This window comes from Rufibacter sp. JT20002, from assembly GCF_056491185.1.
The window spans coordinates 1-57,671 of sequence record NZ_JBSZJY010000001.1; the positions used below are offsets into that span (position 1 = coordinate 1).

The 57,671-nt window shown below is 47.5% G+C and carries 48 protein-coding genes and 1 tRNA gene (1 of these 49 running past the window's edge); 19 read left to right on the forward strand and 30 right to left on the reverse strand.

Going from position 1 to position 57,671, the window contains the following annotated elements:
- Window positions 1-571: 571 nt before the first annotated feature.
- Genes ACW9SV_RS00005 through ACW9SV_RS00015 form a run of 3 tightly spaced genes read right to left on the reverse strand, consistent with a single transcriptional unit; the run spans window position 572 to window position 2,654 of the window.
- Window positions 572-1,840 carry an adenylosuccinate synthase gene (locus tag ACW9SV_RS00005; protein WP_479554677.1) on the reverse strand — a complete coding sequence of 423 codons (1,269 nt, stop codon included), beginning with the start codon at window positions 1,838-1,840 and terminating at the stop codon, window positions 572-574.
- Complete coding sequence (locus tag ACW9SV_RS00010; RefSeq protein ID WP_479554678.1) at window positions 1,841-2,188, reverse strand: STAS domain-containing protein; 348 nt, start codon at window positions 2,186-2,188, stop codon at window positions 1,841-1,843.
- Complete coding sequence (locus ACW9SV_RS00015; protein WP_479554679.1) at window positions 2,178-2,654, reverse strand: Fur family transcriptional regulator; 477 nt, start codon at window positions 2,652-2,654, stop codon at window positions 2,178-2,180. Before ACW9SV_RS00015 ends, ACW9SV_RS00010 begins: the two co-directional genes overlap by 11 nt.
- Before the next feature lie 696 nt (window positions 2,655-3,350).
- Here ACW9SV_RS00015 and ACW9SV_RS00020 point away from each other — a divergent pair.
- Both ACW9SV_RS00020 and ACW9SV_RS00025 read left to right on the forward strand, forming a co-directional pair.
- Window positions 3,351-4,259 carry a hypothetical protein gene (locus ACW9SV_RS00020; protein ID WP_479554680.1) on the forward strand — a complete coding sequence of 303 codons (909 nt, stop codon included), beginning with the start codon at window positions 3,351-3,353 and terminating at the stop codon, window positions 4,257-4,259.
- Between the two features lie 585 nt (window positions 4,260-4,844).
- Window positions 4,845-5,702, forward strand: coding sequence for an outer membrane protein (locus ACW9SV_RS00025; protein WP_479554681.1), 858 nt, complete (start codon window positions 4,845-4,847; stop codon window positions 5,700-5,702).
- Between the two features lie 151 nt (window positions 5,703-5,853).
- On the opposite strand, the gene ACW9SV_RS00030 is transcribed toward ACW9SV_RS00025, so the two are convergent.
- On the reverse strand, window positions 5,854-8,058 hold the full coding sequence (locus ACW9SV_RS00030; RefSeq protein WP_479554682.1) for a RelA/SpoT family protein: 2,205 nt from the start codon (window positions 8,056-8,058) through the stop codon (window positions 5,854-5,856).
- Between the two features lie 151 nt (window positions 8,059-8,209).
- Between ACW9SV_RS00030 and ACW9SV_RS00035 the strand changes: the two genes are divergently transcribed.
- From ACW9SV_RS00035 to clpX, 4 genes are all read left to right on the forward strand, one after another.
- Window positions 8,210-8,291 (forward strand) — tRNA-Leu (locus ACW9SV_RS00035).
- 76 nt (window positions 8,292-8,367) lie between these two features.
- Window positions 8,368-9,696, forward strand: a complete 1,329-nt coding sequence (gene tig, locus ACW9SV_RS00040; protein ID WP_479554683.1) for a trigger factor — start codon at window positions 8,368-8,370, stop codon at window positions 9,694-9,696.
- Between the two features lie 282 nt (window positions 9,697-9,978).
- On the forward strand, window positions 9,979-10,677 hold the full coding sequence (locus tag ACW9SV_RS00045) for a ClpP family protease (protein ID WP_479554684.1): 699 nt from the start codon (window positions 9,979-9,981) through the stop codon (window positions 10,675-10,677).
- 418 nt (window positions 10,678-11,095) lie between these two features.
- Window positions 11,096-12,325 (forward strand): ATP-dependent Clp protease ATP-binding subunit ClpX, encoded by a 1,230-nt coding sequence (gene clpX / locus ACW9SV_RS00050; protein WP_479554685.1) that lies wholly within the window; start codon window positions 11,096-11,098, stop codon window positions 12,323-12,325.
- Between the two features lie 86 nt (window positions 12,326-12,411).
- On the opposite strand, the gene lpxB is transcribed toward clpX, so the two are convergent.
- The 4 genes from lpxB to ACW9SV_RS00070 all read right to left on the reverse strand — a co-directional run bounded on the left by lpxB (window position 12,412) and on the right by ACW9SV_RS00070 (window position 16,079).
- Window positions 12,412-13,566 (reverse strand): lipid-A-disaccharide synthase, encoded by a 1,155-nt coding sequence (lpxB, locus tag ACW9SV_RS00055; protein WP_479554686.1) that lies wholly within the window; start codon window positions 13,564-13,566, stop codon window positions 12,412-12,414.
- 157 nt (window positions 13,567-13,723) lie between these two features.
- The gene (locus ACW9SV_RS00060) at window positions 13,724-14,140 is read right to left on the reverse strand and encodes a 6-pyruvoyl trahydropterin synthase family protein (protein ID WP_479554687.1); all 417 of its coding nucleotides are present in this window, start codon (window positions 14,138-14,140) and stop codon (window positions 13,724-13,726) included.
- Window positions 14,140-15,135 carry a FecCD family ABC transporter permease gene (locus ACW9SV_RS00065; RefSeq protein ID WP_479554688.1) on the reverse strand — a complete coding sequence of 332 codons (996 nt, stop codon included), beginning with the start codon at window positions 15,133-15,135 and terminating at the stop codon, window positions 14,140-14,142. Before ACW9SV_RS00065 ends, ACW9SV_RS00060 begins: the two co-directional genes overlap by 1 nt.
- An 8-nt stretch (window positions 15,136-15,143) precedes the next feature.
- The gene (locus tag ACW9SV_RS00070) at window positions 15,144-16,079 is read right to left on the reverse strand and encodes an ABC transporter substrate-binding protein (protein ID WP_479554689.1); all 936 of its coding nucleotides are present in this window, start codon (window positions 16,077-16,079) and stop codon (window positions 15,144-15,146) included.
- 264 nt (window positions 16,080-16,343) lie between these two features.
- Between ACW9SV_RS00070 and rfaD the strand changes: the two genes are divergently transcribed.
- The 3 genes from rfaD (at window position 16,344) to ACW9SV_RS00085 (ending at window position 18,714) form a co-directional block, all read left to right on the forward strand.
- Window positions 16,344-17,309, forward strand: a complete 966-nt coding sequence (rfaD, locus tag ACW9SV_RS00075) for an ADP-glyceromanno-heptose 6-epimerase (protein WP_479554690.1) — start codon at window positions 16,344-16,346, stop codon at window positions 17,307-17,309.
- A gap of 172 nt (window positions 17,310-17,481) precedes the next feature.
- Window positions 17,482-18,327 (forward strand): FRG domain-containing protein, encoded by an 846-nt coding sequence (locus ACW9SV_RS00080; protein ID WP_479554691.1) that lies wholly within the window; start codon window positions 17,482-17,484, stop codon window positions 18,325-18,327.
- Window positions 18,328-18,465: 138 nt separating this feature from the next.
- Complete coding sequence (locus ACW9SV_RS00085) at window positions 18,466-18,714, forward strand: putative signal transducing protein (protein WP_479554692.1); 249 nt, start codon at window positions 18,466-18,468, stop codon at window positions 18,712-18,714.
- 67 nt (window positions 18,715-18,781) lie between these two features.
- On the opposite strand, the gene ACW9SV_RS00090 is transcribed toward ACW9SV_RS00085, so the two are convergent.
- From ACW9SV_RS00090 to ACW9SV_RS00180, 19 genes are all read right to left on the reverse strand, one after another.
- A complete protein-coding gene (locus tag ACW9SV_RS00090; protein ID WP_479554693.1) occupies window positions 18,782-22,336 on the reverse strand; it encodes a hypothetical protein in 3,555 nt (1,184 codons plus the stop codon).
- Window positions 22,333-26,031: a sensor histidine kinase gene (locus ACW9SV_RS00095; protein WP_479554694.1), complete on the reverse strand. Its 3,699-nt coding sequence runs from the start codon at window positions 26,029-26,031 to the stop codon at window positions 22,333-22,335. The genes ACW9SV_RS00090 and ACW9SV_RS00095 overlap by 4 nt, the downstream gene beginning before the upstream one ends.
- A 175-nt stretch (window positions 26,032-26,206) precedes the next feature.
- Entirely contained in the window at window positions 26,207-26,527 is a 321-nt protein-coding gene (locus ACW9SV_RS00100; RefSeq protein WP_479554695.1) for a DUF983 domain-containing protein, read from the reverse strand.
- Between the two features lie 65 nt (window positions 26,528-26,592).
- A complete protein-coding gene (locus ACW9SV_RS00105) occupies window positions 26,593-26,835 on the reverse strand; it encodes a hypothetical protein (protein ID WP_479554696.1) in 243 nt (80 codons plus the stop codon).
- A gap of 49 nt (window positions 26,836-26,884) precedes the next feature.
- A complete protein-coding gene (locus tag ACW9SV_RS00110) occupies window positions 26,885-27,433 on the reverse strand; it encodes a DUF420 domain-containing protein (RefSeq protein WP_479554697.1) in 549 nt (182 codons plus the stop codon).
- Complete coding sequence (locus tag ACW9SV_RS00115) at window positions 27,411-28,022, reverse strand: SCO family protein (RefSeq protein ID WP_479554698.1); 612 nt, start codon at window positions 28,020-28,022, stop codon at window positions 27,411-27,413. Before ACW9SV_RS00115 ends, ACW9SV_RS00110 begins: the two co-directional genes overlap by 23 nt.
- Before the next feature lie 80 nt (window positions 28,023-28,102).
- Window positions 28,103-28,450 (reverse strand): cytochrome C oxidase subunit IV family protein, encoded by a 348-nt coding sequence (locus tag ACW9SV_RS00120; RefSeq protein WP_479554699.1) that lies wholly within the window; start codon window positions 28,448-28,450, stop codon window positions 28,103-28,105.
- 29 nt (window positions 28,451-28,479) lie between these two features.
- Complete coding sequence (locus tag ACW9SV_RS00125; protein WP_479554700.1) at window positions 28,480-29,226, reverse strand: cytochrome c oxidase subunit 3; 747 nt, start codon at window positions 29,224-29,226, stop codon at window positions 28,480-28,482.
- Window positions 29,227-29,242: 16 nt separating this feature from the next.
- Window positions 29,243-29,818, reverse strand: a complete 576-nt coding sequence (locus ACW9SV_RS00130) for a cytochrome c oxidase subunit 3 (protein ID WP_479554701.1) — start codon at window positions 29,816-29,818, stop codon at window positions 29,243-29,245.
- A 17-nt stretch (window positions 29,819-29,835) separates the two neighbouring features.
- Complete coding sequence (cyoE, locus tag ACW9SV_RS00135; RefSeq protein ID WP_479554702.1) at window positions 29,836-30,732, reverse strand: heme o synthase; 897 nt, start codon at window positions 30,730-30,732, stop codon at window positions 29,836-29,838.
- 8 nt (window positions 30,733-30,740) lie between these two features.
- On the reverse strand, window positions 30,741-31,820 hold the full coding sequence (locus ACW9SV_RS00140) for a COX15/CtaA family protein (protein ID WP_479554703.1): 1,080 nt from the start codon (window positions 31,818-31,820) through the stop codon (window positions 30,741-30,743).
- A 3-nt stretch (window positions 31,821-31,823) separates the two neighbouring features.
- A complete protein-coding gene (locus ACW9SV_RS00145) occupies window positions 31,824-33,656 on the reverse strand; it encodes a cytochrome c oxidase subunit I (RefSeq protein WP_479554704.1) in 1,833 nt (610 codons plus the stop codon).
- A gap of 25 nt (window positions 33,657-33,681) precedes the next feature.
- Window positions 33,682-34,743, reverse strand: coding sequence for a cytochrome c oxidase subunit II (locus tag ACW9SV_RS00150; protein ID WP_479554705.1), 1,062 nt, complete (start codon window positions 34,741-34,743; stop codon window positions 33,682-33,684).
- Between the two features lie 24 nt (window positions 34,744-34,767).
- The gene (locus ACW9SV_RS00155) at window positions 34,768-36,045 is read right to left on the reverse strand and encodes a quinol:cytochrome C oxidoreductase (RefSeq protein WP_479554706.1); all 1,278 of its coding nucleotides are present in this window, start codon (window positions 36,043-36,045) and stop codon (window positions 34,768-34,770) included.
- Between the two features lie 21 nt (window positions 36,046-36,066).
- Window positions 36,067-36,777 carry a c-type cytochrome gene (locus tag ACW9SV_RS00160; RefSeq protein ID WP_479554707.1) on the reverse strand — a complete coding sequence of 237 codons (711 nt, stop codon included), beginning with the start codon at window positions 36,775-36,777 and terminating at the stop codon, window positions 36,067-36,069.
- Window positions 36,777-37,301, reverse strand: a complete 525-nt coding sequence (locus ACW9SV_RS00165; protein WP_479554708.1) for a DUF3341 domain-containing protein — start codon at window positions 37,299-37,301, stop codon at window positions 36,777-36,779. Before ACW9SV_RS00165 ends, ACW9SV_RS00160 begins: the two co-directional genes overlap by 1 nt.
- Window positions 37,294-38,715 carry an NrfD/PsrC family molybdoenzyme membrane anchor subunit gene (gene nrfD / locus ACW9SV_RS00170; protein ID WP_479554709.1) on the reverse strand — a complete coding sequence of 474 codons (1,422 nt, stop codon included), beginning with the start codon at window positions 38,713-38,715 and terminating at the stop codon, window positions 37,294-37,296. The genes ACW9SV_RS00165 and nrfD overlap by 8 nt, the downstream gene beginning before the upstream one ends.
- Window positions 38,716-38,733: 18 nt before the next feature.
- Window positions 38,734-41,745, reverse strand: coding sequence for a TAT-variant-translocated molybdopterin oxidoreductase (locus ACW9SV_RS00175; RefSeq protein ID WP_479554710.1), 3,012 nt, complete (start codon window positions 41,743-41,745; stop codon window positions 38,734-38,736).
- 36 nt (window positions 41,746-41,781) lie between these two features.
- The gene (locus ACW9SV_RS00180; RefSeq protein WP_479554711.1) at window positions 41,782-43,005 is read right to left on the reverse strand and encodes a c-type cytochrome; all 1,224 of its coding nucleotides are present in this window, start codon (window positions 43,003-43,005) and stop codon (window positions 41,782-41,784) included.
- A 1,349-nt stretch (window positions 43,006-44,354) separates the two neighbouring features.
- Here ACW9SV_RS00180 and rpsF point away from each other — a divergent pair.
- The 9 genes from rpsF (at window position 44,355) to ACW9SV_RS00225 (ending at window position 53,623) form a co-directional block, all read left to right on the forward strand.
- The gene (gene rpsF / locus ACW9SV_RS00185) at window positions 44,355-44,726 is read left to right on the forward strand and encodes a 30S ribosomal protein S6 (RefSeq protein ID WP_210463978.1); all 372 of its coding nucleotides are present in this window, start codon (window positions 44,355-44,357) and stop codon (window positions 44,724-44,726) included.
- Window positions 44,723-44,974 (forward strand): 30S ribosomal protein S18, encoded by a 252-nt coding sequence (gene rpsR, locus ACW9SV_RS00190; RefSeq protein WP_048921044.1) that lies wholly within the window; start codon window positions 44,723-44,725, stop codon window positions 44,972-44,974. The genes rpsF and rpsR overlap by 4 nt, the downstream gene beginning before the upstream one ends.
- Before the next feature lie 14 nt (window positions 44,975-44,988).
- On the forward strand, window positions 44,989-45,432 hold the full coding sequence (gene rplI, locus ACW9SV_RS00195; RefSeq protein ID WP_479554712.1) for a 50S ribosomal protein L9: 444 nt from the start codon (window positions 44,989-44,991) through the stop codon (window positions 45,430-45,432).
- Between the two features lie 261 nt (window positions 45,433-45,693).
- A complete protein-coding gene (locus ACW9SV_RS00200; RefSeq protein ID WP_479554713.1) occupies window positions 45,694-46,383 on the forward strand; it encodes an HAD family hydrolase in 690 nt (229 codons plus the stop codon).
- 45 nt (window positions 46,384-46,428) lie between these two features.
- Window positions 46,429-47,412 carry a GSCFA domain-containing protein gene (locus tag ACW9SV_RS00205; RefSeq protein ID WP_479554714.1) on the forward strand — a complete coding sequence of 328 codons (984 nt, stop codon included), beginning with the start codon at window positions 46,429-46,431 and terminating at the stop codon, window positions 47,410-47,412.
- A gap of 65 nt (window positions 47,413-47,477) precedes the next feature.
- Window positions 47,478-49,511, forward strand: a complete 2,034-nt coding sequence (locus ACW9SV_RS00210; RefSeq protein ID WP_479554715.1) for a thioredoxin domain-containing protein — start codon at window positions 47,478-47,480, stop codon at window positions 49,509-49,511.
- Window positions 49,512-49,667: 156 nt separating this feature from the next.
- The gene (locus ACW9SV_RS00215; RefSeq protein WP_479554716.1) at window positions 49,668-50,144 is read left to right on the forward strand and encodes a hypothetical protein; all 477 of its coding nucleotides are present in this window, start codon (window positions 49,668-49,670) and stop codon (window positions 50,142-50,144) included.
- 55 nt (window positions 50,145-50,199) lie between these two features.
- Window positions 50,200-52,734, forward strand: a complete 2,535-nt coding sequence (priA, locus tag ACW9SV_RS00220) for a replication restart helicase PriA (protein WP_479554717.1) — start codon at window positions 50,200-50,202, stop codon at window positions 52,732-52,734.
- Between the two features lie 460 nt (window positions 52,735-53,194).
- Complete coding sequence (locus ACW9SV_RS00225; RefSeq protein WP_479554718.1) at window positions 53,195-53,623, forward strand: hypothetical protein; 429 nt, start codon at window positions 53,195-53,197, stop codon at window positions 53,621-53,623.
- A 666-nt stretch (window positions 53,624-54,289) separates the two neighbouring features.
- On the opposite strand, the gene ACW9SV_RS00230 is transcribed toward ACW9SV_RS00225, so the two are convergent.
- Entirely contained in the window at window positions 54,290-54,472 is a 183-nt protein-coding gene (locus ACW9SV_RS00230) for a hypothetical protein (protein WP_479554719.1), read from the reverse strand.
- A gap of 350 nt (window positions 54,473-54,822) precedes the next feature.
- Here ACW9SV_RS00230 and ACW9SV_RS00235 point away from each other — a divergent pair, with 350 nt between their 5' ends.
- The gene (locus ACW9SV_RS00235; protein WP_479554720.1) at window positions 54,823-55,149 is read left to right on the forward strand and encodes a Rieske (2Fe-2S) protein; all 327 of its coding nucleotides are present in this window, start codon (window positions 54,823-54,825) and stop codon (window positions 55,147-55,149) included.
- A 99-nt stretch (window positions 55,150-55,248) separates the two neighbouring features.
- Here the strand turns inward: ACW9SV_RS00235 and ACW9SV_RS00240 are convergent, their stop codons facing one another.
- The gene (locus ACW9SV_RS00240; protein WP_479554721.1) at window positions 55,249-56,709 is read right to left on the reverse strand and encodes a PQQ-dependent sugar dehydrogenase; all 1,461 of its coding nucleotides are present in this window, start codon (window positions 56,707-56,709) and stop codon (window positions 55,249-55,251) included.
- Window positions 56,710-56,869: 160 nt separating this feature from the next.
- On the reverse strand, window positions 56,870-57,671 hold the 3' end of the coding sequence (locus tag ACW9SV_RS00245; protein ID WP_479554722.1) for a M14 family metallopeptidase. Its footprint extends 1,745 nt past the window's final position; only the last 802 of its 2,547 coding nucleotides appear in the window; the start codon falls outside the window, past its right edge; its stop codon occupies window positions 56,870-56,872.

Genomic DNA, 57,671 nt, shown 5'->3' on the forward strand with positions numbered 1-57,671 from the left:
CCGCAAGGGAAGCGGAAAACTTTTTTCCTCGCCTTTCGTTTGCCCTAAGTTCCGTTCCCCTCCTGCCGAGCGGGCTGCAAAGGTAAGCAAAGATCCCCGATCTCCAAGCGCTTTCCCCGAGGTTTCCTTCCCGGGGCCTAAGGTAGAACCGTAATCGACTCTTGGTTAGTTCCTTACAAAGGGAAGTTTTCTAAGTAGGGCTTTTGGTAGCGGCTCCCTATTGGAGCCTCAGACCTAACCGCTTTTGGGTGGCCGAAAGTTCCCGGGACCGGAAGAGTTTTTATCGGATTTCCTTAGAGCCGGTTCCCTGCCGGGGCCTTGGCAAGAACCAAGATCGGGCACCGGGAAGTTCCAACACCTTAGAAGATTTTCCTTATGACTCTCCTTTGAGTGGTTCCCAACCGGAGCCTAGGCAGTAACCAAACTCTGGTACTAGTAAGTTCCAACACTTTAGAAGATTTTTCACACAGATGAAAACTTTGGTTGCTCCTCGTATTAACCTCGTTTCCCTTAAATGTAGGAGAAGGCAAGGTGATCAACACCTTGCCTTCTCCTACATTGAATCTAACTATTACTTAACTAGGGTGCTTTTTCTATCAGGGCCTACGCTGATGATGTTCACACTTACCTCTAACTGCTCCTCTAAGTAAGCTACGTATTCTAGCACAGCTTGAGGAAGTTCATTATAGGTTTCGTATTTCCGCAGTTCTTCGCCCCAGCCCTTCATGGTGATGTACACCGGAGTGAGTTCGGTTTTGTCCAAGTCATGAGGTACCTGGTCAGTAACTGTGCCGTCGGGAAGTTTATAATGGGTGCAGACGCTGATTTCATCAAAGTCATCCAAAACGTCAGCTTTCATCATGTTCAACTGAGTTACCCCATTAAGCATGATAGCATACTTTAGGGTTGGAAGGTCAATCCAGCCACAGCGTCTTGGGCGCCCGGTTGTAGAACCGAATTCTCTTCCGGCTTGGCGGATCTTCTCCCCTACTTCGTCATGAAGTTCGGTAGGGAAAGGGCCACTGCCTACTCGGGTACAATAGGCTTTGAAAATTCCGTATACCTCTCCAATATGACGAGGCGCAATACCTAAACCGGTGCAAGCGCCTGCTACTAAGGTATTAGAAGAAGTAACGAAAGGATAGGTTCCAAAATCGATATCCAAAAGAGAGCCTTGGGCACCTTCGGCCAAAATCTTCTTACCATCCTTGATAGCCTGGTTGATCATGTACTCAGAATCAACCAAGGTGAAAGTTCTCAGGAAGTCAATGGCACTAAAGAACTGCTGCTCTAGCTCCTCTATTTCTAACCCCTTTTGGTAAAAAGAGGCTATTTTCTGATGCTTCTCTACTGTTGCCTGGTAACGTTCATTAAAATCTGGTTGCAGGATATCTCCAACCCTAAGACCGCTACGACCAATTTTGTCTTGGTAAGCCGGACCAATACCTTTTTGGGTAGAACCAATCTTAGAAGTCCCTAAAGCTTCTTCAGAGATTCTATCCAAGCTTTTATGCGAAGGAAGGATCAGCTGAGCTTTTTTGGAGATGAAGAGATTTTTGGAAACGTCTACGCCTCGGGCGGCCAACTTCTCTACCTCTGTCCGGAAAACGATTGGATCCAGAACCACCCCGTTCCCAATGATATTGGTAATGTGCTCATGGAAGATACCCGATGGTATTTGGTGAAGCACATGTTTGGTTCCTTCAAACTCAAGCGTGTGTCCGGCATTTGGGCCGCCCTGAAAACGGGCTACCACGTCATACTGAGGAGCAAGTACATCAACGATTTTACCTTTTCCTTCATCGCCCCATTGGAGGCCTACTAAAATGTCAACTGGCATTTAAACTGATTCTTTAAGGAGTTGAACGGCATTGGTATCATCTTCAGCTATGGTAAAGATGGCGTTCAATTTTGTGATTATTAATAACTTTCGAATGTGTTCTGATGGATTGATGAGGATAAGCTCACCGCCCCGGTTTCTGAACTTAGTCAGGAGGGAAACCAAAACGCCTATTCCGGTGCTGTTGATAAAACGCACATTGGATAAATCAACCGCCGACAGGAGCATGGAGTCATCAATGGTAGTATTTGCCAGATCCATGAGCCGCTGCGTTTCAGGGCCGCCAATCATATCGCCCTCTAACCTAATAATAAGGATGTTGTTTTCTAGCGTGTGATCAATTTTCATGGAAAGGTCCGTTTAGTTTAGCCTGGCAATCACCACAGATACCGTACAAATTTAGAGAGTGGTGCAGAATATTGAAATTCAGCAATTCTCCCACCATGGTTTGGATGTTATGGACCCTAGGGTCACAGAACTCCACTACCTTGTGACACTCTGTACAAATCACGTGGTCATGCTGGCGACGCCCGTATGATTTCTCATATTGAGCCAAGTTGCGCCCAAACTGGTGTTTACTCACCAGATCATTTTCTACCAGTAGATCTAAGGTATTGTATACGGTAGCCCTACTAACCTGATAGTTCTTGTTCTTCATGCTGATGTAAAGTGACTCTACATCAAAATGGCCGGTGCGGGAATATATTTCTTCTAATATAGCATAGCGCTCCGGGGTTTTCCGGAGTCCTTTGCTTTCTAAGTAGGCGGTGAAGATTTTTTTCACCTCCAGGAATTTCACTTCATCTAGTGCCATATGCCTTCTTCTACTGCAAACTTAACAGTTTTATGTGGGAATGCTAAAAACCAATCTAAAAAGGAAGTTAAGGTACTCTCTCCTTATCGCCTCTGCCAGAAACCTCAATGCCAACGAATTGGGTAAGAGGAGAAAACAGAGATAACCAATTGGGAGAATATTCTTCTTAAAAGATCAAAACAGTTTGGGGCCATTCTCTCCTATAATAATCAGAGAGGAACTCCTACAAAATGGGTACCTTGGAATATCCTTCAGACAGAACGCAGCTTACCAAAGCAACTTACTAAAAGGACTGCCTGCCATGGGAAACTGCCGGAACTAAAGGGATTAATAGAACTATAAAGACTTCTTTCTACATCTTTTCTTTCCTTAAGGAGTTTGGGCTGTGAAATGGTGGTTACTACTCCTTTTCCATGTAGTGAACAATTTATAGAATTTCTCTATATTTAGAGAACTCCCTCATCTTACCCAAACTGGTATTCTACCAGCTCTCTTCTGACCACCAGAAGATATCAGATTGCTGCTTACTCCTTAACAAAGGTTTAGATAGAAAGGTGTCTTTTACAAAAACAGGCTGAAAAAGGATTGAACCGCACATCCTTTTGGACCTATCAGTCATTTCGCTATAAAGAGAGGTAAAAGAAGCGTGCGGGTTAGGCTTACTTCATTGGCGTGTTAACTATCAGTTCCTGGTTTATGAAAAGCGTTCTCCTATTTCCTTTGATGACGTTGCTTTTGCTTTGCTTTACCGGTAGCGAGGCAAATGCGCAGACGGTGCCAGATTCGACCTCCATTTACAGAATAGAGCTTACGGACGGAAACGAATTCATCGGGACAATTGTGAGTCAGAATGCAGACTCGCTGCGGTTAAAAACCCAAAATCTGGGAGTCTTGTCTATCTTGAGGAGGGACATCAAATCAATGACCGTCTATGACCAGAGCCGGTTGAAGAATGGGAAACTCTGGTTTGATAATCCGCAAGCCACCAGGTATCTCTTTGCGCCTAACGCGTATGGGTTAAAACCCGGCGAGGGCTATTACCAGAACGTCTGGATTCTCCTCAATCAGGTAAGCGTAGGGCTCACGGAAAACATATCCATCGGGTTCGGAACTGCGCCATTATTTCTGTTTGGTGGTGCTTCTACGCCCGTGTGGTTGCTTCCCAAAGTTTCTATTCCTGTGGTGAAAGACAGATTTAACGTTGGAGGTGGCGCGTTGATAGGGACCGTGTTGGGGGAGGAAAATGCTTCTTTTGGGATTGCTTATGGCTTGGCGACCATTGGCTCCAGGGATAAAAACGCCACATTGGGTTTAGGGTATGGATACGCAGATGGTGATTGGGCAAGTTCCCCCACCGTGACCTTAAGTGGTCTTTTGCGTACCGGTAGCCGGGGTTACCTGATCACAGAGAGCTACTTAATCAGCGCAGGAAATGAAAAGCTTGGGTTGTTCTCCCTGGGCGGCCGGAGGATTATCAAAAGAGTTAGTTTAGACTTCGGGTTAGTTTTCCCTTTTGAGACGGGGAGCAGTCAATTGATAGCTATTCCTTTCCTGGGTTTTGAGGCCCCGTTTGGCAAAAAAGCTGCTTACACGGGATCAAAATAGCCTGAAAAACGAAGTCAAAGAAGCTATTCATTCTAAAGTGCCTTGGTTCTTTTCCCGCTTAATAGCCTAATTTCTTCTTCAACACTATCCAGGAGAAATGCGCTACTTATTCAACCTCATTTTATACATTAAAAAAAGCACATACGCTTAAGGGTTCTTTCTTAGAAAAGGCCTTAAAAACAACTTTTCAAATCCTTTCTGTACTGGACACCTCGTCTTCAGAATACTATTTTAAAACCAATTTCAAAGCAGCTTTTCTTAGGCTTACCTTGAAGGGAATATCTTTCACCTCATGTTATTAAAAGGTAAGCGAAAGGTAAAATGCGGCGGTATTTTGGCATGATAGATCATTCTTAAGTACCTACACCCTCACTGTTTTGAGCCCGTTTTCCAGAATGGCTGTCTAAACACTACTTGAGAGGTGCCATCCTTTTTCTATAAAAATTTTATTGGGTCAGTAGGGGTGCTGCCAAAGAAGTGTGTCTAAAGAAGCAAGAACGTGATACAGATTGTTTAAGAAAGGCCTTTCAAACATTCTCATAATCTCTAAAGACATTTTTAACCCCTTTTTGAAAAATTACCATTATGAAAAAGTTAACCTTTTTGAAAGGCATGCGCACGCTTACATTAACAGGCCTGGTATGTTTAGCTTCTTTGGCAGCTTCTGCGCAGACCAAACCAAAAACGTCTACTTCCGCATCAGCCGTGCAGACAAAGGCAAAAACAACTGCCACTACCCCTACGGCAAAAGCCAAGTCTCCAGCAGTGGCTTCGGCCAAACCAAAAACATCTTCGGCAGCTTCTACGCAAAGAAAACCAACCACAGCGGCTGCCTCTACCCAGAAAAAAGCCCCGGCCAAAACCATAGCTGCCGCAGCGCCGGCCAAACCGGTTGAGGCCGTAGTAGCAGAACCCGTAGCAGCAGCACCGGCAGAAAGCCCTGCTGAAACAAAAAGACAGCCATCGGCCGCCTTCGGAGGTGGATCTAACGTGATCTCATTCGGCCTTGGTCTGGTGAACAACCTTGACTACCCTAAAGGCGGAAGCACCCTTATGCCGTTGACTTTCTCTTATGAGAGAGGCTTGAATGTAGCCGCAGGACCTGGTACCATTGGCGTGGGTGGGGTTTTCTCTTATTCCCACTATAAATGGGGAGAAGGCGACTACAAATGGACAGTAATGTACTTCGGAGCTAAGGGAGCCTATCACTATAACTTCGCCAATAACGATAAATTAGACACGTACGCCGGATTAACCCTTGGGTACGCCAGAACCAAAGTGAACTATGACTCTTATTACTACGGCGAAGCCTCTGAAGGGGAAGTAAAAGTGGGGGTATTAGCAGGTGCGCGTTACTTCTTCACCGACAACATTGGTGCCCACTTGGAGCTCGAAAGCGGCCCAATGTCACACATCACCCTTGGTTTGAGCTATAAGTTCTAGTAATGACCTTCCTACTTAGAGTGGGTTTACAAAAAACAGCCCCTAAGCTTAAGTAGAGATTCAAGGAATTTCCGTTCCACCTTCACGATAAAAGAGAAGCCCACCTGATCTCTGGATCAGGTGGGCTTCTCTTTTATACTATATTATTGATTTAAGAGTCAAATCGGTCAACGCTTAGAACGCCATTCACCTTTAATAGCTTCTGAATTAGTTTCTCTAATTGGGCGGTGTCGTTCACAAAAACCATCAACCTTCCTTCAAACACGCCGTCATGGGAGTCAATGGTAATGGAGCGCATGTTCACCTTTAAGGAGTTGGAGATGATCTTGGTCACATCGTTCACCAGCCCTACCCTGTCGGTGCCTTTGATGGTAATCCCCGCCAAGAAAGACAACTCTTGCTGTCCGGTCCATTTGGCTTTCACAATGCGGTGCCCGTAGTTAGACATCAGTTCCACCGCTTTAGGGCAGGTAGTCCGGTGGATGGTGATGCCGTGGTCCACCGTTTGAAACCCAAACACATCGTCACCCGGGATAGGGTTACAGCAGTTGGCCAACTCGTAATCAATCTTGTCAGTGCTGCCACCAATCACCAGCAACTGCGAGTTGATTCCCCTGATTTTCTCCACCTCTTTGTCAAAGGTAGAGCCCATAAGCAACGAGGCCGGCTGGTACTTCTCGCTCTGCGGATTGAAGATGTATTCTTTAATCTCCTTCAAGTCGATCAGGTTCACCGCCACTCTATAGTAGAAATCCTGCAAAGAGGAGGCATTGAAATAAGCCGCCAAACGGTTCAGGTTCGCCGCCGAAGGCTCAATGGACAAGTGTTTCAGCCTTTCCTCTACTTGCAGCTTTCCTTCCTCGGCCTTGCCTTTCCGTTCCTCGCGCAAAAACTCTTTTATTTTAGACCTGGCTTTAGAGGTAGTCACAAACTTGAGCCACTCACCGGTGGGTTTCTGCTTCTGCGAAGTAAGGATTTCTACCTGGTCTCCGTTGTGCAACCGGTAACTGAGCGGCACCAACTTCTGGTTCACCTTTGCGCCTAAGCTTTGGTATCCAATATGGGTGTGGATCTCAAAAGCAAAGTCCAGGGCAGTGGCGCGGTCTGGCAAGATGATTAGCTCCCCTTTTGGGGTAAAAACAAACACCTCCTCCACGAACAGATTGGTCCGGAACTCATCCAAGAATTCTATGGCGTTGGTGTTGTTCACATCCAGCATGTCCCGCACTTTATTGATCCAGTTGTCCAGACCAGACTCAGAAGGTCCGTTGCTACCGGTTTTGTATTTCCAGTGAGCCGCATATCCGCGTTCTGCAATATCATCCATCCGTTTGGTTCTGATCTGCACTTCTACCCACTGGCCCGTCTTACTCATCACAGTGGTGTGCAAAGCTTCATAGCCATTGGCCTTAGGCGTACTGATCCAGTCGCGCAAACGGTCTGGGTTAGGTTGGTAGAAGTCCGTCACAATGGAATACACCCGCCAACAGACAGGTTTCTCCTGCTCGTAAGGCACATCCAGAATGATCCGGATGGCGAACAGGTCATAGATTTCCTCAAACGTGACGTTCTGCTTTTTCATCTTTTTGAGGATGGAGTAAATGGACTTGGGCCGTCCTTTCACCTCAAAATTCGTGAAACCTTGTCGGCGTAGTTCCTCCTCTACCGGACCAATAAAATCAGCGATGAACTTATTACGCGCGGCTTTGGTCTGCCTGATTTTGTTGGAGATGAATTTATACGTCTCCGTATCGGTGTACTTCAGGTGCAGGTCTTCCAGCTCAGACTTGATCGCGTACAAACCCAGGCGATGCGCCAAGGGAGCGTACAAGTACATGGTCTCAGAAGCGATCTTGAGCTGCTTGTCACGGGCCATACTGCCCAGGGTACGCATGTTGTGCAAACGGTCGGCTAGTTTGATCAGGATCACGCGCACATCGTCTGAGAGCGTAAGCAACATCTTCCGGAAGTTCTCGGCCTGCTGAGAGGTACCGTATTCGAATACCCCAGAGATCTTGGTAAGACCTTCAATGATCTTGGCCACCCGGGGGCCGAAGTCACGCTCAATGTCAGCAATCTCCAGATCCGTATCTTCTACTACATCGTGCAGGAGGGCCGCCACAATAGAAGTGGTTCCCAGACCAATCTCCTCCACGGCAATCTGAGCAACGGCAAGGGGATGTAAAATGTAGGGCTCACCGGATTTCCGGCGCATATCTTTGTGGGCCTCCAACGAGGTGTTGAAGGCTTTCTTAATAATCTTGGCGTCGTTATCTTTCAAGAAAGGCTTGGCGTGGCGCAGCAACTTTCGGTAATGGCGCAGGATCTCTTTCCGTTCTGCTTCGTGGTCAATCATACGGGTAGGTACATCAAAATCGGGGGTCTGGCAAGCGCCATTCCGTTTTCGAGGTCTTTTTTATAAATTTTAACAAAAAAAACGAAAGAGAGTTGCATAAACAAAAAAGAGTTTGCTACATTTGCATCACCAAAAACAAACACACATTGATGCGGATGTGGCGAAATTGGTAGACGCACTAGACTTAGGATCTAGCGCTGCGAGGCATGGGGGTTCGAGTCCCTCCATCCGCACAAAGAAAACCCTCAATCCCAACCGGGGTTGGGGGTTTTTTCAATTAATCCGTAGCACAATTAAAATCTGATAGCTTTGAATATCACCCTCAATCAAACCGATGGCCAAAATGCCAGCCTAAAAGTTAGCCTGCAAGAGGCGGACTATGCTGCCCGTGTAGACGAGCAAATCAAAGAATACAGCAAGAAAGCCAACATCAAAGGCTTCCGCCCTGGTAAGGTTCCGGCTGGTTTGATCCGTAAAATGTACGGCAAAGGCATTCTGGTGGAATCCATCAATCAGTTGTTGCACGAGTCAGTAAACAACTACATCAAAGAAAACAAACTGCGCATTCTGGGTGAGCCGCTTCCGGATCGTCAGGATGAGAACGCCATTGACTGGGATACCCAGAAAGAGTTTGAGTTCAGCTACGCCGTAGGGTTGTTGCCTGAGTTTGAACTTCCTTTAAACGAGGTTTCTGTTCAGAAATATGACATTGAAGTAGACCAAACCACTGTTGACGAGGCGTATGACCAAATGCAGCGTCAGTTTGGCACTACCACCAACCCAGAGGTTTCTGAAGCCAACGATTACCTGTACGGCGACCTGAAGCAAGTGGACGGTGAGTTTGAAACCAAGACGTTGCTGCCAATCAACAAGGTTGTTTCTGGCGTGGAGACGTTTGTGGGCGTGAAGCCAGGTGACACCATCACCTTTGACATCCGTGAGGCGTTTGGTGACGATGCCGCTTTGGCACACGTGACTGGCTTGAGCAAAGACGTAACCAAAGACCTGAATGGTCAATTCACATTCACGGTAGAGAAAATCAACCGTACTGAGGCTGCAGAGATGAACCAGGAGTTCTTTGACAAAATCTTCGGTCAGGGCAACGTGACCACACAGGAAGAATTTGACGCCAAAGTACGTGAGGTGATCAAAGAAAACTATGACCGTGAGGCCGTGAACGTTCTGGACCGTGACGTGATTGACCAACTGGTAGAGAAATCTTCTATTGAGATCCCTACTGAGTTCTTCAAGCGCTGGTTAGCCGTTACAAACGAAGGCAAAATCACCCCTGAGCAAATTGACGAGTTCTACGACCAGTATGTGAAAGAACTGAAGTGGTCTATGATCCGCAACAAGGTAGTGGAAGAGAACGACATCAAAGTAAGCAACGAAGATGTGGTGAACAGCGCGCGTCAGAAAATGATGGCTCAGTTCAACATGCCAGAGGTGCCAGAAGAGATGGCAGACACCTTCAACAACTTCCTAGACAACCACTTGAAGCAAAACAACGGCCGTAACTTCGTGAATGAGTACGAGGCGTTGGTAGCTGAGAAAGTACTGGAGTTTGTGAAAGAGAAAATCACCATCACTGAAAATACCATTACGGCAGAAGAATTCCGTAACAAAGTAGGCGCGTAAGCGGTACTATACCTTACTAAACAAAAAAGTCCTTACCTTACGCTAAGGACTTTTTTGTTTTAAGACGGTACGCATTGGCCCTCCCCGGGCAAGGTTTTCTGAGAAGTAGCGAGTTCGCCTCCTGCCCCGTCTTCGGCCATAATGGCAGTAAAACACCATTATTCCATTTTGGCCTGATTTTAGAAAAACAAACCCGAAACTGGTAAACTCCGTTTGCCCCTTCTGGTTAATCTTGTAACCAACGCGTATCTTTTTAAGTTAAGGCATCTAAACAGAACCCTTATGTACACTAAAGACGAATTCAGAAAATTTGCCGTGCAAGGCCTTGGCATGAGCGGCCTTGGCGTAGATCAATACCTAACCCATCTGGAAAGCAAAACCAACATGCACCCCACCAGCATGACGCGTTCCGTGATTGAGGAACGTCCTACCAACTTCCGTGAGATTGACGTGTTCTCCCGCTTGATGGTAGACCGCATCATTTTCCTGGGAACACAGGTAGACGACTATATTGCCAACATCATCACTGCGCAGCTCCTGTTCCTGGAAAGCGTGGATTCCAAAAAAGACATCCTTCTATACATTAACAGCCCAGGTGGCTCTGTATACGCTGGTCTTGGTATCTATGATACTATGCAGTATGTGCAGCCAGACGTGGCTACTATCTGTACTGGCTTAGCAGCCTCTATGGGTGCGGTCTTGTTATGCGGTGGCGCCAAAGACAAACGTTCTGCCCTGCCCCACGCCCGTGTCATGATTCACCAGCCAATGGGTGGTACCCAAGGACAGGCTTCTGACATTGAGATCACCGCGCGTGAGATCCTGAAGCTGAAAAAGGAGTTGTATGAAATTATCTCCAGCCACAGCGGCAAACCAGTGGAGCAGGTTGACAAAGACAGCGACCGTGACTACTGGATGATTGCCCAGGAAGCCAAAGAGTATGGCTTGATTGATGAAGTATTGACCCGTCACAAAGCATAACAAAAAAGGCCCGTTTGTTACGGGCCTTTTTCATGTACATCCATCACTTCCTTCTTCCCTTTCCCCTAAAATTATCAGGCAAGTAATTGTCCATACTGGTTAAAAAAATATCGGCTTTTCTAGCCTATTTTACCAAAAACAGCACTAAGGGAGCCGCTTTAAATCAGGTGAATTAATTTTTTTGAAGTTAATTTTCTGGTAAAACAGAAGTTTACTATCTGCTTTTTTTGCACACCCTATTATGCTTCAATCAGATACAACATATACTATATTTTATAATACCCTAATGCCCAACCACTTCGTGCCTGGTTCTGGATAACTTGTGCAAAAATATTTTGGCGTAGTGGCTAACCAATTTTGTAACTTTGTCGTACCCGCCCCAACTTAGAGGCGGAAAAGTACATCCCACTCTCGGTTTATGGCAGAAATAACGTGCTCTTTTTGCGGAAAGAATAAAAAAGAGGTGTCTGTAATGATCTCAGGCATTAACGCACATATCTGTGAGCGTTGCATTGGACAGGCCCAACAGATTTTAAATGAAGAAAATCGGCTACGTGCCACCAACCGCGCTCCCAAATTTAACCTGATTAAGCCTAGGGAAATGAAGACCTATCTTGACCAGTTCGTGGTGGGGCAAGATGAGGCTAAGAAGGTAATGTCTGTGGCGGTGTACAATCACTACAAGCGGTTGATGCAAAAGCCTAAAACAGATGATGTGGTGATTGAGAAATCCAACATCATCATGGTGGGCGAAACCGGTACCGGAAAAACATTCCTGGCCCGTATGCTGGCTGGCGTGTTACAAGTTCCCTTCTGTATTGCCGATGCCACTGTGTTGACCGAGGCTGGTTACGTGGGCGAAGACGTGGAAAGCATCTTAACCCGCTTACTGCAAGCCGCGGATTACAACGTAGAAGCAGCCGAACGCGGCATTGTGTATATTGACGAGATTGATAAAATTGCCCGTAAAAGCGACAACCCTTCTATCACCCGTGATGTAAGCGGCGAAGGCGTTCAGCAAGCGTTATTGAAATTGCTGGAAGGTACCTCCGTAAACGTGCCGCCGCAGGGAGGCCGTAAGCACCCAGAGCAAAAGATGATCTCCGTAAACACAGAGAACATCCTCTTTATCTGCGGAGGAGCGTTCGTAGGGATTGACCGCCTGATCAAGAGCCGCCTGAACACCAAACCAATCGGGTTCTCTTCTACCAACCTGGAGGAGAAAATGGACACGGAAAACTTCCTGCGCTATATCACTTCCCAAGACCTGAAATCTTTCGGCTTGATCCCAGAATTGATTGGCCGTTTACCGGTGGTGACACACCTGAATCCGTTAGACAAAGAAACGCTTCGCCTGATCCTGACTGAGCCTAAGAACTCTTTGGTGAAACAGTACAAGCGGCTGTTTGAGATGGAGAACATCAACCTTGAGTTTGCCGAGGATACCCTGGAGTACATTGTAGAGAAAGCCTCTGAGTATAAATTAGGCGCCCGTGGCTTACGCTCTATCTGCGAAGGAATCATGACCGATGCCATGTTTGACCTTCCGTCTGAGGAGCAGGAAGGCAGCAGCGACCTGGTTATCACCTTGGATTACGCCCGCGAGAAGTTTGAGAAATCAGCGGTGAAGAAATTGAAAGTAGCTTAAGGTGTTCAAAGCACCTTAAAAGAGAAGGCCTCCCCTACTGGTGTAAGGGAGGCCTTTTCTTTTTACCTTGTTTTAAGAAAGTGGCACTAAAACGCACTTTTTAACGATTTGCTGGTGTCCGGAGTGGTTTTACCTTCTTTCAGATATTCCACCATGAGTTTGGCGGCAGTCTCGGAGGTATTGAAATTTCCGATCAATTCCTGCACCCGTTTGTACCCTTCTAGTTGGGCAGCCCGGCCTGCTGGGTTTTGCAGAATGTTCTTCAGCTCTTTCACCAGGTTCTGGGCGTTCATATCGCCTTGAATCAGTTCAGGTACTACTTTACGTCCGGCAATGAGATTCACTAGGGAGATATAAGGAACCTTGATTACCGCCCGGCCAATCCAGTAAGAAACTGCGCTGGTGCGGTAACAAACCACTTGCGGCACGCTAAACATAGCAGTTTCCAAGGTGGCGGTGCCAGAAGTAACCAGAGCGGCTTCGGCGTTGGCTAAAATATCGTAGGTCTGGTCGTAAACAATTTTGATAAACGGCTTCCGGTTGAAGTGCTCGTAATACTCCTTTGAGAAGTTACTTACCGCCGCTACCACAAACTGGTAATCCTGGAATGGCGGCAAAATGCTGAGCATGATGTAGAGAATGTTCTCAATTTCCTGTTGCCGGCTGCCCGGTAACACCGCAATGATGGGCCGGTCATCCAGATCATTCTCTTTCCGGAAGTTGGGATTTAGCTCATGGGCTGCCACTGCGTCTGAGACAGGGTTGCCCACGTAATCAGTTTTGTAATCAAACTGCTGGTAGAAATCCTTCTCAAACGGCATGATGACAAACATCTTGTCCACCAGCTTTTTGATGGTATGGACCCGCCCCTGGTTCCAGGCCCAGATCTTAGGAGAAATGTAGTAGAAAACTTTGAGCCCGTGTTCTTTCGCAAACTTTGCAATGCGCATGTTAAACCCGGCATAGTCTACCAAAATCACCACATCAGGCTTGAAGGCTAGCAGGTCGTCCTGGCATTCTTTCAGAAAACGCTTGATTTTGAAGAGGTTTTTGGCGGCTTCCAGAAAACCCATAAAGGCCATTTCCTGGTAGTGCTTTACTAACTCGGCGCCCGCCGCTTCCATCATGTCCCCGCCCCAGCAGCGAATGTGGGCCTGTGGATCTTGCAAATGAAGTTGCTTGATGAGATTGGAGGCGTGCAGATCTCCAGAGCGTTCTCCGGCAATAATGTAATATTTCATTGAATGGGTTCTGAACAGTAACAGGGCTCTGACAATGAAAAGCCGATATCAACCCCCCACACAATGTTTGTGCCAGAACGATTTTAATCAACTGATATTGTATCTTTTAGATAAATTATCTTGCCTTGTCTTCTTTCTTTAGGGGTTTGCTAGTAATCTACTCGCCAAAATATTCCACAAAGTTACGGGGAGTCTCATATAGTTTTAGGCTGTGCAGTTGCGCACCAGATATACGAGGGATGAGGGGGTTTAGGATGTTCCAGAATTCCATGATCAGGTTCTCTGTGCTGGCCAGCTTGCCTTCCATGAAAGGCACATCCAGGTTCAGGTTTTTGTGATCCACTTTTTTGATAATGTGGTCCCTGATGAGGGTGCTCAGTTTCTTTAAATCTATCACGAACCCGGTATCCGGGTCTGGCTTTCCCTTCACTGTTACTATCAGTTCATAGTTATGCCCATGCCAGTTGGTATTTGCGCAGGGGCCAAAAACTTCTTTGTTTTTAGCCAGCGACCAATTGGGGTTATGCAGCTTATGCGCCGCGTTAAAATGCTCTAATCTGCTTACGTATACCATTAACTGAATCGGTAATTCTTTCTACGCAGCAAATATACGAAGAAAGGTACACCAAAGAACGAAGTTACAATACCAACTGGCATCCCGGCGGGTGGATAGATCCATCTGGAAATCAAATCACAGACCACCAGAAACAAACCTCCGGCCAGAGCGCATGCCAGCAAGTTGAACCGATTGGTGGTGCCCAACAGCGCCCGGGTGACGTGTGGAACCATGAGCCCCACAAACCCCACCGGACCGGAAAAGGCCACTGCAAAGCCTGTCACCACAGAAACCGTCACCAGCATCACCCACCGGATAAACCTGACATCAACCCCCAAAGTCTCGGCGCGCTCGGCTCCAAGTAACAATACGCTCAAGTGCCTTTGTAAAAAGTAAAAAAGAATCAATCCTAAAGCCAAGGCCACTGCCGGATACCCCAAGTTAGACCAATCGGCTTTCTCAAACCCACCCATGCTCCAGAACACCACAGATTTTAGCTGACTTTCTGAATCTGACAAAAACATGATCAAACTCACCAAGGCCGTCAGTAATGAACTCAGGGCTACTCCTACCAATAGCATCTGACTAGGAATCAATTGCCCTCGCCGCGAACCCAGTAGTACCACCACCAGAGTGACAATAAAGGAGCCCAAAAGCGCAAAGAAGGGCGGCAGATAAAGGCCCATAAAGGTAAGGTCGGCGAAAAGTAAGAAACTGAAAGAAGCGCCCAGAGAGGCTCCCGAAGCAGTTCCTAGCAAGTAAGGGTCAGCGAGGGCGTTGTTCACCAAAGCCTGCATGAGGTACCCAGAGAAAGCAAGCGAGGCTCCCGTCAAAAAAGCCAGCAACAGCCGGGGTAAGCGCAGGTGAATGATACTGTAGTGTGTGGCATTCTCTGGATCATAGTCCACAAGAGCATCCAAAATGGTCTCATAAGAGGTGGGCAGGCTGCCTACCTTCAGCCCCAGCAGAAATCCTATGACTAAAAGCACCATTAGGAGCAGCAATATGGGCAAGGCCTTTTTCACCTTAGAACGGCATTAAGCTCTGCAATTCCTTCTACCACCCGGGGGCTGGGCCGAGACATCAGGTCATCGGTGACGTTGTAGATGCGCTTTTGCTGGTAGGCTTTGATGCGGCGCAGCTCTGGATAAAGAGAGAAAAACGTCTTTTCCATTTGCGCAAAGTCTCCCCCAATTATCACCTCCGGATTCATTTTCAAGATATACTCGCGGGTAAGGGCTGGGTACGGCTGGGCAAAAACCTCGGTGATGGCGTTCTGACCGCCGGCGTACCGGAGTTTATCGGTGAAGAGGGTGTTGCGGCCGTACACGTAAATGGGGTCTTTCCAGGTAATGGCTAAAACCCGGGGCCGTGTTTTGCCTACCGTATCCTTTGCGAATTGGTTTAACTGGGCTTGCAGGGAATCGGCTACTTTGTTTGCTCTTTCTGTTTGCTGCAGCAGAAACCCGAGGCTCCTGATCCCACGCAGAATATCGGCAACGCTGTCATATGCCTGAAAATAGATGGGGATGCCTAGTTTCTGCACCTGAGCCGCTACTTCCATGGAGATGATGCCTTCGGTGGCGAAAACAACATCGGGCTTAAGGGAAAGCAGCCGCTCATAATCCATGGGGTAGTTGTTGACCACCGGTTTAGTTAGGGCCGCTTTGGGGTAGTCACAGTTCTGGGTTCGGCCTACAATAAAGGCGGTATCCGCAACGGCAAACAGCATTTCGGTCATGGAAGGCGCTAAAGCTAGTACCCGGCGCGGGTGCGTAGGTAATTTAACCTTTCGGCCTAGATCATCTATAACGGTATGGAAAGCGGAGGTGGCAGGAGTAGATGACTTTTTAGATTCACAGGCGAGTAAGCAAAGCAAACACAAAATGCCCAAAAGTGTCTGGAGCCTGGGGATGCCCAGCGAAAAGCAGGATTGTTTCACGGAGGATAGTATCATGGAGACTGCGCCAAAGATACAGGATTTGGAGGAAGCTTAGCGGCCTTGCCCCTCTTCTGCAAAATCTGTTTTCAACCCGATTTCCTAAAACCAGTCTCAAAGAAGAATTCCTCATAAATAAGAGATGGCGTTTTAAAAACCCTTTCTGAAAATCAGCCCTACAACTGAGGTGTTACGTAAGCGAACTGGCTAACTCCAGGGAAATCGTCAGAGCAAAACTTTCGTACTTTTGGGTAGCTTTGCATAGAACTTAACCAATTTTCCATGATAGTAGTCACCGGAGCAGCCGGCTTTATCGCCAGTTGCCTTGTTTCCCGTCTTAATGCCGCCAATTTCAATGACATTGTGGTAGTTGACAACTTTTCGGTGGCCAAAAAGCTGCCTAACATAGAAGGGAAAAGAATTAAGGAGTTTGTAGACCGCCACGATTTCTTTACCTGGTTAGATAAGAATTACGAAGACGTGGAATTCATATTCCACCTGGGGGCTCGCACCGATACTACCGAGACTAACCGCGAGGTACTGGACCTGCTCAACCTGGACTACTCTAAAAATGTATGGAACGCCTGCTGCGAGTACCAAATCCCGCTAGTGTACGCATCTTCGGCCGCTACCTATGGTTCCGGCACCTTGGGCTACGACGACGATGAGTCCATCATCTCCCTGCTTCGGCCGCTTAACGCTTACGGTGAATCTAAAAACGATTTTGACATTTGGGCACTAGAGCAAACCGCCAAACCTTTCTTTTGGGCAGGGCTGAAGTTCTTCAACGTTTACGGGCCTAATGAATACCACAAAGGCAGAATGGCCTCAGTGGTGATGCACGCCTTCAACTCCATTCAGGATACTGGTCGTTTAACTTTATTCCGGTCGCATAACCCAGACTACGAAGACGGCAAGCAGATGCGTGATTTCGTGTATGTGAAAGACGTGGTGGAAGTCATGTTCTGGCTTATGCACCACCGCAAGAACTCCGGCATCTACAATCTGGGCAGTGGCGAGGCCCGCACCTTCCTGGATCTGGCGTTCAACACCTTCACGTCCATGGGCCGCGACATCAACATTGATTTCAAAGACACCCCAGAAGACATCAGAGACAAGTACCAGTATTACACCCAAGCCAATATGTCCAAGTTGAGAAGCATTGGGTATGACAGACCCTTCCATACCTTGGAGCAAGGCATTCAGGATTACGTACAGAACTACCTCCTAACCGGTTCTTATTATTAAAAGCAGAAGAGCAGACCTAAAGTCTGCTCTTCTGCTTTAAGGCTGTTTTTGCTGAATTACCTCTAAAAAGGTTAGTACCCTTTTCTGCTGCTAAACACATTGCCAGCCAGATCTCGTATTAGTACTGATCCTTTTGAATTAACCCTAATTCTGTTTAAGCCCTAAAACTCCAATGGCCTACTCCATCGTAGAAAACGACATGAGTGAAGACGCTTCATCTGATTCATTGACAATGCCCAATGATCTGAAAGTAGAAACTTGGGAGGAACTGCAGCGAGAACTGTTCCGAGACTCCTGGGATGATAAATTAAACCGATACCGTTCGCCGTATGTCTTCAGAGGGTTGTGGAACAAGAGCTACAACTTGAAGACGAGTCTTATGCGCATTGGTGGAGACTACCCTAAATTAGAGCCGCACCTGCTCCGGAACTTCCGGAAGTACTCCCGAGGCTCCATGGAAGTAGGCGAGTCATTTTGGAACTGGTTGGCCGTGGCTCAGCACCATGGCCTGCCCACCCGCCTCATGGACTGGACCTACTCCCCGTACGTTGCCCTGCATTTTGCCACCTCAGACCTCAACAACTTCCACGAAGACGGGGTGATCTGGTGTGTCAACTATGTCAAATCCACCGATTATTTACCGGAGAAGCTCCAAAAGGCCATCAGGCAGGAAGGCTCCAATGTATTTACGCCTGAGGTGCTGGAACCCATTGCCACGTCCCTGAACAGCTTGGGCGAATATCAGGAGAAACCCTTTGTTTTGTTCATGGAGCCCCCTTCGCTGGACGAACGCATTGTGCACCAATACGCGCTTTTCTCTATGATGTCCTCGCCAGACGCCATGCTCTGTGAGTGGCTTTTAGAACATCCGGAGCTGTATTACCGCTTGATTATTCCAGCCAAGTTGAAATGGGAAATCAGGGACAAACTGGACCAGGCCAACATCACGGAACGAGTCCTTTTTCCTGGCCTCAGTGGCATCAGTGCTTGGTTAAAACGGCATTACACCACTACATAGATTAGGAAATGAGTACCTGAGACATAAAGTATCCGTATCAATGAGTTTTCCGGAAATTAGTCTTAGAACTTGGGTAAGCGTATAGCTTAAGCATCGGCGGAGCTTTTTCTAAGTCAGCTCCCATTTTCAAATCAAGCTATGAGTGACAACTTCAAACCAAAACCGGTAATCGTTTTTTCAGGCAACGCCATAGAGGCAAATGTGGTGAAAAACATGCTGGAGAATGCCAACGTACAAGCCTTCCTAAAAGACGAGCATATAGGCTCTATTGCCCCGTGGCAAGTATCGGCGGGTGGAGGTGGCGCTGTGAAAGTGCTGGTTTCTTCGTTAGACCAAGAAGAAGCCCAGGCAATTATTGCGCGCTATGAAAGAAACGAAAACGAATAAGTGGGTTGAACGACCTCGTGTTCTTTTCTGCTTTCTTTCTGAAAACCACCCTAAAACGGCAGCACATTTAAAACAACACCGATACCTGCATCCGGCCGGTGTGGATGGTTCTAATGCCTTGGGGTTTGCGGCCATCATAATCTACGGTGATGTTAAGCCCGCTGCTGAGGCGTTGCTGCAAGGCCAGATTCCAGGTGAGGTTATTTCCGGCTCTGAACCCGTTCAACATCTCGTACGCCACCGGCGAAGTTTCTAACCCGGTGTAGTTAATCTTGATGTACTTCACAATACCCGTCACGGTGCGCTTGCCCACCTGGCTTATCCGAGACTCAGTGCCAAGTTCATGGAATTGGGCTCGCTCCTGCTCACCTTGTTCATTCACTTTGTTCATCCACTGGTAGGTGCCCGTAAACCGCACGGTAGGGTTAGGCTGATAAGAGAGCTCCGGCATAGCCTCCCAAGATCGGATCAAAAAGTTTTTGGTGGTCAGGTAATTGGAGGCACTCTCCCGTTTGGCGCGGGTCAGGTTCAATTGGCTGGAGAAAACCTCCGTGAGGTTCACGCGCACCAAGACCTGTTGGCTGGTGTTGTTCCGGACATCGGTACCGTTGGTGAGTAGCGTTTTCTGCAGGCCTTGCTGAAACGTCCACTCTACCCCATATTTGGGGTTGCTTCGGTTAAAGTAGAGCGTATTCCGGTAGGCCCGATTCAACGAAAGAAGGGTAGAATCCTCAAAGTTGAGGCTGAAAGGATTGAAGCGGCTGCGCAGATCATCATCGGTGGTGCGTTTGTCAATGGTTACAAAAGACAGTGCCGAGAACTTAGAGACAATCCGCTTCCACTTAGTGTCAGAATTCTGCCAGGCCCTAGGCAAGCTACTCGTCAGGCGGTAGGTGAAGTTGTTGGTGTAGGCAATCACGTACTCATCGGTGGGAATGAACAGCCGAATAAAGTTACGGCGGTACGGCGGGTCAGAAGGTTGCGACTCAAAGAACTCGTTCAGATCCTGACGGCCATCCTGGTTTAGGTCTTCAAAGAAATGCGTGCCCTGCCCCGGAATAGTTTCCACAAACAGGTATTGCCGTTTCAGTTCGCGGCCGGTTCCAATGGCGTACGTCATCTCAGAACGTAGGTGCCGGTCCAGGAAATCGCCGGTCCAATTAACTTTAGATAATACGGTGGTTTCCCGGAGGCTGTCCCGCGCCTGCAGGTTGCGCAGAGTAATCAAGGCGGTCACCTGCTGGTTTTTCCTGATCACCGTACTGGTACTGAAGTTGAAGGTATTGGCCACCTGTTTATTGCCCAATTCACCGTTTTCGGGCCTGAAATCCACCCGGCGGCTGTACTCGGCGCGGTACTTGAAGGTGGCGGTGTCACGGCTTTCAACATAAAACAGGTGGTCATCAAAGTAGTTGGCCGAGCCCACCAAAGCTTCGTTGAGTTTAGAGGTGATGCGGTTCTTGTCAAACCGATACACGTAACCGGGCGTGAAAAACTTAGTAGGATACTGCACCCCAACCTCGCCCCTCACCCAGTCAGAAATACTTTCGGCCTGTTCATTTTTCAGCATGAACAAGTTACCTCGCAGTTCTAACCCCTTGACTTTTTGGGTCATCTCCAGGTAGTGCTGGGTTCCGTCTACCTCGGTGGGCCGATAGCGGCGGCTGATGCGGTAATTGATGAAATGCAACTCGTCTTTCACCCCACCTACCGAGAACGTGAAAATATGGTCCTCAATTCTGGACTGCCGGGCCAAGGTGGTATTGGTAGGGCTGCTCCAGTCGCGGTCAAATTCTATATCACGATAGCGGTCAATGGGCGTGAAGTTAGGATCGGTGTACTCATAGGTCATAGCACTCCGGAACTTGTAGTCCCCCAAAAACTTTACAGTGCGGTCATTTAGTTGATACCCAACCCTGATGCCTTTGCCTTGGTCATCGCCAGAATCCAGGTCAGAATAGCGGTTCAGGTCGTTTTTAGAGCCAGCTACTTCCAGGAACACGTTCGTTTTCTCGTCTAGCGACCAGATTCCGCCCAAGGTCATCATCTGTTTCTGAATGGGCGTGGGCAAAATCCGGATGGCTTCGTACCGGCCCTGTGGTACCCCGTTGACCGGCTCTACCCACTGGAACACCCGCCCGTTCACGGTGGTGTTCTGCAAGATATAGTTACCGCCAGTCGCCACCTCAGTGAAGCTGACGGCATAATTGGTTTGGGTGGAATCTGTGGAGTACTGGTAAATAGTATATGTACCGCTGGCTGCCACAGTGTCTTTCTTCAGGTAAAGCACCTGATTACGGTCAAACCGAACGGAGTCTCCGCTGGGCGTGGCAGCTAAGTCAAGTCTATCTCCAATCTGAGAAAGCAAGCGTTTTTCATCGGTGCTCAGATTCAAGGTAAGCGGACTGTTGGGGTTGTCGGCCTCGTTGTAGAAGTTACCGTACACGTTGAACTTGCCCATTTTCTGGTAATGGCTGGCGTGGACTACGCTACGGGTATAGTTCAGGTCTGAGTACTCAAAATCTACCCTGATGCGGGAGTTGCGGGTGATAATCCATTTGGGGGTAAAGGTGATTTCTGCCTGGTTGTAGTCAATGACATAGTCGTAGTCAAAGCCCCGCACCAGCAGTTTTCCGTCTAGGTACACCCGCTCTGAGTTGGCCAGCACAATGATGAACCGCTCGCCGTTGGGGCCACGCAGACGGTAAGGCCCCTGAACACTTTCTATGGGCGTGATGTTCTCCGACGCGAATTTGCCCTTGGCCACCGATGCCGCCACCGAGGTAGCACTTTCCCAACCCGGCTTGCCTCGGTTTACCTCCAATGCTCCCCCCTGCACGTTTTTGTAGAACCGCAAGAAATGAGAAGTAGGGCGGTTCCGCAGCACTACATCTCCGCCGGTCAAGGTCCATAACCGGTGCTGAAGGGTGATGAACACCCGGTCAAATTCCTGAAGCTGTTGCGTATTTCCCTCGGGCTGAAACGGGATGTTCTGGTCGGTAATGGAGGCGGTGATGTTTATTTCATCGGTCAATTTACCTTCCAACTGTAGGTTCAAAGCCGAGTTCACGAATACGTTTTGGGTGTTTCCTATGGAAACGCCCCTTGAAATGCTGCCGGTTTTGTTCAGGCCGGGCGTTTTGAAAAGCTCTTCCCGCGGAGCTGGCTGGTTGATGACGAAGGAACGCTCAAAGGAAGTGGAGTCCCAGGTACGTATGTCGCGCTTAAAATTGGGGGCTGCTACGTTCAGCGGCAGCACCCGGTAACAAACCAGCACCGAATCTACTTTAAGTATCCTTTCTGAAAATCGGGCAGAAAACGCACCGGTACTGTCCTTGGTTATGCTATCGGGCCGCAGCACAGGCGTGGGCTCTGGCGGGCTCACCCCGATGAACTGGAACAGGTTACGCACCGGGTCATAGTGAAAGCTCAAAGGACTCCGCAGCTGGCGCCGGTCCAGAATTTCAATGGTGTTTTCGGCAACGGTTAGAGAATCCAGCGTAAAGGTGCCGGGTTGCAACTTCACCCATTTGCAACGACGGTTAGAGAGCTCTTGCCCCTGGGTCTGCGTTGCCCAAAGTAGAGCCGAAACAAGGAAGAATATGACGCCCCGCCATCTCATGAGGCCACCACCGGCAGTTTCAGGTAGAAGGTAGTTCCCACATTCTCCTCTGTCTCAAACCAAATGGAACCACCAATAGCCTCCACGCCTTTTTTCACCACCGCTAAGCCAATGCCCGAGCCCGAGTATTTGGTGCTGAAATTGGGGATGAAAATCTTGGGTTGAACGTCCTCCGGAATTCCTGAGCCATTGTCCTGCACCGCCACCAGCGCCCAGTCTGCACTCACCAGTTCCATGGTCACCCTTATCTCAGGGGTTTGGGAGGAAGGCACGGCCTGCAAGGCGTTCAGTAAAAGATTATTGAAGATCCGGATGAGTTGGTTTTCATCGGCTCGTACCAGCACAGGTTGGTCGGGCATCACCACTTCTACGCGGTGTTGCTGTGGGTTCAGGTGTAAATCTGTGGCTCTGCGTATTAGTCCGTTCAACTCCAGAATCTCCAGTTTTAAATCAGGCATGGCCGTGAAATTGGAGAACGATGTAGCAATGTCGCTTAGTACATCAATCTGGGTGATCATGGTGTTGGAGATCTTCTCGATTAGGTCCTCCAGGTTTCCGCGCCCTTCCTGCATGGCCTTGCGCAGGTACTGGAGCGAAAGCTTCATGGGTGTCAACGGGTTCTTGATCTCATGCGCCACCTGTCGGGCCATCTCTTTCCAAGCGGCTTCTTTCTCCCGTAAAGCCAGTTCCTGCTTGCTCTCTTCCAGTTTCTGCAACATCTGATTGTATTCATGCACCAGAAGCCCAATCTCGTCACGGGACTTGTACACCAGTTTCTCGTTATTGCCTGTTAAAGAAGTCCGTTTCAAGCGCTCGGTCAGAAGTTGTAGAGGAACAGTTAAGGCACGGGTAGCCATGTAACTCATGATCACGAAAAGCAGAAACAACACCGTGAAAATGTTGAGAATGGTGGTGATCAACTGAATGAGTTTGGTGTTCAACTCCTTCTCCGAGTCAAAGAAAGGGATGCCTAAATAACCTTCGGGGCTGTTGGTAGGGCTGGTACGGAGCGGAACGTAGATGGTGCTATAAGGTAGCGTGCCGGCTTTTTCTTCCAGCAAAATCCGGTTTAGGCCTTGTTCTTTTAGCACCTCAAATGCTTTGGGGTTAAGCCTGGTAGAAAGCACGCCCGCCTCAAACAATGCGGGCTGGCTTGAAATACGAAGTTCACCGGCCGCATTATAAATGTTCAGCTCGGCTTGCGCAATTAGTGCTAATCGGTTTACGCGGCGGGCCAGAGAATCGGCGCGGCCTTTGAAAAGGTTCACTCCCCAGTTGCTGGTGAGAATGCTCTGCCGTACAAAATCACCTTGGTCTGTGTAGCCCCTCACCAAGTCCTGCCGGTAAGAATTAGTCACCAAGCTACCGATGGTAATGCTCACTAAAACCAAAGGGATCAAAACCCCCATATTCAGGAAAAGCTGAATCTTGGTCCCGAAGGTAGACATAATGGTTGCCACCAATTGCCCTCTGTAGAGCATCACCAGCAACAGCAAGGAAAAAAGCGAGAAGCTGTGCAACAGGAAAAGAAACGAGAAGTTGGAGAGCCAGGAACGGGCCCCATAAGAAGGCGAACTCACCAACGCCACGGTTCCGTTGTTAGACCTCGCACCCAGATGGTGGTAATTGGCGATAGACAGCCCTTGGGTATACAGCTGCGGAATATCAAATAAACGAGGTGAGAACAATTGGCTGTATTCAAAGTAGCCCTCGGTCTTAAGCCAGCGATTTCCTTTTCTAAGCGCGTAGCTACTCGCCGGAATAGTGTTAACCTGGGTACTTTGCCTTTCTACCAGCAACTCCGGCAACACGCTATTAGGTGCAGTTATTTTAGGGCTGATTTCCAAAACCAACGTCGCCCATTGCTGAAAATCTAGAGGTACCCTAATTTCTTGCAGGTAAGTAAACCGGCCCGGGTCCGTTTCAGACGCTACCAGCAACTGACCTCGTTGGTTCGTACTTCTAGACTTTGGTCCCCATGCCTGCGCATAGGCTTGTAAATTAGTTAAGCTGTCTTCCAAATAATGAAAACTCTCCCCGTTCACATCAAACATCCGCACCGAGACAGAGTAGTTTTCAGTGATGTTGCGCAGATGGTGTCGCTTAATCTTCTGTTCTACAATGTTCAGGTTGACCCAAGGGGAATTGAAGGCATGGCGCACCAACGGATCATGGCTGATATCATCGGCGGCTTGGGCCAGCAGGTACTCGGTGAGGTCGTCCCGGTCCTTGAGTAATTGCGAGGCCAATCGCTGCTTATCGGCCCGAAGCTGGACGGTGTATAGGTCATACAAAGCCGCCGCTCCTAAACTGGCGCTTAGGATATTCAGAAGGAAAATGCTGGAATAGATACCGGCGCGTTGCCCTATCCGGCGGTGCAGTTGCTCCCACCCTACCAGGGCTGCGCTTGCTAGTAACACCACCCAGTTACCACTTGGGGCATCTCGCCAGAACGCCCACCCTAAGGCCAGCACCAAAACCGTCATCCAGGCATAAGCAAATTGAAGCTTGCCATGGGCGGTGAAGGGAAAGGCATCCATCAACAAACGCAGAACCCAGCTTAAAGCCAGGGTATGCAGGATCATGGCCACATACAGGAGCAGCTTTTCCAGCCCTATCTGAATGTTCTGGGTGATGTCAAGGTTGGGTTGGGAGTTGACGAAGAGGCTTCGGTAGGTTTCATACCAGCTGATGATGAGTACGGTAATGAGCACGCCCAACACAATGCAACTCCAAAGCTGTTTTTGGGTAGATTTCTGGGAAAAGATGGTAAAAGGGTGGGCTTTGGCAAACCGGTACACCAACATGGCCATGACCAGAAAGCAGACCACATTCAAGAGCAAATCGCCTAAAGAGGGAGACCACCAGGCAGCGGCGTACACCCGGGGGCTAAACAAGGCCAGTTCCTGAACATTGTTGGGGAACCGGGTGAGTAGCATCACCAACCGAAGTACCAGAAGGCCGCCAATCACCACCCATAAGGCAGTGGCATGGTGGCCATTTCCTTTGAGTTTCCGGTAGAAAATAATTAAGCCCACCACGGCAGCCACAAGGGACAGTAGGTAAAGCGACAGGGTGAATTTACCAGCATGCAGCCACTGACCCGGCTCCAAAACCTGTAGCGAGAAAAGGTAGTTTCCTTTAGCATCAGCAATGGGGATTGTCGCCCCACTGCGTTCCGACTGAATGCGGGCCACATGATCTTCAAAAATCTGCGGGTTCAACCCACTGCGCAAATAGGCATTATTAATGCCATAGCGCACCTCTAGAGGGATTACGGCCAACACGGTAAACTCCGCCTCAGGCTGATGCCGTAGCACCAGAAAACGACCAAACCGATTTTCCACTACTTGCTGGCCTCTGCTTAGGTTGCGGGGATCCAGTTCTGGGCGCAGGGAGTGCTCAGACCAGAATACCAGCTTGTTCCGTTGGTATACAAAAAGGGGGAAATTGGTTTTGGGCAGATTTCTGGAAAAGAAGCTGGAATCTGGCGGCAAGTTTTGGGAGACAAGGGTTACTTCCTGCTCGGCTTCTTGCATCAATTCATGCAGCCGTCCTTGTACCTCTTCCACCATTTGCTTTTCTGGGGCCTCCAACAAATCACGTTGAATGCTCACCTGTAAAAAAGCCGCTACGCCACCCAGCAAAAGGGCAATCGAAAAGAAAAGAAAAGGGAGCGTGTACCGGTACTTCAACTCTGTTTTTTTACGAATTTAGCCATAATACGCACAAAAATCCCGCCAGTCATCTAAAAAGTAAACAGTCCAAAAGAAATCAATTGTTTTAGGCTTCTTTTACAGAAAAAGGATGGGAAACAACATAGGCTTGTAAGTTAAGGAGAAAGAGATAGGCATAAAAAAACAGCTGCGTTTACAGCTGTTTGTAGTTAGGATCAAACGAGACACTCCCAAAAAAGTAGAGCATCATTACCCGAGCATACCTGAAAAGAAGAGGAGTAAATATAAGGACAGTAGAAGCCACGGTAGTAAGATACACCCATGTAGGCGGATCATTGGCCAAGAAGTAAAGAGAAACACCTACCACCAACACAATCAGCACAGACAAACCGTAACTCATGTACATGGCTCCCCAATAGAAACCAAGCTCAATCTCATAGCGGAACTTGCAGTTGGGGCATTTCTCAGGCATTTGGTCAAACTTGCCCAAATGAAACGCAGAATACGAAAACATGGGCCCTTGATGACAGCGAGGACATTTCATTTGAAACCCCGCTTTAACATGCGCCCATGTTCCCACTACTTTTTACGGCTATACTTATACCAGAAGAACCCCACACACCCGGCAATCACATACGGTATAGCCATCAGGTAGAGAATTCCCTTATTAAGACCATTGGCTATGCTATCGCCAGATTCATTGCTGGAAGATTCTACTGAGGCAGTACACATGGCACATTGCGCCTGCACTGGCTCGGCTTGTAGGGTTAATAGCACCACCAGAATAAGAGCACTTACCCAAAAAATATGTTTCTTCTTCATCGTCCTTGTCTTTTCTCCTTTATCAGAACACCAACTGTTAGTTAAAGTTTCACGCGTAATAAGGGGAAATCAATAGATAAACGACTACTCCGGTAATAGCCACATAAAGCCAAAGCGGAAAAGTCCAGCGTGATACTTTCCGATGTTTGGCATACTGCCCAGACACAGCAAAGTAAACAGACAATAGCACCAGAGGCACAATAATGGCCGCCAGTACTATGTGGGTTATCAGGATGAAATAGTAAATCAGTTTAATGGTTCCTTCTCCGCCAAATGGCGTTGGAGCGGCCTGATAATGGTAGGTCACATAAGAGATCAGGAAAAAAGAAGAAAGCACAAAGGCCGTTACCATGGCAAAACGGTGCAGCCTACGGTTCTGCCGTTTAATCTGGTAATACCCCACCATTAGTGCAATGGCGGTAAGTGAGTTCAGAACTGCGTGCAACTTAGGCAAAAAGGATACATCCAGATCTCCTAATTTACCCGTTTGGGGCATGAAAAGTAAAAACGCTACTAAAAGCGGAACAATGACGGAGAGAAAGGCAATAATAATCAGGTAACGACGATCATTGGGGTTACCTAGTGCTTTGTTTTCCATTTTGAAGGTTGTACTCAGAAAGGAGTACGTTTATTTCTGTAATTAATCTGTCTACCTCACCCGCATCAGTGCCATCGTAGATTCCCCTGATATGCTTCTCCTTGTCAATTAGAAAGAAACTTTTGTTTGGAGGATCAGAACGGAAACCGGCTGAAGTAGAATCTGAGAAAACTAACTGAGACCATTTATTGGTGAATTCCACTATTTGAGACTCAGAACCCGTAACAAATGTCCATTTATTTGGATTGGCCTTGAAGCTGGTGGCGTACTGTTGCAGAACCTCAGGGGTGTCTTCTACAGGACGTAACGAGTAAGACACAATCTTTATTTCTGGTTTAAGCCTGAATGCATCCTGCACCCTGGAGAGTTGGGTACTCATCTGTTTGCAGGGAGTGACGCAAGAGGTATTGAAGAAATTGGCTACGTAAATCTTTCCCTCAAGATTGTTCTGGGAGAAAGGAGAGCCATCCTGAGAAGTAAGGTTGAAGGCAGGAACTTGATGGTAGATGGTATCAGAACGCAACTGCCCTTCTACCATGGTAGATTCTACCTTTGCCGGAAAATAAGTTCGGAGTGAAAATCTATTCACTCCGAACATTTTCAAAAACAAAAACGCTAGTACAGGCACCAACAAGAGGGTACCCAGTACTAGCGCCTTTTTTGGACTCATTATTTGAAGTAGTTGAAAACAGACTCTCCGTAGAAAGTACCTTCTACTAAAAGGGCTACCAGTAACCAAACCAATAATACAGTTGGTACCAAAACAGCCCAGATCAAACCTTTGGTCTCATGCTTTAAGTGCATGAATTCGCCAACAATGTAGAACGCCTTGAACAGGGTTAATCCAATGAAGATTGCGTTACGCAAAGTACCTGCATCCATCATGAAAGCGAAGGCAAATTCAATTGCAGTAAGGCCACAAAGGATAAAGAAGGTTTTCCAGATGATTGCGGTCTGCGGCTTAGGTAAGTTAGCCGTTTCGTCAAACTCGTCAGAATGATGTGCGTGAGATGCCATATCAATTAAAGATTTTTGAAGTCAAACAATTACACCAGGTAGAAGAAGGTAAACACGAATACCCATACCAAGTCTACAAAGTGCCAGTAAAGACCAACTTTCTCTACCATTTCATAGTGTCCTCTTCTGTGGTATACTCCGTTTACGGTATTGATGAAAATCATGATCAACAATACAACCCCGCTAAATACGTGGGTTCCGTGGAAACCAGTGATGAAGAAGAACAGGTCAGCAAACAAAGGTGGTCCGTATTGGTTTACGATCAAGTTAGCTCCATGGATAACGCTTCCGTCAGCCAGTTTCATTCCTTCATCAGTACCGGCGATAAAGTGAGTCCACTCCCAAGCCTGGCAGCCAAGGAACATAGAACCAAAAAGAATAGTCCACAACAACCATTTTTGTACGTCATTCTTGTCCATTCTGTGGCCAGCTTCTACCGCTAGTACCATAGTAACAGAAGACAAGATCAAGATCATGGTCATCAAGGCCACAAACGCCAGCGGCCAGTCAACCCCATGGAAGAAAGGAAAAGCATTAAATACTTTCTCGGGGATTGGCCACCATTGGGTTGAGAAGGTAAACGCTTCAGGTGTTCCTTCATAGGCTTGGTGCCGATGACGAGCTAATCCATAAGTTGTTAAGAAAGCAGCAAAGGTAAAGGCATCTGACAACAGGAAAAACCACATCATCAGTTTACCATAACTAGCCTTAAACGGCTCGTTCCCTCCATCCCAGGTGCCGGTATTAGGCTGCTCAAAGGTTGTTGTTTGCGACATATGTGTTACAGAATTATTAATGGTTCAAAACTAGGAATACGTATAAGTAAATCCAAAGGGCCCCTAAGAAGTGCCAATAAATGGTGCACAGTTCTATACGGGTAAGGTTTCTGGAATGTACTCTGTACTTGAGTGCCGAAATTACTACAATAATTAGAAAAATTAACCCTGTGATCAGGTGAAATGCGTGTACACCGGTTAATACATACAGAAAAGAGCCAGATGGGTTGGCTGTGCTACCACCAAAGAAGACGTTGTTACGCACTAACTCTCCCCATCCCTGCCACTGCCCTACCAAGAAGGCAGTACCGGCAAGAATAGTTAGTCCTAAAGCTAACTTTACATTCTTGATGTTATCGCGCTTAGCAGAAACGTATGCCCACTGCATGAACACACTACTTAAGATAAGCACCAGGGTGTTGATCAATAAAACCGATGGAAGATCAAACTCCAACCAGTTTCCTTCTTCACGGCGCACAATGTAAGCACTGGTGAAGGCCGCAAACATCATGACAATGCTTACGATCAATAAGATGAGCATGAACTTCAACGGGTTCACCCGTCTTTGTTCTACTTGGATTTCTGGATTCATTATCATCACTAACTCCTTTATAAGCTATCTACCACAAAAGCAATCTGCACAATAGGCAAGTACAAAAACGAACCAAACATGATGTTCATGGCTGCCCTTTTAGAGCAGGTATGCATGAGATAGAAAGTCTGCATCAAAAATAAAACACCACATACCACCGCAATAAATGCAGAGGTTTTCCCCGCCATTCCAAATTGCATGGGCAGTAAGCCCAACGGAATAAGCAGTAACGTATAGATCATAATTTGGATAGCCGTTTTCAGGTTCTTGCCTCCTGCCATTGGCAACATCTTGAATCCAGCTTTCTTGTAGTCGTCATCCAACACCCAAGCAATAGCCCAAAAGTGCGGAAACTGCCACATAAACTGAATTCCGAACAGAATCCAAGCCTCAACTCCTATATACCCGGTTCCGGCAACCCACCCAATAAGCGGAGGCAAAGCACCTGGTATGGCTCCTACAAACACACAAATAGGAGAGATTCTCTTCAAGGGTGTATAGAAGAAGCCGTAAAGAAGCAGAGATAAAAAGGACAGAGCTGCTGACAGCCAGTTGAAATAAAAACCGAGCAAGCATACTCCGGCAACACAGAGAAGAACACAATACACAATGGCTTCCTGCACTGACAAAACTCCTGAAGGCAGAGGACGCTTAGCGGTTCTCTTCATGAGTTTGTCAAGGTCTTTTTCAAGAATCTGGTTGATGATGTTAGCAGCGCCTGTTACCAGAAGTCCACCAAGTACAACAATAGAAGTATTCACCCATGAAGCATCTGGCCTTCCCAATAGAAAACCAATAGCACAGGAGAAAGCGATCGTGGCGGAAAGCCTGAACTTCAAAAGTTGAAAATACGCGGATGCTTTACTCATGGCCGATGATGTCTGGGCACTGGATGTTACGTTTTGTACGTACATAAACGTGTTTATGCCACCAATTCGGGTGAAGGTTGATTAGGTTGTTTTTGAGCGTAATAATACATTATGAGCAACAGAAACTGCAGCCCAAACAAGAGGGTCCCAAACAGTAGATGAAGCGGTTGTGCAAAAGCAGGTAGGGCTAAATAGGCCAGGACAATTCCCAAAACGATCTCTGCCCCTATTACAACTAAAACACCTTGTGCAATGCTGGAAAGATTTTTCTTTCCAAGCTTCTTAACTGAAAGATAAAGCGCCACATTCAAAAGAACGAGCAAAATGGAAAGCGAGCGGTGCACGTAAAAAGAAGTTCCCAACTTTTCAATCCAGGTCTCCCGTCCTTGGTTGTTCAAGTCAAAGGCAACCAGATCCACTTGTTCTCTGACTTGAGTACCCAGAATCACCTGGAAAAAGGTTAAAACAAGAGCAGAAACCAAAAAGAACTTAAGACTACCAGATGCTTGCGCAAAATCACCAAGTAAGTTTTCCCGCTGCACCCTGATCACGATGTAAATCAGGAACGCTAACAACACCAAGGCAAGCGCCATGTGTAAGGTAACCATCTCAGGAAGTAGGTTAGTAGATACTACTAAAGACCCCAACCAACCTTGAAAAAGAACCAGTACAAACGAGGCTACTGCCCCCCAGAACACTTTTGGATCAGTTTTGAAAAAGGGGAAGGAATACAGAACCGTTAAAAAAATCAAAAGTCCTATCACTACTCCTATCAACCTGTTCACATACTCAATCCAGGTTTTGGTGGCATTGAATTCTGTCTCAATATACTGAGACGGATGTGCGAAAATCTCCTGCGCTACCTGTGAAAAACCTAACCCCTGAAGAACTTTGCCAACGCGTTCATTCTTCTGAATCCGCTTTTCCTTGTATACCTCCAGGTAATCTGAAGGTAACTGCTCTAAACTAGTGGGGGGGACCCACGATCCGAAACACTTCGGCCAGTCTGGGCAACCCATACCGGAACCTGTGCTACGAACGATCCCCCCTACTAAGATTAATATATAAACAGAAGCAATAGTAAGTACTCCTATTCTTTTAAACCTTTTAACAATAAAAGATTTATCAGTCATTCTTTATTCGGTAATGTCTCTCTCGTGGGGCAGGTTAGAAGACTGCGTCTGAGAGTAAGGCACGTTCTGAGGAATGAAGTCCTGAGGCGCACCTGGTTTGCTATAGTCGTAAGGCCATCTGTAAACTACCGGAAGTGGGCCTGGCCAGTTACCGTGACCTGGGTTCACCGGAGTTGTCCATTCCAGCGTGTTTGATTTCCAAGGGTTCTCGGTAGCTCTTCTTCCTCTGAAAATGCTGTAGAAGAAGTTAAACAAGAAGATGAACTGCGCAAAGAAAGCAAAGATTGCCGCAATGGTGATGAAGGTGTTCATGTCCATGAACTTGTTGAACGTATCGAAACCAGTCCAGGTGTAGTATCTTCTAGGGAAACCCGCGATACCGATGTAGTGCATTGGCATGAAGATCAGGTACACACACACGAAGGTAAGCCAGAAGTGTACATAACCTAGTTTCTCATCAATCATGCGACCAAACATCTTAGGGAACCAATGGTAAACACCGGCATACATTCCAAAGAACGCGGCACTACCCATTACTAAGTGGAAGTGAGCCACCACAAAGTAGGTATCGTGTAACTGAATATCTAGTGCTGAGTTACCAAGGATGATACCAGTCAAACCTCCAGAGATGAAAAGAGAAACGAAGGCAACTGAAAACAGCATCGCTGGAGTAAAGTTGATGTTACCTCTCCACAAAGTAGCCAACCAGTTGAACACTTTTACCGCTGAAGGTACCGCAATGATCAAGGTCAGGAACATGAAGACAGACCCCAGGAATGGGTTCATACCAGAAACGAACATGTGGTGCGCCCATACAATGAAAGAAAGTAAGGCAATACCCAACATAGAACCAATCATAGCACGGTAACCGAAGATTGGCTTGCGTGAATTGGTAGTGATAATTTCTGAAACAATACCAAAAGTAGGCAGGATCACAATGTACACCTCAGGGTGACCTAAGAACCAGAACAAGTGCTGGAACAATACCGGGCTACCTCCAGTGTGTGTTAACGCCTCACCAGCCACATAGATATCAGACAAAAAGAAGCTTGTTCCGAAAGAACGGTCAAAAATCAGCAATAAGGCCGCTGAGAACAGAACCGGGAAGGCCAATAGACCTAATACCGCAGTTAAAAAGAACGCCCAAATGGTCAGTGGCAATCTGGTCATGGAAAGACCACGAGTACGCATGTTGATTACGGTAGTGATATAGTTCACACCACCAAGCAACTGAGATACGATGAATAGAGCCATACTCACCAACCACATGGTCATACCAGCACCTGAACCAGAAATAGCTTGTGGTAAAGCACTAAGCGGAGGATAAACCGTCCAACCACCTGCGGCAGGTCCAGTCTCCAGGAAGATAGAGTAAAACATGATCACACTGGCCAAGAAGAAGAACCAGAAGGATAACATGTTCATGAAACCAGAAGCCATATCACGGGCCCCGATTTGCAGTGGAATCAAGAAGTTACTGAAAGTACCAGAAAGACCAGCTGTCAATACAAAGAACACCATGATGGTCCCGTGCATGGTCACCAAAGCCAGGTAGAACTCAGGGTTTAGTTTACCACCATCAACCCATTTGCCTAAAAGAGGCTCCAGGAAAGTAAAGGTAGCTTCTGGGAAACCCAGCTGCATCCGGAATAAGCTGGAGAAGGTACCTCCGATAATAGCCCAGAAAATACCCGCGAAGAGGAACTGCTTCGCAATTACTTTATGGTCTTGGCTAAAGATGTACTTCTCAATAAAGCCTTGGTCATGATGATCATCATGATGATCGTCGTGCTCTAGATGAACATCTTTATGTAATGAAATATCCGTAGTAGACATACAGTACTTTTAAAAGATTAAACTATTAGTTAGATGCAGTAGCAGCGGCTCCTGCGGCGTCAGCAGAAGAATTCACCGCTACTGCGCCTGTACTGTCAGCCGGAGCTGCCTGTAACTGCGAAACAAAGGTTTTCTTCTGTTGGGTTGCAACCCATTTCTGATATTCTTCGGGCTCATCTACAATCATGGTCATCTTCATTGCAAAGTGACCGCGTCCGCATACTTCTGTACAGGCTAACTCATACTGGAAATTAGCGTTTCCAGTTTCTGACTGCATTTCAGAGGTGGTTTTTGTAGGGATAAACCAAAATGAGGTAGGCATTCCGGGTACTGCATCCATCTTCACCCGGAAGTGAGGAAGGAATACGCTGTGGATTACGTCTCTTGATCTGATTTTAAGAAGAACAGGAGTACCCACTGGAACGTGGAAAGCACTAGTCTCACCGGCGAAATCATCCTGGGCATTCTTGTCATTCAAATCGATACCAAACTCGTTTGTGGCATCAATCAAAGTGTGCTTAACGTGGCCAAGCTTGTTATCAGCACCTGGGTAACGGATCAACCAGTTAAACTGCTTACCCATTACTTCAACCACTACCGCATTATCAGGAGCAGGGCTGGTGATCTTAGCCCAGGTTTTCCATCCTGAGAATACGAGCAAGGCCATTACTACAGCTGGAATCACGGTCCAGATAATCTCAATTTTGTTGTTATGGGGATAGTAGTAAGCCCGCTTTCCCTCCTGATGCTGGAACTTATAAGAATAGAAGAACAACAAGATGTGGGTAAGGACAAACACAAATCCAATGATGGCCATAGTAAGCCAGAACATGCTGTCAATGGCAATTCCGTGCTCAGAAGCAAGCGGAAGGGTCATCTCTTCTTTCGCATCAGCAAAAGACCAGAAGAACAGGGCTCCCCCACCAAAAAGGAACGCCAGGAAAAGAGCGGCATTTACTTTGTTGCTCTTACCAATGTCACGTCTGTAGCTACCTTTGAAAATAGAAGCCAATACCTGGATTCTGAACAAAAGGTAAAGGACGACCAGTAAAAGGAGGATTGATAGTGCTACTGCAATTGTAATCATTATCCGTTTCTTTAAATATTAGTCTTAAACGTGGTGGTGAATGCTTTCTTCCAGGAACGGGTGGTTCACTGGTACCAGAGAAGCCTTGCTAAGTTCTTTGGTGAATCTCAGCAAGAAGATTCCTAAGAAAGTTAATACGGTACCAATCTCAATCAGCCCAAAGCCACTCTCTTCGCGCATGGTACCTGGCATGATCATCATGTAGAAGTCAAACCAGTGACCAATAAGGATTGCAATACAAACTATCTTCAACATAATCATTTGGCGCTTCGCATCTCTTGTCATTAGAACAAGGAAAGGGAAAGCAAAGTTTATGAAAAGGTTAAAGAAGAAGATCCAAGTAAAGTGGTTGTTGTTTCCTCCAAGACGCTCCTGGAAATAGATAACCTCTTCCGGGATGTTGGCATACCAGTACAGCATGAACTGAGAGAACCAGATGTAAGTCCAGAAGATACTGAAACCGAAAATGAATTTACCTAAGTCATGTAAGTGGTTGGAAGTAACCATCTTCATGTAGCCCATCTGCTTCAGGAAGATGATGGTTAAGGTGATGGCCGCTAAACCAGATACCCACCAGCTGGCAAATACATACCAACCAAACATGGTGCTGAACCAGTGTGTGTCAATAGAAAGAACCCAATCCCAAGCTGACATAGAGGAAGTTACCCCGAATACAACCAGGAAAGTAGCTCCTAAACGGATGCTCTTGTTGTAGTGATCAAGGCCACCGTTCAAATCCTCTGCCATTGACTCTCTTCTTAACCATTTGAAGAACATGAACCAAAGGGCAAAGTAGGCCACCATTCTGATGGTGTAGAAAGGAACATTCAAATATCCGCTTTTACCTACAATGATTGGGTCATAGTTAGGGTTTCCCACTTCATGTACAGAGTGGTCTGTCCAGTGTAGTAAAGTATTGTGGCCGGTGAAGATGATTGGTAATAAGAATACCAATAACATGATTACACCACCTACAAGTAAATAGCTTCCAAGTGCTTCAGGTACCCGCTTAATTACTACGGACCATCCAGCGTAAGCTACATATTGAATTGCAACGAATAAGATACCAACAACGGCAATACCTGTAAAGTACACGTTGTTCATCCAAAGGTTAGCCAATAAGCGTTGTACCCAGCCAGCTGCATGGTGACCTGATGCTGCCTCTTGTGCTTCTCCATGTCCGCCACTGTAATTTGCAGCGATGATAAGGCCAGCTACCAAAAGTACCAAGCCAATAGCTATCATGTAGAAGAACCGTTTAGTGGCGCTTGCAGGGATAGTTAGTCTTTCTTCAGTTATCATTTCTAAAATACCTTTTATAGGTTAGTTACGTGTATCCTTGGTAGGATCCGCCGCAGTACCTGTTACTGGGTTTGTATTCTCGGTCGTACTTGCTCCACCAGGGGCATCAGTAGATTGTGAGCCGGTGTCACTCACATCTGCTCCGCTGGCATCAGTAATGCCTTTCTGCAGTTGCGTAACATACATGGCTATTTTCCAACGCTCCTCAGGGTTCACCTGGGTTCCGTGTGGCATCATACGTCCACGTCCGTTTACGATTACGTGGTAGATGTGTCCTACCGGTAAAGTGGCGTAACGGCCTTGCGTATAATTAGGAACCCCTTTGAATTTAACCCCTACTGCCCCATCTCCTAAACCTGTTTCTCCGTGGCATGGAGAGCAAAAGCGCAGGTAAAGCACTTTGCCTTCTTCCAGGTTCATGGTGGTTCTGGCAAGCGGGTTTACTAATTCACGACCGGCTACTTCAGCACTGTCTTTAGAAATATGGCTGTAAAACCCTAATTTACCTCTGGCAATCGTGTTTTCAGCAGGAACACGCATATTCAAACCACCTGGGTTGATAGCGTTTTTGTTGTCTGCCAATTGCTTTAAGGGCTCATACGCTACTGGATAATACATATCCGGGGCGTACTCAACATTTGGTCTCTGATCATCTCCACCACAAGAAGCAAGCAGAGCAGAAGAGAAAAGAATCAAGGAGGCTTTTGCCCCTGTTCTAAAGAAATTGTTCATTATTTAACTACCTCCTTCTCGTTAACTTCTATGGCCCCGTTTGAACGGAGAAGATCATTCAGTTTATTGATATCCGTTCCTTCTTTCAGTTCAATCGCCATCACGTACTTGTCGTCTGTTGATCGAACATCCATTACCGGAACTTTCAAGGTTGGCCGTAGGCCACTTATCACAAAGAACGTGATTACCATCCCGAAGGCCGCACAAAGTACCGTTAACTCAAAGGTTACCGGAATAAAGCTTGGCAAAGCAATGTGTGGTTTACCACCAATAATCATTGGCCAGTCAAAACCCAACATGTAAATTTGCATCCAAAGCGCGAAGGAAGTTCCGCAAAGGCCGCAAAAGAATGCCACAATTGGTAATCTGGAACGCTGGATTCCTAACACGTCATCGATTCCGTGTATTGGATAAGGTGAGAATACATCGTAGATCTTAGTGCCTGCCGCCCGTGTCTGTTCAATGGCGTTCAGCAGCACATCCTCGTCGTTGAATACACCGAGTATATATTTCTTACTAGTCATGTTTGTGAGAGTTGTTAGGTGCTGTGCCATGCAATGATGCGCCTGGGTTGTGAGTATGGCTTACTCCACTAGACGATTTCAAAATTGATTTTACCTCGGCCATGTTCACCACAGGGAAGAACTTAGCGAAAAGCAGGAACAGGGTGAAGAACAAGCCCATGGTTCCTACATAAACTCCTACGTCAATGCTAGTTGGAGAGAACATTACCCAGCTGGATGGCAAGAAGTCCCGGTGCAGAGAGGTTACAATGATCACAAAACGCTCAAACCACATCCCGATGTTTACGAAGATGGAGATGATGAACGTAGCGGTTAAACTTCTGCGGATAGATCTGAACCAGAAAAGCTGCGGCGTGATTACGTTACACGTCATCATTGACCAGTAAGCCCACCAGTAAGGACCAGTTGCGCGGTTAATGAAAGCGTACTGCTCATATTCAACCCCAGAGTACCAAGCAATAAAGAACTCAGTGATATAGGCCACCCCTACGATAGAACCAGTTAAGGTAATTACCTTGTTCATGGACTCTACGTGCTCCAGGGTGATATAATCCTCTAATTTGAACGTCTTACGAGTAATGATCATCAAGGTCAATACCATCGCGAAACCAGAGAAAATCGCACCTGCTACGAAGTAGGGAGGGAAGATAGTGGTGTGCCATCCTGGAATAACTGAAGTTGCAAAGTCCATGGATACGATGGTGTGTACCGAAAGTACCAGTGGTGTTGCCAAACCAGCCAGAATTAAAGAAACAGTCTCATAACGTGACCAGTGCTTGGCAGAACCTGTCCAGTTCATACTAAGGATTGCATAAGCTCTGCGGGCAATTGGTCCAGTGGCTCTGTCACGGATAGTGGCAAAGTCAGGAATAAGGCCAATGTACCAGAAAACTAGTGACACCGAGAAGTAAGTACTGATCGCGAACACGTCCCAAAGAAGTGGGGAGTTGAAGTTCACCCAAAGGGAACCAAACGTGTTTGGAAGAGGCAATACCCAATAAGCTAACCAAGGACGGCCCATGTGTAATACCGGGAACATGGCCGCGCAGATTACCGCAAAGATGGTCATCGCCTCTGCGGCGCGGTTGATAGAAGTTCTCCACTTCTGACGGAACAACAACAAGATCGCAGAGATAAGCGTACCGGCGTGACCAATACCTACCCACCATACGAAGTTGGTGATGTCCCATGCCCAACCTACTGTTTTATTAAGTCCCCACTCCCCTATACCGAACCATAAGGTCCGGTATACTGAGTAGATAAAGATGCCGAGGAAAACCAGAGAAACTCCCAGAGCAATCATCCAACGCATGTTCGGCTTGGCTTCCACCTGCCGGCATACATCTTCCGTGATGTCTGCATAAGTTTTACCCCCAGTTACTAAGGGCTCTCTTATCGGAGATACGTGCTGCATATATCTATTTGAGTTAAATTAAGCTTGGTTTCTGATTTTGGTTAAGTAAGTCACGTTTGGCTGAGTGTTCAACTCTTCCAACACGTGGAAAGCACGCTCGCCTTTCTCACGGTTCAGGATTTGTGAAACCTGGCTGTTAGGATCAAGCATGTCACCAAAGATGATCGCATTGGTAGGGCAAGCCTGAGCACAAGCAGTAACGATTTCTCCGTCAACCGGACGGCGGCTTTCTTTCTTAGCCTCCAATTTACCGTATTGAATACGCTGCACGCAGAAAGAGCATTTCTCCATAACACCGCGTGAACGTACGGTCACATCTGGGTTCAACACCATCTTACCAAGATCGTTGTTCATCTGGTAATCGAATTTTTCATTGTTGGCATAGTTGAACCAGTTGAAGCGACGCACTTTATACGGGCAGTTGTTTGCGCAGTAGCGAGTACCCACACAACGGTTGTACACCATTTGGTTGATACCTTCTGTGCTGTGCATGGTAGCAGCTACTGGACAAACTGTCTCGCATGGCGCGTGGTTACAATGCTGGCAAAGCATTGGCTGGAAGATAACGGAAGGATTCTCGGAAGGATTCTCCATTTTCTCAAAGCCACCATCTTCACGGGTTGCATCGCTGCTGTAGTAACGGTCTATACGCAACCAGTGCATTTCGCGACGGTTTAGTACTTCTTGTTTCCCTACTACAGGTACGTTATTTTCTACCTGGCAGCTGATTGTACAAGTACCGCAACCAATACATGAGTTCAGGTCAATGACCATACCCCAATGGTGGTTCTTGTACTCGTAATCTTGCCAAAGCGAAATCTTCTGTGGCTTCTGAGGTCCGTCTGGCGTAGCAATACGAATGTACTCCGTTACGCTTTTCGGATCTTTTTTGTAGTTAGCCAGTGTGTTCTCTTGCACTACAATACGTCCCATTACGGTATGGTGCGTTTGAGTTTGTGCAATTGGCTTATCAGCTCCTACTTTTTCAATAGTAACTGTATTGACAAATTGTAAGCTATCACCAGCTACAGTTGCCAACGGATACACATTGGCACCTACGTTATTAGCAGCCTGACCTGCATGGGTACGGCCATAACCAATAGCAATTGCAATGGTATCTGCTGCTTGGCCTGGTTGAATAAGGGCCGGCAACTCAATGGATTTACCTTTAGCCGTTACTCTCACCACGTCATTTTGCTCAATCTCTAATCTGGTAGCAGTAGCAGGAGAAATGGCAGCGTAGTTGTCCCAAGTGGCTTTGGTAGTTGGGTCAGACATCTCCTGTAACCATGGGTTGTTAGAATGCTGTCCAGCTCCGATAGCTACTTTCTCGTAGATCTCTAGCTCAAGGTTGTTTCCGCTAGCGGCACGTCCACCTCTGTTGATGCTTACCGCAGCTGCAGCCAAGGTCATTGGTGCGGCAGGGGCAGTTGGCTCATTGGCTCCTGTTGTACCAGTAGCTACCCCATCGTGGGCAACTTTATCCCAAGCAGCTCCTCCTCCTACAATACCTGACCAGGTGCGCTGGATGACGGTGTAGAAATCAGAAGTAGAACCAGTCCATTTTAATAATGAATCCTGGGCCTGTCTGGTATTGAAAATGGTAGAAATGGTAGGCTGTGCTAAGCTTAAGAAACCTCTCTTAGGCTCGTAGTCATTCCATGACTCTAAGAAGTGGTTATCTGGGCACACATAATCTACCAGGCTTGCGGTCTCATCAATTCTGTCAGCGAAAGAGATTTTTACGCCAACTTTCTTCAGACCATTTACTACCTGCTGGCTAAGCGGATGATCATATACCGGGTTTGCTCCGTAGAAAATCACGGCTCCAACTGCTCCGTTATTCATGTCGCTGATAAGGCGCAGCATGCGAGCATCATCACCTTGACGCACATAGGAGGGAACAGCCGTGTTGATGGTTGTTCCATTTGCACCAAGGGCACCGTTGATAGCTGTTACCAAGGTTTGAACCGCAGGATCGTTGGAGTCAGAAACTACCAATGCTCCTCCACGGTTAGCTAACAACTCTTTTGCGGCAGCGTCAACTTGCTTAGCTACTCTGGTTGAAGGAGCCTGGATGGCTGCACCACCAGTACCGCCAGCAATTCTGTTGTACAAGGCAGCAACAACTGCACCGTACTCAGAAGGTTTCACAGGTACACGCACATCGGCGTTGGCACCTGTCATAGTCAGGAAGTTCTCAAACTGGAAGTGACGAGACATCACTGGTCTGTCTGCCGTTACTTTCCGGTTTACAATGTATTGTCTTGAGTATTCAACTGGAGACAACCAAGTTCCCAGGAAGTCGGCACCAATAGACACAATCACTCTGGCTTTGCTGAAATCATACCCTGGTACCAAGCCACCATTTGCTCTCAACAACGCCGATGCTGAGTTAGCATCATACGTCACGTGCTCAAAGGCAGGGAACTGGGCACCAAAGTCACGGATAACCGCCTTGGTGCTTGGGCTGATGATAGTATTGGATACCAGAACCACTCTTCCTTGAACACCAGTTAAACGGGTCCGAATTTCCTGGTCAACTGCTTGCCAAGAAGTTTCCTTGCCTTTGGCAACTGGTCCTTTTAAGCGGTTGTTATCATACAGGGTCAACAAAGATGCCTGTGAACGAGCATGGGTTCCGCCACCAGTGATAGGAGAAAGAGTGTTTCCCTCTATCTTAATAGGACGGCCCTCACGAGTTTTCACCAACACCGGGTTGTAGATATCACCCATGAAATAAGTAGAGGCATACCAGTTAGGAATACCTGGCTCTACTTCTTCTGGTTTGTTCAGGTATGGGATTGCTTTCCGTACTGGCGCCTCGCAAGAAGCTAGGGTTGCAGCTGCCACCCCAAAGCCTAATAACTTTAAGAAATCACGTCTGGGAGCTACTTGGGAAGAAGTATCTCCACCGTTAGTCTCACTTACTGGCAGGAACTCAGGAAACTCATTATGAGCATTCTGCTGGAATTCCGGAGTATTGTTTAACTCCTCTACCCCTCTCCAGTATTTAATTGTTTCTTGCATATATCTCAAAAACTCAAATTCAGGATATGGAATTGATTAGTAGTGGCACTTAGAACACTCAGTACCACCTTGTGATGAAACCACAAATGCGCCTTTTGATTGTTTCTCATGCAACTTCACCAAGTTGTCATAATAGGCGTTACCTTCTGTATTAAGAGGGGTATTTCTGTGGCAATCAATACACCAGCCCATGGTCAATGGGGCGTATTGCGCTACTACTTCCATTGTCTCAATAGGACCATGGCAATCCTGGCAATCTACGCCACCCACTTTCGTGTGCTGAGAGTGGTTGAAGTAAGCCAAGTCAGGCAGGTTGTGCACCCGGATCCATTCAATAGGCTTATTGTTCTCAATGGCGCGGTAGATCTTCTGGATTTCAGGAGACTCCTTCTTAATCTGGCTATGGCAGTTCATACAGATGTTAGCCGAAGGAATGTTGGCGCTTGAACTCTTATAAACAGAGGTGTGGCAATAGTTACAGTTAATCTGGTGATCACCAGCGTGCAGCTTGTGGGAGAAAGCTATAGGCTGTCTTGGGGCATATCCCTGGTGGATACCAATACCCATTACCTTATCAATAGAGATATCTACCAATACCACCACGAAGATCAACCCTACTACAATTCTAACCGCCTTAGACTTATAGATATTGGCAAAGTTGGTTCTGCGCTCCAGCATCTCCTGCTCAGCACCAGTCAGGTCACCTTTGCTTTTCAGGTAGTTTTTAAGAACAGAGGCGATAATCAGTAATGTAACCACTAACACGATTAACACTACCACCAACACAATTAGAAGAAGGTCAACTGTTCCACCAACGTTACCGATGGCGTTTTCACCAACCTTTTCACCTGGCTCAGCTCCTTCAGGCCCTTCAGACGGCGCCGCCGATGTAGCCGGGGCTGCGCTTTCGCTTTTTATATAGGCGATGATGGAAGTAAGCTCCTCTTCTGAGAAGTCAAAAGAAGGCATTTGCTGCTTGGCGTACTCATTGAAAACAGCTACCGCATCTTTGTCTCCGCTTTGGATAAGAGCGCTTGAGTTCTTGATCCATTTCAGCAACCAGGCTTCTGATCTTCTTTTGTGCACATCACGCAAGCCAGGCCCTACCACAACATCTGTACCTACAGAGTGACACTGGGTACAGTTATTTTTGAAAAGGGTCATCCCGTTTTCAACTTGGGCTGCGTCAGCACCGCCTCCTGCACCAGCCGCCGGAGCTTCAGCGCCCGGAGTTACGCCAGCTTTCCCTTCTACCCCCATTTGTTCCGGTGCCTGTGCAAAGGCAGAGGAGAAAACAAAGAAGATAAAGAGAAAAGGGAGTAGGAAAGTATATTTTGCTCTCTTTTTACAGCTAATCATAGCTTAATTGTAGTGTTAAAGAATAGTGAAAGTACATTACGGGCACAAATCTACTACCCGAACACCATTAATCAAACACAATATTCCTTATTTTTAGGGTATTCAAACCACCTAGAAAAGAGCTGGTTTCCTCCCCTAAACCCTTTAAAACAGCTTGTTTAGGCATTATTTAGAACTTTTATAAATTAACTTGTGAGTAATCTGGTTGTGCCAGAACCATTGCAACTTTCTCTTGTACCGCTTCCTTGATTTCAGCTTCTTAAAACCCTTCCTTATTGTTTTTATCCAATAAATGAGTAAATACGATTAAAATGTAGTAATACCATACTCCAATAAGTGTATAAACCTCAACAGGAGAATAATACCATCTAAAACTATCCACCATTAAACAAAACACCCCTTTTTAGACAAAGGCTTCCTTTAGCTACCGGAAGGCTGACTATGAAATCTTCTACTTGATAATTCATCCTGCTACTTTGTATAGTCCCATATAAGCCCTTGAAAGCTTATTTTCAACCTTTCTACTAGGCTCTTAATGCCCTTAGGATGGCCTAAGCACAATAGCTATAAAGCGGACCTGGTATAACAGAGACCTATTTTGTTTAATGCTTCCTTAAAGACCAATTCAACTTAAATTCTCATGTGGTTAGCTAAAGCCTAACACCCTGGCTAAATTCATTAGAACATCATTTGATTTATTCAACAAACACCTCTATATTGTCAACTAACTACCTATTCTATTGTGTTCCCGGTTTACTTGCGTCTTTACGGTGTATTATCAAACACTGAATTGAACTTTTGCTCGGATCAGGACTACTTGTAACTACAGCCTGCAACAAGGTCTGTATACTATATATAATAGAGTAGAAACTGTCACTCTTATAGACACTCCTTAACCTAGCGGAAGAATCTTCACCCAGGAAATAGTTGAACCCATCCCCCCATCTTCCTTGAAAAAATTTCAAATATTTTTTTTGGGCAGCAGTTTTTTTTTCTTCAACCCTCCTTTCCTTCATGAGGTTTCTTGCTTTCTGATCCTTAAGTAAAGAAAGACTCCCTTGCCTTTCCAGAGCATCTCCAGCTTTGAAGTGGCTAACACCATACTTGTTTTGGGGCTACTTTCTTTTACAGGACAGCAAAGCACCCAAGTCTTGTTATGCCTCATGCTTTGCACTTTATCTTTCACCATTATTGTTTTCTGTCAGAATTTCTCCTACCTTTGCCCCTTCGAACCAAAATCATTTTTTCAAATGACTTTAAAAAATTACGAAGTACTCTACATCATGACCCCGTTGTTGAACGAGGTTCAGATGCAAGAGACGGTCGAGAAGTTCAGACAGGTGCTTAAGGAAAATGGCGCCGACATTATTCATGAGGAGAATTGGGGCCTAAAAAAACTGGCGTACCCAATCCAGAAGAAAAACACTGGTTTCTATCACCTCGTGGAATTCCAAGGTCCAGCAACAATTGTTGATCAATTAGAACTGGCTTTCCGTCGCGATGAGAAAATCATCCGCTTCTTGACCACTGCCCTGGATAAGCACGCTGTTGCTTACAACGAGCGCCGCAGAAACGGTGAATTCAAATCATCTAAAAAAGAGAAGGAGGCCCAAGCGTCATGAGTTTAGTTAACGAAAAAATCCACAAGCAAGACACGCGCAAGAAATACTGCCGTTTCAAGAAGAACGGGATCCAGTACATCGACTATAAAGATGGTAACTTCTTATTGAAGTTCGTAAACGAACAAGGTAAACTGTTACCTCGTCGTTTAACTGGAACCAGCTTAAAATTCCAGCGCCGTGTATCTCAGGCTGTTGCCAGAGCACGCCACTTGGCTATTTTGCCTTACGTAACAGATTCTTTAAAATAAGGAGGTAAAAAAAGATGGAAGTTATTCTTAAAGATGACGTGAAAGGCGTTGGCTATAAAAACGATATCGTTGTTGTTAAGCCAGGTTACGGCCGTAATTATTTAATCCCACAAGGTTTGGCTGAAATGGCTACTCCTTCTGCCCGCAAAGTGGTGGCTGAGAACACTCGCCAGGCTGCGCACAAAGCAGAGAAAATCCAGAAAGATGCGCAAGACTTAGCCAACCGTATCGGTGATACTTTGTTGGAAATCCCTGCTAAAGCGGGTGAGACTGGCAAAATCTTTGGTGCGGTAACTACGTTGCAAGTTTCTGAGGCTCTGAAAGCTTTGGGTTACGATGTAGACCGTAAGCGTGTTGATTTTGACCAAGAGGTTAAATCTTTAGGCGAGTACACCGCTACCTTGAACCTGCACAAAGAAGTGAAGCACCAAATCCGCTTCAACGTAGTAGCCGCTTAATTTAGCTGCTTTTCATAAATTACTGACATCCTGCCGCACTCCGGCAGGATGTTTTGTTTTTAGGGCATTCCTGTTGGCTTAGAAGACCTTTGCCAAGGGTAATGTAGCTTCGCGGTTTAGAGCTTGTTCTAAGAAAAGGTGCAGCAAACCGCCAAAACCCTGGTTCCTATCAACCTATCCTTTTGATAATTGTCTTACCTTCCGGAGAAAACAAATTCCAGCTGCTTCAAGTATTGGTTCCTTAAGGCTTACTCCTCTCCTATGAATCCTTATCAAGTAATCATCTTTGACTTTGACGGCACCCTTTGCGCAACCGAGAACTCCATTCTGTACACCTTCAAAAAGGCCTTTGAGTTGAAAGGAATAACGCCCCCCTCTCCTGACGAGATTAAGCGCGCCATTGGCACGGGTGGCAACTTATCAGAGCTACTGCCCCAACTCTATGCGCCTCTGCGGGGTGAGTTGAAAAATGGCGAACTGGAAGAATGGGTGCACCATTACCGGCACATCTATGACACGGACGGAGGTAGACTTACCACGTTGTTTCCCGGAGTAGACGAACTGCTGCCCCTTCTCAAAGCGCAAGGCATTGCCTGTGTGGTCATCAGCAACAAGGGACAACGGGCCATAGAAGATGCTTTAGCCCGTTTTAACTTGGAGCATCATTTTGACATGGTCATTGGGGATAACCCTAAGCACCCGCTGAAGAAAAAACCACATCCTATGGCGTATGATCAGGTCATCAAACCACATTATCCGCAGGTCTCCGCCTCACAGGTGCTGATGGTGGGAGATACAGACGCTGATTTGTTTTTCGCCAATAACGCTGGCATTCCTTCCTGCTGGGCAGCTTACGGATATGGGGCCGAAGAAAAATGTCTGGCGGCAGAACCAACCCATACCATTCAAACTTTCGCGGAACTTCATCCTATTGTGGTCCCTGAAGCGTAAAAGAGGAAATCCTTACCTTCACGGGTCCACCCGCCCTTTGTGCCTATGCAGTTCCGTACTGAACTAACCGTACCTACCGCCCCTACACGATTCTCCCGAACCAAAGGAATCTTCACCCTAGGCTCTTGCTTCGCCGAGGTCATCGGCCGGAAATTACAGGAAGTAAAGGCGACTACGTTGGTGAATCCTTTTGGCACCATCTTCAACCCGCTTTCCATCCACAAGCTACTAAGGGCAGCATTGGAGCAGGATGAAATTTTTTTAGAAGACGGAATGGTGGAGCAGAACGGTATCTGTTACCATTATGATTTCCACTCGTCTTTCTCGCACCCGCAACCAGAGACTTTGTTGAAGCGGTTACAGGAGCAGCTGAGACAAGCCCATATTTTTCTCCTGCAAGCGCAGGCGGTGATGCTCACTTGGGGCACTGCTTACGTCTATGAACGCCAAGACACCGGAGCTTTGGTGGCCAATTGCCATAAAGTGCCCCAAAAAGCCTTTACCAAACGGCTGCTTTCTTTAGATGAGATAGTGCAGGACACGCACCAGACATTAGAACTGCTGCAGCAACATTGTCCCAGTATCCAGGTGATCCTCACCGTTAGCCCGGTGCGCCACCTCAAAGACACCTTGCCCCTGAATAGCGTCAGTAAAAGCCTGTTACGGGTGGCGGCGCATCAAGCCATGGAGCAGCATCCCAAAATTTCTTACTTCCCCGCTTACGAGTTGCTTTTGGATGACCTGCGCGATTACCGGTTTTATGCCTCGGATTTGTTGCACCCCTCAGAAATGGCCGAGAACTATATCTGGGAGAAATTCATCCACGCCTACGCAGATCAGGCTTTTAGCAACTTTTTAGGCCGGTGGACCGAAGTGCAGCGGGAATTAGCGCATAAACCCTTCCACCCCGAGAGTGCGGCCCACCAGCGATTCCTGCAAAAACTCCTGCAGAAACTACAGGACATGCGGCTGGAGACCGATGTACAGACAGAAATTGAGACGGTACAGCGGCAACTGCGTATGTCTTAGTTCTGTTTCACGGCTCCTTTAAGAAAAAGCCTCCAAAAACGATTACCATCTTACGTGTACTTCCCATGGAAAAAAAGCCCAACCGCCTTGCCCAGGAATCTAGTCCCTATTTGCTGCAGCACGCCTACAACCCGGTAGATTGGTACCCGTGGGGTCCTGAGGCGCTGCAAAAAGCCAAAGACGAGCAGAAACCTATCTTGGTGAGCATTGGGTACGCCGCCTGCCATTGGTGCCACGTCATGGAACACCAATCCTTTGAGAAGGAAGAGATTGCCCACGTCATGAACCAGCACTTTGTCTGCATCAAGGTAGACCGCGAGGAGCGCCCCGATGTGGACCAGGTGTACATGGATGCCCTGCAGGCAATGGGCTTGCAAGGCGGATGGCCCTTGAATGTGTTCCTCAACTCAGAGGCCAAGCCTTTCTATGGAGGTACTTATTTCCCGCCCCAGCATTGGATCAAGCTGCTTCAGAATATAGCCGAAGCCTACAGCAGAAGTAGAAGTGATCTGGACCAGTCGGCTGATCAGTTTGCCCAGCACCTACAGCAAAGCGAGTTGGCCAAGTATGGTCTTCTGCAGGGCAATCCTGATTTCAATACTAAGGCGTTTGACCAAATGTTCAACAGCCTGAAAAGCCGTTTCGATATAAAACGGGGTGGGACCAGCCAAGCCCCTAAGTTTCCCATGCCCAGTATCTGGCGATTTCTGCTTAGGTATTACCATCACAGCCAAGATCTGGCCGCCTTGGAGCAAGTGAACCTCACGCTAGAGGAAATGGCTTTTGGCGGCATCTATGACCAAGTGGGCGGCGGGTTTGCCCGCTATTCCACCGATGAGGAATGGCTCGTTCCCCACTTTGAGAAGATGCTGTATGACAATGGGCAATTGATCAGTTTGTACTCAGAAGCCTATCAGGTGACCCGCAACGAGCTGTACAAACAAGTGGTAATAGAAACCATTGCCTTTGTGGAACGGGAACTCACCAGCCCGGAGGGTGGCTTCTATTCCTCCCTAGATGCCGACAGCGAAGGTGAGGAAGGCAAATACTACGTTTTCACGCAAACGCAGCTAAATGACATCTTGGGTGAGGAAGCAGAACTGGCGGGCAAGTACTACAACACCTCTGCGGAAGGCAATTGGGAAAAAGGGGTGAACATTCTGCACCGCCGGCAAACAGATGAAGCCTTTGCGGCGGACCAGGGATTCACCGTGGAAGAGTTGCAGGAGCACGTCCAAAATTGGAAAGACACCTTGTTACAAGCCAGAAACCAACGCATTCGCCCAGGGTTAGATGACAAAATCCTTACTTCCTGGAACGCGCTCATGCTGATTGGGCTTACAGATGCCTACCGCGCCTTCGGAGAACCAAGAATACTGGAACTAGCCTGCACCAATGCCAATTTCCTGTTGGGCAACCTGAAACAAGAAAACCAACTCTTCCACAACTACAAGGAAGGGAAAGCCACCATTGACGGTTTCCTGGAAGACTATGCCCTCCTGATCCAGGCGCTGCTTGGCATGTACCAGATTACGTTTGACGAGCAGTGGCTGAAAGAAGCCCGAAAACTTACTGAGTACACGCTCACCCACTTCTTTGACGAGCAAGAGGAGCTCTTCTTTTTCACCAGCAACGCCGGCGAACAGCTGATTGCCCGCAAAAAGGAGATCTTTGACAATGTGGTGCCGGCCTCAAACTCCGTTATGGCCATGAACCTTCATTACCTGGGGCTGTACCTTGACAAAGAGCGCTACTCATCCCTTTCGGATAGGATGCTCTCCAGAGTGCGGAACCTTGTGGTGAAAGAACCGTCCCACCTGGCAAATTGGGCATCGCTGTACTTCCTGAAACTTAAACCCACCGCTGAGATCGCGATTGTAGGCCCCGAAGCACATGGTTTCAGGAGCCTGCTGCAGCAGCACTTTTTGCCTAACGCTCTCTTAGTAGGAAGTAAAGAGGAAGGTGTCTCCACCCTGCCTCTGCTGGAAGACCGTACCGCCCAAAACGGACAAACCACTATCTATGTCTGCTATAACCGGGCCTGCCAGCTACCCGTGCAATCCGTGGCCGAGGCTCTGGAGCAGCTAAGCCATATCTAGAAAGGTCTGGCTGCAAGAATAAAAAAAAGTAGTTGTAGAAACGTTGTAGTAAGCCAATGTTAGGCAAAACGCACAAAATCAACTTTTTCACTTGGGTATAGAACTGGCTTTGCCAGGTTGCTGTTGTGAGGCAACAAACTAAACCCAATTACGCACGTGAAGAAGTTATTGATGTTGGGCGGCCTGTGGCTTGCCTGTTCGGCTTCTGCCTTTTCCCAGAACGGAGACGGTTATTGGAAGCGTTTACAAAAAACTCACCCCGAAACTACCCTTGAGGCCCTACAAAGAACAGAACCTGCCGTTTCGCAGGCTCCTTCTGGCCAGGTGGAGCTTCCTGCCTGTCGTTTGTCTTTGGTGTACGAAGGCAAGACCCGCAATATCACCTTAGAGAGCATCCAACGCATGAAGGCAAACGGCCTTAAACCGGGCAGCATTCGGCAATACCGCCAGGAAATGCTGTTTACCTCGCAAGACAAAGAAGTTTGGTTACCGGTCAAGTCAAGCCTGGTAGACCAACTAGAAATTGAGGTGCGCGAAGATGAACCTGTTCTCCTGTACACCACCGTGTTACCTGACAAAAACGCACAGGAAGCACAGATCACTTTGTTGGTAGAAGACTACCAGGTGAAATAAGGAAAGTTTCCGTTTCCGGGCTGTTTTTCCGAACTTTGGCCCAAACCGGACGCTTTTGACACCAGAATTAGAATTCCATATTCCTGCTGATGACGTCCCTGAACGGATTACCCTGTTTGCGGACGTCATTTTGCCTTTACCCCTTCCCAAGCTTTACACGTACCGTGTTCCTTATCAGATGAGTGATGAGGTGCTGGTAGGCGCCCGCGTTCTGGTACAGTTTGGGTCAAAAAAGGTGCTAAGTTGCGTAGTAGCGCGGGTGCATGAACAGCCGCCCAAAGAGTACCAGGCAAAATATATCCTGGAAGTCATTGACGAGAAACCGGTGGTGACTGGTCCTCAGCTGCGTCTGTTCCTCTGGATGGCAGAGTATTACCTCTGCACCTTGGGCGAGGTGATCAACGCGGCTCTTCCCTCTGCCCTGAAACTTAGCAGCGAGTCTAAAATACAATTGCATCCGCAGTTTCAGGTAGAAAGGAACGAGTGGCCCCTTACCGCTCACGAAGAAAAGATCATCTTTGCCCTGCGGCAGAAACAGCACCTCACCTTTACCGAGGTAGGCCAGCTGCTGCAATTAACCAGTTTCCACAAGATTATAAAATCGCTTTTACTCAAGGATGTCATCATCATCTATGAGGAAATAGCGGAGAAATACGCCCCTAAAGTAGTGAAGAAGGTGCGCCTTGCCTCTTCCTTCACCCCCGATGAAGAAACCCTGGAAGAGCTCTTCAACCAATTGGCGACTAAACCTAAGCAACTGGATGTGTTGCTCAAGTACGTGCAGTTGACGCCCATCTTGCAGAATCTGCGCATGAACGAGGAAGGGCTGGAGAAAAACGTGCTTACCTCCAACCCGCACCTGTCGCTGTCGGCCATCAATACCTTGCTTAAGCATGGCGTGCTGGAGCAGTTTGACGTGGTGGTGAGCCGTTTCCCTATGGCCGAGGGCCGGGGGCCTTACCTTTCTTCAGAGCTTTCGCCAGCGCAAGCCGCCGCCCGCGACCAGATCCTGGAGACCTTCGGCGAAAAAAGCACGGTACTTCTGCACGGCATCACAGGCAGCGGGAAAACCGAAATATACATTGACCTTATCCAGAAAGCCGTGGAAGCGGGAGGACAAGTGCTTTACCTGCTCCCAGAGATTGCCCTTACGGCCCAGATTGTAACCCGCCTGAAAAGGGTGTTTGGTGACCGGTTGGGCGTGTACCATTCCAAGTTCTCTGATAACGAGCGCGTGGAAGTCTGGAACGGAATCCTTTCTGGCCGATTCCAAGTGGTGGTGGGCGTGCGGTCCTCGGTGTTTCTGCCGTTCCATTCGCTTTCCCTGATTATTGTAGACGAAGAACACGAACCGTCTTACAAGCAGCATGAACCGGCCCCGCGCTACAATGCCCGCGAGGTAGCCTTCATGATGGCCCAGTTCCAAGGAGCCAAAACCTTGCTAGGCTCGGCCACGCCTTCTATTGAATCTTATTACCACTGCCAGAGCGGCCGTTGGGGACTGGTGAACCTGCATGAACGCTTCGGGGAGGCCACCTTGCCGGAGGTAGAACTGGTAGATACTCGCCGGGAAAGTCTGCGCAAGAACATGATGAGCCACTTCTCCCAACGGTTGGTGCATGACATTGAAGACGCGCTTTTTCGGCATGAGCAGGTTATTTTGTTCCAGAACCGTCGGGGCTATGCGCCTTTCATAGATTGCAACGACTGTGCGTGGGTGCCTAAGTGCCGCAATTGTGCCGTTAGTTTATCCTATCATAAGTTCTCTAACGAGCTCCGTTGCCACTACTGTGGCTACACCGAGCGTAAACCCAATGATTGCCCCGCCTGCGGCTCTACCATGCTGAAAACCGTGGGGTTTGGAACCGAGAAGATTGAAGACGAGCTGAAACTCATTTTGCCGGAGGCCCGCATCCAACGCATGGACCTGGACACAACCAAGCGCAAAAACAGCCACCAGCAGATTATTGAGGATTTTGAGCAGCAGCGTACCAATGTACTGGTGGGCACCCAGATGGTGACCAAGGGCCTTGACTTTGAGCACGTGAGTCTGGTGGGCATCCTCAGCGCCGATAGCATCATCCACTTCCCCGATTTCAGGGCGCATGAGCGGGCGTACCAATTGTTTGTGCAGGTAAGCGGCCGGGCCGGCCGGAAGGGCAACAAAGGAAAGGTTCTGATTCAAACGGCTAATCCTAACCAATCCATTTTCCAACGGGTGATTGAGGGCGATTACCGGGGCCTATACGAGCAAGAGATTGCTGAGCGCCAGAAGTTCAGGTATCCTCCCTTTGTACGCATGATCAGGCTTACGGTAAAACATCCGGAGGCTAAGCCGTGTGAAACTGCCGCTATCTTTTTGGCCAAGGAACTTATTGACCGTTTAGGCAAAACTAGGGTCTTAGGACCTGAGGCGCCGCATATCTTCAAGATCAGGAACCAATTTCTGCAGGAAATTCACGTGAAACTGGACCGGGAAAGCGGACATCTGCGAGAATCCAAGGCCCAGGTCTTAGATGCGGTCCAAACATTGTTGAAAGGCAAAGACTTCAAAAATTTGCGGGTAGTCATTGACGTAGACCCTTCCTAACCCCTTTTCTTCTTTAAATATCTGAATTGCCGTTTCGGGCCTGTTTTCTATAAAACGGGCCCGAAACGTTTCTGCCTTTCTCAGAGACCTAGCCGGGTAAAGTTCAGCAGGTGAATTTCCGGTTTCAGGTGGGTAAACTCTGCCCTTGCACCCAAATACCTTACCCTCTGAGAGGGTAGAATGCCTCATCTCTGTCTTTAAATCAGTGGTTTGAGAGCGAAATCCGTTTAGAGATGTTTTTCAGAAAAGAGGCAAAAAAATCTTTCCATTTTCATCCTCTAAAAATTCAGCCTCAGTTCCCCTTTGTTCGGCTTCATCCTCATTTTGAGCCTTTTAACGAATCATTAACATACAAGTAAGCAACGTTTTACACAAATTTGCATCTATATAATCAAAAGGGCGACAGCAAAAAGGCCAAACCCTTCTAAAAAAGTTTAAAAATTTTAACCATAAAAACATTATGAAAACTAAATTAACTTCCGCTTTCTTTTCAGTTTGTTTCCTGTTGAACATGGTTCCCGCTTTTGCCGGAACTACCCCAACTACCACCGGACCAAACACCCGCACCACCAAGGTCTTCAAGCATGTCTTGAAAACTGATAACCTGCGCATCCTTTCTTTGGAGTTGAAGCCAGGCGAGTTCCTAGATTTCCACGCCTCGCCAGAGCAGGAAGCTTATGCCGCTACCGACGGAACGCTGCGTATGGTTTCTTCAGAGGGAGAGGAGAAAATTGTAAAAGTTAAAGCCGGCGATCGCCTGTGGATGGATCTTGCTCAATTCAAGAACTGGAACACCGGAGAAAAAACTTTTAAAATATTGCTCCTGGAGCAGCCTAGAGAGGTTTTAGAAAAAAAATCTAACATTTCTTTATACTCTCTTAAACCTTAATGAATTAGGTCCGTTAAAACCTATACATTCACACTCTATTTCAGCTTAAAAGTAGTCATCTTCTATCCGCTTGCGCTCTGGTGATAGACTACTTTTAAGCATTTTTTTTTGCCTTCTATTTTGTAAGCCACTCCTACCTGGGTGGCTTTTCCTTTTAGGTCAAATGTGACTTTACCTGAATGGATTGCTGCTGGTTCAGTACTGGTATTTCCGGTTCACTCCCCCTTTTTCAGGCTTCAGTCAGAAAATGGCCCGCTTCCTCTGGTTAGGGTTGTGGTGGGCTTAAAGCCGTTGCATATTTGTATCACCAATCAGGCAGAAAGCGGTTGAGTCGCCTCAAAAGAGAAAGATTCCCCATCACCCGGTTGGCCGCTGACGCAGGTCGGCACTCTGAAAGAATTTAGGTTTTGTTTGTTAGTTTGGTGTAAGGGGCCCGGTTTTTCCGGGCTTTTTCATTTTAAACCTATTTCAATCTTGTTAGGCTTCGGCTTTCACTTACCCGCTCTCCTGAGTAACATCAAAGACAAACTGCCTACCATAGATTTCCGGACCGGAGTCACTGATATTAGGTTGAGCATCAGCCTCCCCCAAAGAGACATAACTAGGTATTTTCAGCCATAAAGTAAAAGGCCGATTCAGTTGAGCTTTAATCCGTTTCACTCCGTTTTAGGTGTCCTTTTCCTGTTTCAGCAGAAAAGCATAGTTGAGAGCAGAAAGGCCTCTATTTTCCCTTTCACCGAGAATTTTCTGCTTTATCAAGTCAACTACACGCAAAATTTGGCCTAAAACCATCATTTTTTCTGGTTCATCAAAGGAGATAAGCAAATTTGATTGTCCGATTAACTCCACAGAATAGCCGGTTCACGCTCCCATATTCCATTTCACTCCGGCTTTGTCGGGGTTCAGGCAGGAAAAAGGCCATTTCCTCTTATTTGGGTTGTGCTGGGGGCAAAAGCACTGCATCTTTGTAACACTAAACGAGACCACAACCCCTGATTCCCTCTCAGATGGTTGCATTCCCCCCGGGATCGGTTAGTCTTCAATAGGTTTAAAAGTTTTGTTTGTTAGTTTGGTGTAAGGGGCCCGGTTTTTCCGGGCTTTTTCATTTTACAGCCTTTCCAAACTTCTCCTCTCATTTAAGCCCTCCTTTCAGCAGAAGTGCCCTATAACGGGTTTTCCCTTTCCTCGTACGCATTGCTATGCAATGGATAAAACTTTTTGAAAGCGAAGCCCAGGCCAAGAGCCAGATTCCGGTTACCCGCTCCAAAGCCGTAGTGGCGGCAGGTAAGGAAATCTGCATCGCCCATACGGCTTCAGGACTATTCGCGGTGGAGAACTTATGTCCTCACCTGGGAGATGCCCTCAGCCGCGGAACCACCAATTACCTCAATGAAATTATCTGCCCGTGGCATAGTTACCGTTTCCATCTGATCTCGGGGGAGGAATGCAAAGGCCGTACCCGTCCCTTGGAACGGTATCCTTTAGAAATACGCGAAGACGGAGTGTACGTGCAAATGCCCGAATGATGGCTCTTAGCTTTAGCCTCAATGGAAGGCCTGGAAAGCGAATGTTTTTTGCTGCTGTTTTACTTGAAACGGCAGCAAAAAGCAGGCTACTAACCGTGCTTATTCATTGGCAGGAACCAACCGGTAAATCACACCAGGATTTTCCACCGCCACATAGACGTAGCCGTCAGGGCTCAAGCGTACATCCCGTACACGCCCGATGTCTGGCAGAAGCCGCTCTTCCCTTACCACTTTGTTTCCGTCCACTTCTAAACGGCTCAGGAACTTAAAGCTTAAGGAACCCACCAGCAGGTCTCCCTCCCACCCTTTGTAGCGGTTTCCGGTTACAAAGGCCATGCCCGAGGGAGCAATAGAAGGCACCCACACTTTGATGGGATCAATGATGCCCGCTTTCTGCTTCAGGTCTGATATCTTGGAGCCGTTGTAATCAATACCGTAGGTAACATCGGCCCAGCCGTAGTTGGCTCCTTTCTTTAGAATGTTTACTTCATCGCCTCCTTTAGGCCCGTGCTCATGCGCCCATAACTCCTTCGTAGCGGGGTTTAGAGCCATTCCCTGTGGATTCCGGTTCCCGAAGGTGTAAATAGACGCCATGGCTCCTTCGCGGCCCACAAAAGGGTTATCCGCGGGAATAGAGCCATCTTCTTTAATCCGGTGGATCTTGCCCGCGTGTACGCTCAAATTCTGCGGATTCACCTTGGTGCCTCCCCGGTCGCCCATGGAGAAATACAGGTAGCCATCAGGACCAAACTCTATGCGACTGCCGTAATGGTGCCGGGTTCTGGCGTATGGCTGCGCCTCGAATATTTGTTTATGGTCTTTTAAGGCGTTTCCGTCCAGGCGGGCGCGCATGATGGCAGTGGTTGAAAGCGTTTGCCCTCCATCTTTTTTAACCGCTGAATAAGAAAGGAAAACAACGTTGTTCTTGCTGAAGTCTGGATGCAGTTTCACGTCCAATAAACCTCCTTGCCCCTGCGCCAACACCTCAGGAACGCCTTCAATCTTCATCAAATCCTTGTTCTGGGTGAGGCGGTACAGGGTTCCGGAGCGTTCAGTTATCAGCATGTCTCCGTTAGGCAGAAATGCCATGCCCCAGGGCACATCTATGCCCGTCAGTACGGTTTCCAACTTGAAGCTGAGTTTCTCTGACCGGTGAACCGTCGTGTTAGTTTTATTTTGTGGCTTATTTTTCTGCTCCACTATGCCTTGCTGGATGAAGCTGACCAGTTGGGTAATCTGCTCATCGGAGAAAGTGCTGGCATAGGCGGGCATCCCTTGATCAGGGTACCCGTGTTTGATGCTTTTGAACATCGCCTCCTGCGAGTTACCGTGTTGCCACTTGCGGTTCACAAAGGTTTCTAACTCCCGGCCGTGACATCCACCGCAGTAGTTGGCATAGGTGGTCCGGGCATCGGCTACCTGGGAACCGGTCAGTTGCTGCTCAGTAGCAGTGGTGGCACCTCCCGCCTGATTAGAGGAAGAGGTGGTCGATTTGGAACAACTTTCCAAGCCAACGAAGGCGAGTAAAACCACGGAAGCAAGTTGAAGGGCAGAACGCATATCTGGAGGGGTTGAGAATTCACAAAAGTATAGAACCGTGCTACAGTTGCAACATACGAAACTTTGTCTATTCAGGCTGTTTATCTAAAAGAGCCCCAAAACAGAAACGCCCGCAAGTCGCGGGCGTTTCTATGTAAAAGAGTAAGGAAAGTCTAAGCGTCTATTGGCCTACCAAAAAGACGGCATTCCCGAAAAGCAATTTCCCGCCCTGCCAGAACGCTCTGAACAAGGGATTATCTACTAGGTACACTACCTGGCCACGGCCTAGGTCCTGCACGCCCAGTACTAAACCGTTCTGCAGGTTACTTTGCACCTTAGAGCCCACGAAACCGGTGGCTGGTGCTTCACCTTTCACCACTCCTACGTTCCAGGCATCTTTCATAAATTGGGGCAGGGTATTGGTTCTGATCAAAGCCGGATAGGTGGTACCATACCCAAAAGCCAGCGGGTGGGTGTTATCCAGGTTGATTCTGAAAATACTTCCCTGCACCTCTTCTGAGATAGATTCCCGCTCGCGGTTGGCGTACTTCTTAAGGTCATCGGTAGAAGGTCCCTTTTTGGCGTTGGTGGTATCTGCTGTTTTTTTCTTCACCGCGAAATCTGGTTTATCAGCGAGGAAGGTAACGGCATTTTCCATAGCGATTAACTTGCCTCCAGCCCGTACCCAGTCTTTCACCCTGGCCAGGTTTTTCTCTTCCAGAATGCGGCCGTAAGAACCGGTAGGCAGAATGATCACGTCAAACTCATGCAGCGGCACGTTGGCAAAATAGTCCCCACCCAGCACTGTTACCGGGTAACCCAGCTGCTGCTCAAAGTAGTGCCAGATCTCGCCAAACCCGTAGGCTGATACGCCTTCACCAGTCAACAAAGCTACTCTGGGTGCTTTCACATACCGGATGCTCCTAGAACCGAAATCGGCGCCGGTACTCACGAAGCCGGTGGTGGTAGCGGCTAGTTTGATG

Excerpts from the sequence above, each read along its gene's own strand:
- nrfD (WP_479554709.1), bottom strand. The coding sequence starts at position 38,715 with ATGCAGCACGTATCTCCGATAAGAGAGCCCTTAGTAACTGGGGGTAAA.
- ACW9SV_RS00160 (WP_479554707.1), bottom strand. The coding sequence starts at position 36,777 with ATGAACAATTTCTTTAGAACAGGGGCAAAAGCCTCCTTGATTCTTTTC.
- lpxB (WP_479554686.1), bottom strand. The coding sequence starts at position 13,566 with ATGAAATATTACATTATTGCCGGAGAACGCTCTGGAGATCTGCACGCC.
- ACW9SV_RS00015 (WP_479554679.1), bottom strand. The coding sequence starts at position 2,654 with ATGGCACTAGATGAAGTGAAATTCCTGGAGGTGAAAAAAATCTTCACC.
- ACW9SV_RS00240 (WP_479554721.1), bottom strand. The coding sequence starts at position 56,709 with ATGCGTTCTGCCCTTCAACTTGCTTCCGTGGTTTTACTCGCCTTCGTT.
- ACW9SV_RS00090 (WP_479554693.1), bottom strand. The coding sequence starts at position 22,336 with ATGAGATGGCGGGGCGTCATATTCTTCCTTGTTTCGGCTCTACTTTGG.
- ACW9SV_RS00105 (WP_479554696.1), bottom strand. The coding sequence starts at position 26,835 with ATGAAGAAGAAACATATTTTTTGGGTAAGTGCTCTTATTCTGGTGGTG.
- ACW9SV_RS00100 (WP_479554695.1), bottom strand. The coding sequence starts at position 26,527 with ATGTTTTCGTATTCTGCGTTTCATTTGGGCAAGTTTGACCAAATGCCT.
- ACW9SV_RS00005 (WP_479554677.1), bottom strand. The coding sequence starts at position 1,840 with ATGCCAGTTGACATTTTAGTAGGCCTCCAATGGGGCGATGAAGGAAAA.
- ACW9SV_RS00070 (WP_479554689.1), bottom strand. The coding sequence starts at position 16,079 with ATGATACTATCCTCCGTGAAACAATCCTGCTTTTCGCTGGGCATCCCC.
- ACW9SV_RS00145 (WP_479554704.1), bottom strand. The coding sequence starts at position 33,656 with ATGTCTACTACGGATATTTCATTACATAAAGATGTTCATCTAGAGCAC.
- ACW9SV_RS00180 (WP_479554711.1), bottom strand. The coding sequence starts at position 43,005 with ATGGGGGTAGAAGGGAAAGCTGGCGTAACTCCGGGCGCTGAAGCTCCG.
- rplI (WP_479554712.1), top strand. The coding sequence starts at position 44,989 with ATGGAAGTTATTCTTAAAGATGACGTGAAAGGCGTTGGCTATAAAAAC.
- ACW9SV_RS00150 (WP_479554705.1), bottom strand. The coding sequence starts at position 34,743 with ATGATTACAATTGCAGTAGCACTATCAATCCTCCTTTTACTGGTCGTC.
- ACW9SV_RS00085 (WP_479554692.1), top strand. The coding sequence starts at position 18,466 with ATGAGTGACAACTTCAAACCAAAACCGGTAATCGTTTTTTCAGGCAAC.
- ACW9SV_RS00175 (WP_479554710.1), bottom strand. The coding sequence starts at position 41,745 with ATGCAAGAAACAATTAAATACTGGAGAGGGGTAGAGGAGTTAAACAAT.
- ACW9SV_RS00225 (WP_479554718.1), top strand. The coding sequence starts at position 53,195 with ATGAAAACTAAATTAACTTCCGCTTTCTTTTCAGTTTGTTTCCTGTTG.
- ACW9SV_RS00010 (WP_479554678.1), bottom strand. The coding sequence starts at position 2,188 with ATGAAAATTGATCACACGCTAGAAAACAACATCCTTATTATTAGGTTA.
- rpsR (WP_048921044.1), top strand. The coding sequence starts at position 44,723 with ATGAGTTTAGTTAACGAAAAAATCCACAAGCAAGACACGCGCAAGAAA.
- ACW9SV_RS00080 (WP_479554691.1), top strand. The coding sequence starts at position 17,482 with ATGGCCTACTCCATCGTAGAAAACGACATGAGTGAAGACGCTTCATCT.
- ACW9SV_RS00210 (WP_479554715.1), top strand. The coding sequence starts at position 47,478 with ATGGAAAAAAAGCCCAACCGCCTTGCCCAGGAATCTAGTCCCTATTTG.
- cyoE (WP_479554702.1), bottom strand. The coding sequence starts at position 30,732 with ATGTACGTACAAAACGTAACATCCAGTGCCCAGACATCATCGGCCATG.
- ACW9SV_RS00130 (WP_479554701.1), bottom strand. The coding sequence starts at position 29,818 with ATGAATCCAGAAATCCAAGTAGAACAAAGACGGGTGAACCCGTTGAAG.
- rpsF (WP_210463978.1), top strand. The coding sequence starts at position 44,355 with ATGACTTTAAAAAATTACGAAGTACTCTACATCATGACCCCGTTGTTG.
- ACW9SV_RS00030 (WP_479554682.1), bottom strand. The coding sequence starts at position 8,058 with ATGATTGACCACGAAGCAGAACGGAAAGAGATCCTGCGCCATTACCGA.
- rfaD (WP_479554690.1), top strand. The coding sequence starts at position 16,344 with ATGATAGTAGTCACCGGAGCAGCCGGCTTTATCGCCAGTTGCCTTGTT.
- ACW9SV_RS00120 (WP_479554699.1), bottom strand. The coding sequence starts at position 28,450 with ATGGCATCTCACGCACATCATTCTGACGAGTTTGACGAAACGGCTAAC.
- clpX (WP_479554685.1), top strand. The coding sequence starts at position 11,096 with ATGGCAGAAATAACGTGCTCTTTTTGCGGAAAGAATAAAAAAGAGGTG.
- ACW9SV_RS00045 (WP_479554684.1), top strand. The coding sequence starts at position 9,979 with ATGTACACTAAAGACGAATTCAGAAAATTTGCCGTGCAAGGCCTTGGC.
- ACW9SV_RS00110 (WP_479554697.1), bottom strand. The coding sequence starts at position 27,433 with ATGGAAAACAAAGCACTAGGTAACCCCAATGATCGTCGTTACCTGATT.
- ACW9SV_RS00060 (WP_479554687.1), bottom strand. The coding sequence starts at position 14,140 with ATGGTATACGTAAGCAGATTAGAGCATTTTAACGCGGCGCATAAGCTG.
- ACW9SV_RS00025 (WP_479554681.1), top strand. The coding sequence starts at position 4,845 with ATGAAAAAGTTAACCTTTTTGAAAGGCATGCGCACGCTTACATTAACA.
- ACW9SV_RS00155 (WP_479554706.1), bottom strand. The coding sequence starts at position 36,045 with ATGATAACTGAAGAAAGACTAACTATCCCTGCAAGCGCCACTAAACGG.
- ACW9SV_RS00235 (WP_479554720.1), top strand. The coding sequence starts at position 54,823 with ATGCAATGGATAAAACTTTTTGAAAGCGAAGCCCAGGCCAAGAGCCAG.
- ACW9SV_RS00205 (WP_479554714.1), top strand. The coding sequence starts at position 46,429 with ATGCAGTTCCGTACTGAACTAACCGTACCTACCGCCCCTACACGATTC.
- ACW9SV_RS00200 (WP_479554713.1), top strand. The coding sequence starts at position 45,694 with ATGAATCCTTATCAAGTAATCATCTTTGACTTTGACGGCACCCTTTGC.
- ACW9SV_RS00165 (WP_479554708.1), bottom strand. The coding sequence starts at position 37,301 with ATGACTAGTAAGAAATATATACTCGGTGTATTCAACGACGAGGATGTG.
- ACW9SV_RS00020 (WP_479554680.1), top strand. The coding sequence starts at position 3,351 with ATGAAAAGCGTTCTCCTATTTCCTTTGATGACGTTGCTTTTGCTTTGC.
- ACW9SV_RS00140 (WP_479554703.1), bottom strand. The coding sequence starts at position 31,820 with ATGACTGATAAATCTTTTATTGTTAAAAGGTTTAAAAGAATAGGAGTA.
- ACW9SV_RS00125 (WP_479554700.1), bottom strand. The coding sequence starts at position 29,226 with ATGTCGCAAACAACAACCTTTGAGCAGCCTAATACCGGCACCTGGGAT.